Source organism: Cysteiniphilum sp. GTC20157, from assembly GCF_055396795.1.
In genome coordinates this window covers 862,813-920,483 of the sequence record NZ_AP044698.1, presented here as the reverse complement: position 1 = coordinate 920,483, position 57,671 = coordinate 862,813, and the positions used below count along the sequence as shown (strand labels likewise).

The 57,671-nt window shown below is 36.9% G+C and carries 34 protein-coding genes (1 of these 34 running past the window's edge); 10 read left to right on the top strand and 24 right to left on the bottom strand.

From position 1 onward, the window contains the following. The 4 genes from ACZ5V8_RS04130 to ACZ5V8_RS04115 all read right to left on the bottom strand — a co-directional run. Positions 1 to 2,001, bottom strand: partial view of a hypothetical protein gene (locus tag ACZ5V8_RS04130; RefSeq protein WP_464218467.1) — the 5' portion only. It extends 1,023 nt beyond the left edge of the window; 2,001 of the gene's 3,024 nt are visible here — the first part of the coding sequence; it begins with the start codon at positions 1,999 to 2,001; its stop codon lies beyond the left edge, outside the window. A 280-nt stretch (positions 2,002 to 2,281) separates the two neighbouring features. Continuing rightward, positions 2,282 to 4,270 (bottom strand): hypothetical protein, encoded by a 1,989-nt coding sequence (locus ACZ5V8_RS04125; protein ID WP_464218466.1) that lies wholly within the window; start codon positions 4,268 to 4,270, stop codon positions 2,282 to 2,284. 263 nt (positions 4,271 to 4,533) lie between these two features. Then, the gene (locus tag ACZ5V8_RS04120) at positions 4,534 to 8,190 is read right to left on the bottom strand and encodes a hypothetical protein (RefSeq protein ID WP_464218465.1); all 3,657 of its coding nucleotides are present in this window, start codon (positions 8,188 to 8,190) and stop codon (positions 4,534 to 4,536) included. Positions 8,191 to 8,303: 113 nt separating this feature from the next. Further along, positions 8,304 to 9,431, bottom strand: coding sequence for a lipase family protein (locus ACZ5V8_RS04115; protein WP_464218464.1), 1,128 nt, complete (start codon positions 9,429 to 9,431; stop codon positions 8,304 to 8,306). 872 nt (positions 9,432 to 10,303) lie between these two features. Here ACZ5V8_RS04115 and ACZ5V8_RS04110 point away from each other — a divergent pair. After that, entirely contained in the window at positions 10,304 to 11,875 is a 1,572-nt protein-coding gene (locus ACZ5V8_RS04110; protein ID WP_464218463.1) for an ATP-binding protein, read from the top strand. A 435-nt stretch (positions 11,876 to 12,310) separates the two neighbouring features. Here ACZ5V8_RS04110 and ACZ5V8_RS04105 read toward each other — a convergent pair whose 3' ends face one another. The 4 genes from ACZ5V8_RS04105 to ACZ5V8_RS04090 form a co-directional block, all read right to left on the bottom strand. Then, positions 12,311 to 13,384: a hypothetical protein gene (locus ACZ5V8_RS04105; protein WP_464218462.1), complete on the bottom strand. Its 1,074-nt coding sequence runs from the start codon at positions 13,382 to 13,384 to the stop codon at positions 12,311 to 12,313. Positions 13,385 to 13,394: 10 nt separating this feature from the next. Further along, on the bottom strand, positions 13,395 to 13,592 hold the full coding sequence (locus ACZ5V8_RS04100) for a hypothetical protein (RefSeq protein ID WP_464218461.1): 198 nt from the start codon (positions 13,590 to 13,592) through the stop codon (positions 13,395 to 13,397). A 59-nt stretch (positions 13,593 to 13,651) separates the two neighbouring features. Next, on the bottom strand, positions 13,652 to 18,019 hold the full coding sequence (locus ACZ5V8_RS04095) for a hypothetical protein (protein WP_464218460.1): 4,368 nt from the start codon (positions 18,017 to 18,019) through the stop codon (positions 13,652 to 13,654). Positions 18,020 to 18,363: 344 nt separating this feature from the next. After that, positions 18,364 to 20,535, bottom strand: coding sequence for a hypothetical protein (locus tag ACZ5V8_RS04090; RefSeq protein WP_464218459.1), 2,172 nt, complete (start codon positions 20,533 to 20,535; stop codon positions 18,364 to 18,366). Between the two features lie 213 nt (positions 20,536 to 20,748). Here ACZ5V8_RS04090 and ACZ5V8_RS04085 point away from each other — a divergent pair, with 213 nt between their 5' ends. From ACZ5V8_RS04085 to ACZ5V8_RS04060, 6 genes are all read left to right on the top strand, one after another. Next, the gene (locus ACZ5V8_RS04085; RefSeq protein ID WP_464218458.1) at positions 20,749 to 21,594 is read left to right on the top strand and encodes a hypothetical protein; all 846 of its coding nucleotides are present in this window, start codon (positions 20,749 to 20,751) and stop codon (positions 21,592 to 21,594) included. Between the two features lie 320 nt (positions 21,595 to 21,914). After that, positions 21,915 to 22,427, top strand: a complete 513-nt coding sequence (locus ACZ5V8_RS04080) for a CS1 type fimbrial major subunit (protein ID WP_464218457.1) — start codon at positions 21,915 to 21,917, stop codon at positions 22,425 to 22,427. A 470-nt stretch (positions 22,428 to 22,897) separates the two neighbouring features. Next, on the top strand, positions 22,898 to 25,369 hold the full coding sequence (locus ACZ5V8_RS04075) for a TcfC E-set like domain-containing protein (protein WP_464218456.1): 2,472 nt from the start codon (positions 22,898 to 22,900) through the stop codon (positions 25,367 to 25,369). Between the two features lie 31 nt (positions 25,370 to 25,400). Then, on the top strand, positions 25,401 to 26,273 hold the full coding sequence (locus ACZ5V8_RS04070; RefSeq protein ID WP_464218455.1) for a hypothetical protein: 873 nt from the start codon (positions 25,401 to 25,403) through the stop codon (positions 26,271 to 26,273). A 25-nt stretch (positions 26,274 to 26,298) separates the two neighbouring features. After that, a complete protein-coding gene (locus tag ACZ5V8_RS04065; RefSeq protein WP_464218454.1) occupies positions 26,299 to 26,811 on the top strand; it encodes a hypothetical protein in 513 nt (170 codons plus the stop codon). Between the two features lie 544 nt (positions 26,812 to 27,355). Then, positions 27,356 to 29,890 (top strand): hypothetical protein, encoded by a 2,535-nt coding sequence (locus tag ACZ5V8_RS04060; protein WP_464218453.1) that lies wholly within the window; start codon positions 27,356 to 27,358, stop codon positions 29,888 to 29,890. Between the two features lie 79 nt (positions 29,891 to 29,969). Here ACZ5V8_RS04060 and ACZ5V8_RS04055 read toward each other — a convergent pair whose 3' ends face one another. Beyond that, positions 29,970 to 31,049 (bottom strand): hypothetical protein, encoded by a 1,080-nt coding sequence (locus tag ACZ5V8_RS04055; RefSeq protein WP_464218452.1) that lies wholly within the window; start codon positions 31,047 to 31,049, stop codon positions 29,970 to 29,972. Positions 31,050 to 31,504: 455 nt separating this feature from the next. On the opposite strand from ACZ5V8_RS04055, the gene ACZ5V8_RS04050 reads away from it, so the two are divergent. Further along, positions 31,505 to 33,070: an ATP-binding protein gene (locus tag ACZ5V8_RS04050; RefSeq protein ID WP_464218451.1), complete on the top strand. Its 1,566-nt coding sequence runs from the start codon at positions 31,505 to 31,507 to the stop codon at positions 33,068 to 33,070. On the opposite strand, the gene ACZ5V8_RS04045 is transcribed toward ACZ5V8_RS04050, so the two are convergent. The 4 genes from ACZ5V8_RS04045 to ACZ5V8_RS04030 form a co-directional block, all read right to left on the bottom strand. After that, positions 33,061 to 35,040: a hypothetical protein gene (locus tag ACZ5V8_RS04045; RefSeq protein ID WP_464218449.1), complete on the bottom strand. Its 1,980-nt coding sequence runs from the start codon at positions 35,038 to 35,040 to the stop codon at positions 33,061 to 33,063. The two genes, ACZ5V8_RS04050 and ACZ5V8_RS04045, sit on opposite strands and share 10 nt — an antisense overlap. A 165-nt stretch (positions 35,041 to 35,205) precedes the next feature. After that, positions 35,206 to 36,405, bottom strand: a complete 1,200-nt coding sequence (locus ACZ5V8_RS04040; RefSeq protein WP_464218448.1) for a PAS domain-containing sensor histidine kinase — start codon at positions 36,403 to 36,405, stop codon at positions 35,206 to 35,208. A 58-nt stretch (positions 36,406 to 36,463) separates the two neighbouring features. Then, a complete protein-coding gene (locus tag ACZ5V8_RS04035) occupies positions 36,464 to 42,289 on the bottom strand; it encodes an amino acid adenylation domain-containing protein (protein ID WP_464218447.1) in 5,826 nt (1,941 codons plus the stop codon). 33 nt (positions 42,290 to 42,322) lie between these two features. Beyond that, entirely contained in the window at positions 42,323 to 42,637 is a 315-nt protein-coding gene (locus tag ACZ5V8_RS04030; protein WP_464218446.1) for a PQ-loop domain-containing transporter, read from the bottom strand. A gap of 269 nt (positions 42,638 to 42,906) precedes the next feature. Here ACZ5V8_RS04030 and ACZ5V8_RS04025 point away from each other — a divergent pair, with 269 nt between their 5' ends. After that, positions 42,907 to 43,086, top strand: a complete 180-nt coding sequence (locus ACZ5V8_RS04025; RefSeq protein WP_440615184.1) for a hypothetical protein — start codon at positions 42,907 to 42,909, stop codon at positions 43,084 to 43,086. 73 nt (positions 43,087 to 43,159) lie between these two features. On the opposite strand, the gene ACZ5V8_RS04020 is transcribed toward ACZ5V8_RS04025, so the two are convergent. Then, a complete protein-coding gene (locus tag ACZ5V8_RS04020) occupies positions 43,160 to 44,554 on the bottom strand; it encodes a response regulator (RefSeq protein ID WP_464218445.1) in 1,395 nt (464 codons plus the stop codon). 298 nt (positions 44,555 to 44,852) lie between these two features. On the opposite strand from ACZ5V8_RS04020, the gene ACZ5V8_RS04015 reads away from it, so the two are divergent. Continuing rightward, positions 44,853 to 46,139 carry a sensor histidine kinase gene (locus ACZ5V8_RS04015; RefSeq protein WP_464218443.1) on the top strand — a complete coding sequence of 429 codons (1,287 nt, stop codon included), beginning with the start codon at positions 44,853 to 44,855 and terminating at the stop codon, positions 46,137 to 46,139. A gap of 501 nt (positions 46,140 to 46,640) precedes the next feature. Here ACZ5V8_RS04015 and ACZ5V8_RS04010 read toward each other — a convergent pair. The 10 genes from ACZ5V8_RS04010 to ACZ5V8_RS03965 form a co-directional block, all read right to left on the bottom strand. Next, on the bottom strand, positions 46,641 to 47,165 hold the full coding sequence (locus ACZ5V8_RS04010; RefSeq protein WP_464218442.1) for a hypothetical protein: 525 nt from the start codon (positions 47,163 to 47,165) through the stop codon (positions 46,641 to 46,643). An 18-nt stretch (positions 47,166 to 47,183) separates the two neighbouring features. After that, the gene (locus ACZ5V8_RS04005; RefSeq protein ID WP_464218441.1) at positions 47,184 to 48,140 is read right to left on the bottom strand and encodes a hypothetical protein; all 957 of its coding nucleotides are present in this window, start codon (positions 48,138 to 48,140) and stop codon (positions 47,184 to 47,186) included. Between the two features lie 35 nt (positions 48,141 to 48,175). Further along, positions 48,176 to 49,198: a type IVB secretion system coupling complex protein DotM/IcmP gene (gene icmP, locus ACZ5V8_RS04000; RefSeq protein WP_464218440.1), complete on the bottom strand. Its 1,023-nt coding sequence runs from the start codon at positions 49,196 to 49,198 to the stop codon at positions 48,176 to 48,178. Between the two features lie 39 nt (positions 49,199 to 49,237). Next, a complete protein-coding gene (locus ACZ5V8_RS03995) occupies positions 49,238 to 49,654 on the bottom strand; it encodes a hypothetical protein (RefSeq protein ID WP_464218439.1) in 417 nt (138 codons plus the stop codon). Positions 49,655 to 49,750: 96 nt separating this feature from the next. Then, the gene (locus tag ACZ5V8_RS03990; RefSeq protein ID WP_464218438.1) at positions 49,751 to 50,368 is read right to left on the bottom strand and encodes a DotI/IcmL/TraM family protein; all 618 of its coding nucleotides are present in this window, start codon (positions 50,366 to 50,368) and stop codon (positions 49,751 to 49,753) included. Between the two features lie 150 nt (positions 50,369 to 50,518). Next, on the bottom strand, positions 50,519 to 50,947 hold the full coding sequence (locus ACZ5V8_RS03985; protein ID WP_464218437.1) for a type IVB secretion system protein IcmW: 429 nt from the start codon (positions 50,945 to 50,947) through the stop codon (positions 50,519 to 50,521). Next, positions 50,934 to 53,924 carry a hypothetical protein gene (locus ACZ5V8_RS03980; RefSeq protein WP_464218436.1) on the bottom strand — a complete coding sequence of 997 codons (2,991 nt, stop codon included), beginning with the start codon at positions 53,922 to 53,924 and terminating at the stop codon, positions 50,934 to 50,936. Before ACZ5V8_RS03980 ends, ACZ5V8_RS03985 begins: the two co-directional genes overlap by 14 nt. Positions 53,925 to 54,107: 183 nt before the next feature. Next, entirely contained in the window at positions 54,108 to 55,379 is a 1,272-nt protein-coding gene (locus ACZ5V8_RS03975; RefSeq protein ID WP_464218435.1) for a hypothetical protein, read from the bottom strand. A 23-nt stretch (positions 55,380 to 55,402) separates the two neighbouring features. Beyond that, positions 55,403 to 56,686 carry a DotG/IcmE/VirB10 family type IV secretion system protein gene (locus ACZ5V8_RS03970; protein ID WP_464218434.1) on the bottom strand — a complete coding sequence of 428 codons (1,284 nt, stop codon included), beginning with the start codon at positions 56,684 to 56,686 and terminating at the stop codon, positions 55,403 to 55,405. Then, entirely contained in the window at positions 56,683 to 57,579 is an 897-nt protein-coding gene (locus ACZ5V8_RS03965; protein ID WP_464218433.1) for a DotH/IcmK family type IV secretion protein, read from the bottom strand. The genes ACZ5V8_RS03970 and ACZ5V8_RS03965 overlap by 4 nt, the downstream gene beginning before the upstream one ends. Positions 57,580 to 57,671 lie beyond the last annotated feature (92 nt).

The following is a 57,671-nucleotide window of genomic DNA, read 5'->3' as shown; positions in this document are numbered from 1 at the left end:
TTTCACTTGATAGTCTTTAGTATATTGGTACAGTGCATTATAACTCTCGGCGTTGATACCAAAATTTTTACCAAGACCTGTATTTTCTTTTAATGTTTTCAAGTCACCTATCTGAAGAAGTCTCTTTTCTTTAATGCTTTCAAATATCGAAAACATCGCATTTAATTTATTTTGCCTTTCACTAGCTAGATCATTATTTTTATCAAGCGTACTAGAGGCTTTATACTCAATCAATGCAACTCGATCAAACTCTTTTATTAATGCATTGATAAAACCTTTGTTATGATCTGTCGCATCGGTATCTCGATAGTCTATTATCGTGTAAAGCTTCTTTCGATTTGCACCTTCATTTGAATTGTTGATTTCAACTTCACTCGAATTGTTGATTTTAACTTCACTATTCGCGTAATTTTGCGCTTTTTTTACTGCATTAAGCTTAATATCTTGCCCTTTAGCTTCAATTTGCGCAACTACCACGTTATACTGAGGATATTTTGCTGCTAAGTCTTTTATTTCTTTTTCCTCATTTTCTATTTGTCTTTGATGCACATCATCTGCGCTTATAATATTGCCATTATCACCCTTAAACGGCGCAAAGCCAGTACCACTTAAGGATAATGTTTTATCTTCTTTTACAGGTTGAGATGTTTTACCATGTTGGAAAATGGCATTAATTAACTTATCGGGTCTTTGGGCAATACTTGGGTCTTCTGGAAGGTTAGTAATTATCGCACTTATCTCGTCTTGAGTAAAACGATTAGCAAGTAAATCATTAACCGCGATAAATTCTTCACTTGTATATATTGCTTGAACAAAGTTTTTCACATGCTTTTGACCACTCTCTGTCAATGTGCCATCTTTACAAAATGCTTGTTGAAACATTTGAGTAAAATGCTCTTTATGCTTTAGCTGGTAAGGTTTTTCTGTGTTATTCTTCCCAAAAAAATAGTTAAATCCCTGTTTTAAATAACTCTGTGATGATCCCATTTGCACCATCATTTCATTAAAAATTTTATCATTTAGCACTTTATATGCTTCTTTGTATTGATCTTCAGTCACACCTTCCTTGAAATGCTGATCAAACTCGTAATCCTGATGCTTAACGCTATTTTTAAAGTAATAAATCGTCGTCTTCTCATCATCTATATAATAAGTACTTGGATGATCATCACCGTGTGATTTTTCAAGGTTATGGTAGTTTATGACTTCCTTTTGATTACATAGATCATTGACATCCTTGCCAGACTCAGTTTTATTTGTCAGGTTATCGTACTCTCTTAGAAACTCTGTGCGATTTTCGATAAGCTTAAGCATTTTATCATCTAAATAACTATCAACTACTGATTCATTATTGTTCTTTTTAACGATTTTAAACGCTAGATCTTTAACAAAAACATCAGGCAAACCCGCTTTAAACGGTTGTTGATTAATCTCCAAGCCTTCTGAGCGTTTCTTAAAGGTTAATTGTAAATTATCAATAGCCTCTGGTGACACTTCAATGCGATAGCCTGCTTCTTTAAGTGCAGATTTAAAAGAATCCCAGTTCTGCTGATCAGCAAAGTTAATATTAAAATCACCACCGATAATATCACCTTCTTTTGCTTGAGTTAGCACAGTTGACAATTGCTCGAAAGCTTTTTTATTATCAGAATCAAAATGTACCGCGATCATATTACCTTGACGTGTGGCTTTAGATTCGCCTTTTTTGTCAGTTAGTAAAGTTTCTTCAGCAGTATCATCCTTTGAATTCATAACTTTAACGTCATTAAAATTTACTAAATTATTCAAAAAGCCATTAGACTCTAGTGCAATAAACAATTCCGCCTTATCTAAATCTTCTAAATCATTTTCAGCTTTATAAGACTCAATATCTATGAGTAGTCTTTTAGCTGTTATATTATCTTTAAGTTTCTTAAGCTTCTCCTTAAGTAATTCAAGTAACGTCATCCCACCATAAATTTTCTTATCGCTAAATAATTGCTCTGGGGTTAGTTTAGCCATTTGTTATTCTCCTATTCGTTATCTTAGGTTAAGTTTTTGCACCCTTGCTATTGAATCAAAAAACGTCACAGAAATCAGTTATTGACACTGCTTGAGATATATCATCAAGATCCTGATAAAATGGCGCCTTGCCGCTAGATAAAAGTCTACTTTAATGTCTTTTTCGTCGCAAAAAGTATCAATGTTTACGATTAAAGATACATCTAAATTATCAAATAACCGCTGTCATCCATGATACAACTGGATTGCCACGCGTCCTGCTCGCAATGACCAAAGGTGATTACTTGTTATAGTTCTGTCCATTCGAATAACTAGCATACTGCTCAAAGGCACTATGATAAATAGACTTTAGCCTATGCGCCATACCAAAGGTTTTAGCTTGCGCGCGATCAATTTCAAATATAATTGCCTTTTTTGTTGCTTCAATATTTTGTAATGTGCCATCTTCTGAAATATATTGAGCTAAATAATCAAAGCAAGCAGTACTACCGGTTGCGTTGTGATTCTTATGATTTATTTTTAGCTCAGACATAATATATTGAATTGTCTGACACTTTAACTCACCAGAAATCTCATGAGTTGCGATCACATGCTTTAGATCGTTTAATAGCGCAATGCGCACACTCTTTGATTCTGGTTTTACCTTTTGTTTGTATAGGTTTGCTGTATTGCCAAGCACTAGTGGATCTTGCTTTAAAATCGAGTACACTTGTTTATCTAACTTCGAAGCATTAACAAAGCCTTCGATCGCTTTTCTCAAGCAAGGACTATATATAAATTGTTCGAGCTTATCATAACTCAAAAGCAATTCAAGCACTTGATCATTATCAATGATGTTACTGACAAAATCATCAAGTTTATTTTGCCAATAAACCATACCTGATTTATTTTCTTGTATAGAGGACAATGTGCCTACCAAAACCCTTTGCTTTTCATCGGGCAATAGTCGATCAGTTTGTGCAATTAAAGTAACATATCTTTTGATGCCTTCCATTTGACCTACAGCCATGTTCGCATTAATAGAAGAAATATTTTCTTCGCCTAAATTGATATTGGCAATCAATAATGTCTCTTTTGCTCTATTTGACAAACTACTGTTTAATATGTGCGACACATACAAAGCAATCGCATCATGATTACCCCGTTGCAGTATAGGATATAATACAGGAAGTCCTTTATCCGTTTTTGCCAATAGCAACTCAACTTTCCAGTCTTCTGGTAATTGACTATTCAAAATGCTCGAAATATATTTATCTGCAGAGAGCAGCTCACCTCGGCAAAGCACATAGTACAAAACAGGAATACCACTGGCTCTACCATGCAACATATCAATATCTTTGCGTTCTGCAAGCCCCATATTTATAGTTCTTTCTATAAAATTCAAATATAAGCTTAACGTCTTATCAATGATTTCAATCTGACCATTTTGCATAGCCATAGCAAGCCTATTATTATTTGAGCAATACGAATCACGCCAATCTGCGCTTTCGTAGCTTAGTAATGATTGAATTTGATGACATTTATTTCGCGCATAGGATTGAACTTCAATCAGCGACTTTCCCTGAGCGTCATCATCCAATGAATGCATTGAGTTAATAATATTTTGCATCAACTCATCAGTTAGCGCCTCTTCTTTTTGCATTATGTCATGATTGATAAAATACCATTGATCAGCATAATAGCCAACAAACACCATATGATCATCACAAGCCAATGTCATCGCTAACGACTGCTTATTTGCGCTATGCTCAACTACATCAGTTATATATTTTCTTAACGTCTTTGCATCAAACCAGGCGATATCAATCGTCTGTGGATAATGCTTTTCGTCATCAGCAAATAACGCTTGGGTTTGTAAATAATTTTGACCGGTAATTTGTGATAGCAAATTTTGTTTTACATCCTCGTCCGTTTTGTCCAAGGCTTTATCGCCAAAGTATAACGAAATACTATCAAAATAGGGTTTAATCAATAATGCTGTTTGCTCTTCTGCTGATTGCTTAAGCAATAGTTCATCATCTGGAAATAAATCAATCGCTTCTATTACTTTTTCATTGTTGTGCTGAGCTATATATTGTGTATATTGACATAGGGACTTAATCTGATCAATGTCGTTATTTTGAATAAAATTGCTTACTTTCAAATATTGGTCTAAGCGATTGTCTAATGTTGCCTCCACGGCTGTATGTGCAATGCCATAGCATACGCCTTGTTTATTTGAAGAGTATCCTAATGCTTGCATTGTTTCAATAATTGTATTTTTAGGCATATCTATTCTCCTGTAATATTTTTTATTAACTTAACTGCCCTTTTGTCATTCTGTAACCCTGTTTTCATCCATGATACATCTAGATTGCCACGCACTTATCTTTATTTAAAAACTAAAATTTGTTATGGCAATATTCCAGTCAACATCCGTTGGCTAAGTTTTAGTTACCTCTCCCCTTGCGGGAGAGGTCGCGTAGCTTGCTATGCGAGTGAGGGGTAATTAAACTCAACTTATTCTTGTTTCATTGTATGACTTAATGCCCATTAAAGTTTTGCATCATAGTCCATTGAGCTGTTTTTGTACTCCTCAATGGTTTCAACAGAAGGATTTACAGAACGATTTGTTGAATCTGCAGTGGATGAGTTGTTTATTTCTAAGTCTATTTTATTTGCTTTATTTGATGCTATTTTTTCTAACTGGGACTTTGCCTTGGCATATTCCAAACAAAATATTTCTTCTAATGCTTGGTGCTTTTCTATAGCGCCCATGTCATCATATGCATTAGCGGTTGCATAGTCTCGCAATGCTCGATAAGGAACATAGGTGACATCACCTGCGTCGTTTGTTGTCACCCCTAAACATCCTTTAAATAAATTGCGATAGCCCTGATCAGCATTGATCAATGCTTTTATTTGCGCCCCTGTTGTTGTCGTTTTCCCGCTGAAATAATGATTACTACGTTTGGCTAAGGCAACCATCAATAAATCCTCTAAGCCCTTTTTATCGAAATCTAGAACATTTGATGCTTTTTCTTTGAAGCGGTTTAGATCCAAAATCTTTTGACATAATGACGCCTTGGTTGCCTGAAACATTTTTTCGATGCTGATCTTATTGGTGACGACAGACAATACCTCAATAGGTGGCTTTATTGTTAGCTGTTTACCAGTATGCGATTGGTATATATTTCTTGCATATAAATTAGATTCATTCTTCAAGTCATCTAATAGCGCTTTTAAACGCAATTTATCTTGGAGCACTTCGTATATTTTAGCTTTATCTACTGGCGAAGTTTGTGTTGATTCAGCTAAATGTTGCTTAATACTTAATACTTTCTTATAGTCAGCTAACAAAGTCGCAACATATCCATCTTTATCTTTGCCTGATTGAACAATTTCGGTAAATTTCTTATCATCAACTGTGATATTTTGCATTTTTAAATTACGATAAAACTCAAGCTGCATAAAACGCGCATGATGTTTAATCGTCTTATAAAGATTCTTAGCATATGTACCTGCATCAGGTAATCCAGATATGCCGGTATGTTGCGTTATCTTTGCGCATAATTCTTCTGAGTTATCCGTAATACTCTGTATAAGTTGAGCCTGTTTCTTAATGAAAGCCTCTTTGAAGTCGTCATTCAGATTAAGTGAAAAAGGATGCGCATATACCCCCATCATCAACCCATTAATCGGTTGATAATAGCGTCGCACTACTTGTTTATACATCTGACCATAGAGTGGCTCTTTCCTATCAACAACACTCCATTTATTCAGATACGAATCGTGTAACTCGCCGTTTGCTGATACCAGTTTATCAAATTGACCTTGTTCAAAGTAACTATAGTTATCAGGATCTTGCACATTAAATTCTTCCATCAATGATTGAAGATAACCGAAATCTCTTAAGCCGGCACCTTGATCACGGCTGATAAATTTTTTTGTTTCAGTATTGATTGCCACATTGCCACTATGATTACTGTAATTATAAACAAGCTGTGGGTAGAATAATGCTTCAGATAACCCAGTATAAGCTTCTTTACTTTTTTCAAGAATAAATGTTTCATAGACCTTGGGATTCCACCATTCATAAGGCATGTATCGCTCTTTGTTTTTGCTTGTCCCTAAATGCTTATGTAAGTCTTGCGATACCGAATCATAAGGTTGAATAACGCCTTGCAGTCCTTCTTTGATCGTCACTAAATCAGCGATAATCACTGTTTGTTGATCAGCATTAGTATGCTGCATTATCTGTGACATTGCCTGACCACTTACGACTTCAGTAAATAGCTCAACAGCTTTTTTTGGTGTTTTAACAAAAAAAACCTTGCCTCTAAACTCTTCACCTTGAGCACTATTTAAAAATTGATGCCAACTTGCCCTATTTCTATTCTCTGCTGAATAGTTTTGGTGATATGCTTTAATCACGTCATCTGTTGCATAAATACCTGAATAATTGATTTTCGTGGGGTCTAAGCCCTGATTGTTTTTACCACCGACTGAATCAAACACCTTAGTCAATTCTATTCCTTGATAGTTAAATGATAGCGCATCTTTTGCTGTCTCCAATATCGCCTTGTGACTGCCTAAATCATTAGTATCACTTATTGAATAAAATCGTGTATTTCTACGAGATTCAATACTATCCAAAGACTTTTCATACGCACCAAAAATATCTTGGTATTCTTTTTCTGTATTATTTTTTTGATCATCTTGACCCTCTTTATTCATCAGAATCTTCAGCTCAGATAGCTTGGCATCCAAAAGGTTAAAAGACTTATTTATCGCTTCACCCAAAGCAGAAAACGCCTCAAAGCCACTGTTACTTTTTGAGGTATTGTTTTTATCATAAGCAGATTTTACTTGTTGAATATAATCATTAATTACACCAACCTCTTTTTTAGCTTCAATGACCATAGCAGATACTTTAGTGAAGTCTATCTCTAAATCTTTTACAACCTTATCAGTACTTAGAAGTGCTGTCAGACAAGTCATTTTATCCAATAACGGGATGATATGGCGAAGTACCGCTTGAATCTGGTGATCATCTTGTCCATACACTGGTGGCGTCTTGGCGTTGTATGTTAGTTGAGAAACATCATCTGCTTCTATCATATAATGATATTTATCCTTAAACGATCGATAGTTAAGTCCATTATTGGTTACCGCCTGTGAATCCTGAATTAATTGCATCATAGGATTTGCATGCGCTGTTTTATTATCCTTGATTTTATCTAGTATACGCTCATAAGTTTTACCGTTTTCATAATGATAAACCCATGCTGAAATCTCTGAGTTATAGATCTTATCAGGCGCCAACATAAAAGCACTTAACACGGTTTGAACCTGTCTTGTTGCTTCCGTTGAAATCGATTTAATATCCGCAAGCAAAGCAACAGAGCCCTCATTGACAAATTCATGCTTTAATAATGACTGAGCTGATGACAGCGCTTCTTTAAGTCGATTTATTTGACCTTTCAATACTTGATCACTTGAATTATTTTTATCTTTGAGTAGCTTATCCTCATAGCCCTCCAAGAAATGAAGAAGCTCTCCAATTGCAGCTGCATATGACTGATCAGTGGCATCAGCATAGACTAAATTATGCATGATATAGTCACATATTTTTGCCCATAACAACCACATCGGGTGATCACTAGGGTAATGAGAAAATCGCGCATTAATTGACTCAACATAGCCATTATCTTGGCTCATATGACTCGGATTGAGTTTTATAAAAATGCTTTCAATGGCTGACAGGGCATGACCTAAATGCATCATATACCCTTGCAGACGCAATTTGTGATGCGTATTATTTCTTTCAGTACTTTTCAGTGCTTGAGAAATAACGTTGTTTTCCATTACATCATCTATTTGCTTGACTTTGTGCTGATTAGTGTCTTTAACAAATGGCAGCTCGAAAGATGGACATTTACGCGCTATATCAGCCAAAAATTTATCTGAAGGCTCAATCATCGATGGGCGAAAATTACTCTTAATATTGATTAAGGTGGATATATAATGTTGATAATTGGTATCAGATACTACACCCTTATCCTGCTGATATTTCACCCACAAGGCATAGGCAGAATATAGCCCATAGCTTTTCACAAGCATGCTTGATTGTGAATCAAAAGTTCTCAGTACATTAATTGCCATACCTAACTGAGTATGCCACTGTGATATTTGTTCTGGACTCATCATTTTCTCCTTATTTATACATTCAACGAGGCTATCTACTTCATAACCAGTTTAATGATTAAAATAAGGAGGTATTGACTTTAGTTATTGCTAGAATGATACAAAAAAATACTTTATTATCGCCACCACGAAGCGGCGTAGTTATAGACATTACCCGCGGCAGTTGACGCTGCACCAACATAACCTTGATGATCTAATTGATAGTCAACATCATTCAAAGAGAATACATCTTGTAACATGTATCCTAGTTTATGGTTAGTCGATGGTCGATAGGCTTTACTTGATAGCTTTAATGATTGACCAACATGCTTAAACCCTTGACGTCCTAGCGGAACAGCTGATACCGGGTCTTTATAACGCCACAGACGAATGATGTCCTGCTGATAGCGCTCATTGATTTTCTGTGCTGTTTGATGATCAAAAACACGCGGTGAATTAAAAGTGATAAGGCTCACACTAATCCGCCCCCCATCAGCATACATTTTTTTAATCTCATCAACTTTATCAATAAATGCCAATGTTGCTGTGGCAGCACCCAAACTGTGTCCGGTGAAAATGACTTTTATCTTTTTCCCTTGCTGCAATAAACTGGTAATCGCTGTTTGCAGCTGCGTCCACAACTCATTTTTACTATTTTCATAATGTTGTTTAAACCCTCTATGGGTCTTGGCATTTTGAAACTTCCCTATCTCAACGCTATCCATAAAAAATTTCATGTCTTGTATGACATCAGCACCATACTGTGTCCCATGAAATGCGATAATAATTTCAGCGGTTTTGCTTTGTGCTTGATTGTTAAGGATCAATATGCCATCACGTTTTTCTTCATGCTTTTGCGCACCATAATAAAAGTGAGGATTGGAATAACCAAAATATTTAACGTCATAACCATAAATATCGGTTAATACATGGTGGTAAGTGTCTGGGTCGACCTTGAGACCTTGTGCATATTGATCTTCGATACACTGCTTTGCATTATTTTCCGTAACGCAATGATGCAACGATTGCCCTACATATATTTCCTTATCTGATGTTGTTAGGTTATATCCATCATAACCCTGATCAGCATACTTAATTTTGTCAATTTTATAAGATGCATCAGCAACTAAGGCTGCGTTTTTTATATCATTAAGTTTTGAATTTCCTTGTTGTTGATAATTAATTTGTGCATATGATAACGACTGTAATCCAGTCGTTATTAACACCACTAATGATAGTTTACCAATGCTTGACTTGAGCTTCATATATCCTCCTTACTGGATAAGTTCAATTAAACACACAAAGGCTAGCCTACCTGTAGAACAGATAACTTATCTTGACAAATTCTTGAGATAAAACTACGTGTTATGATTACAAGAGGTTGCGCCCTGCTGATGCATGATGCACTGCACCATGCAGTAAAAATATTAAATAAAACCCCCTCCATAAAACATTCACACAGTGTATCATTGTGTATTTTAGATACATTTTAATGAATCAAGAACAAGTTGAGCTTAATTTAATTTAATTACCCCTCATCCGTGCAGCTTAAGCTGCACGACCTCTCCCGCAAGGGGAGAGGTAAGTATTGTTCCACAATATCAATCGCTCCCTGAGCGAAGTCGAAGGGAATGATGAATACAACTTATGGCTTCGACTGACGCTCAGCCAACGGGTGTTGACTGTTGTCATTGCGAGCAGGATGCGTGGCAATCTAGTTTTGTCATGGATGACAACTGTCACCTAAGCAATAAGTGATATAGACAACACAAAGCATTACCGAATGATTGAAACTTGTTTATGATACCCGCCACTGACGTGGCTGATGGCAGTGACTTTTTTCCCGCAAAAAAGTCACCAAAAAGCTCGCCCGACACGTTTTGTTATCGCCAACTCCATGGGGTTTTTGCAAACTCGTTGCACTCAAACAGTGCAAAAACCACACCCATGGCATTGGACGCAAAACGTTAATGGGCATAAAGCCAGTCGATCAATGATATTCATTTAAGCTCTTTGCAGAGTGAAAAAAAAACTGGACAAAGGGAAGGACATAATCAAAGATAATAGGTATAGTCATCGCCTTTATGACTATACTTTGCTAAACTCTCATACAAATTTCGGTGATTGGTACGAATAAATGACAATACAGCGCAAGCGCCTGCCCATTGGTGACTCGACCCTCACTCAAATCAGAGCGAGAAATGCAATCTATATTGATAAGACACAACACTTATTGCAAATGATTAACTCTGGGCGATATTTCTTTTTATCACGCCCTAGGCGCTTTGGCAAAAGCTTAACCATTGACACATTAAAACAGCTATTTCTAGGCAATAAAGCATTATTTAAAGACACCTTTGCCGAAAGTAACTGGGATTGGGAGGTTACCTATCCTGTTATTCATTTAAGCTTTGGTAGCTCGAGTGCTTTTGAGTCAGAAGAGACACTTATTGAGATTATACATAACCAAATCACTGAAACAGCTAAAATGTATGCGGTTGACGTCAGTGGAAAAAGTATCGCTGTGCGCTTTCACAATCTGATATGGCAAATAAAAGAAAAATACAAAACACAAATTATCCTCTTAACAGACGAATACGATAAACCGATTTTAGATGTGATCACTGATGAGCACAAAGCAACACGCAATCGTGAGATATTAAAAGGACTTTATAGTGTCATCAAAGACAATGATGAGTGCTTGAAGTTTGTTTTCCTTACGGGGGTGACGCGCTTTTCTAAAGTCAGCTTATTCTCTGGTCTTAATAATCTCGAGGATATCAGCTTAACGCAAACCTATGCTGATGTTTGTGGCTATACGCAAAATGACCTTGAATCATCATTTCAAGAGCACTTAATCGATGTTGATAAAGATAAGCTTCAAAAATGGTATAACGGTTATAACTTTGCCGGTCTTGAACATCAAAGGGTTTATAACCCTTATGACATATTATTATTTATCCGCAATCAATATAAATACCGAGATTACTGGTTTCAAACCGGCACACCCACGTTTTTAATCCAGCTGTTACAAAAGAATCGCTACCGAGTGCCTGAATTTGAAAACTATCAAGTACAAGCGCGCTTTATCGATAACATTGACGTTAAAAGTATCCCACTTGAAGCGTTGCTATTTCAAGCCGGATACTTAACCATCAAAGAAGAGATTTCGATTGGTACGCAAGTTGGCTATCGTCTGAAATACCCGAATCTAGAAGTTAAAGCCGCTTTTAATAGCTGTGTCTCATTAATTGGTACCAACTCACATGCTAATGCCGTCAATACGACGCGCCTAAGTGACAGCTTGCTTTCTGATGACTGGCAAGTGTTTTATGATTGTATCGTTGCCTTATATGCATCGATCCCCAATGAATGGTATCGCAATAACCCCATTCAAGATTATGAAGGCTTTTATTGCACGGTTATCTATAGTTACTTAACTGGACTTGGTTATGATGTCATCGCTGAAGATTCAACTGCCATTGGTCGCATTGATATATCGATTGTAATTCCTGATTACAAAGTCATTATTCTTGAGCTAAAAGTCGCTAATGACAAAGATGTCTCCAAAGAAGCCTTGCAACAAATTATTGAGAGAAAATACGCCGATAAATTTTTAAATCTAGGCTTACCAATTTATCAAGTCGGTATTTCCTTTGACCAAAATACACGAGCAGTGAATGGCTTTGAAGTTAAGTTGTTTAGCTGAAGGGGAATATATACCCGCCACTGACGCTCAGACGACGGGTATTTATTGGAATATTGCCATAACAAATTTTAGTTTTTAAAACAGATAAGTGCATTGCACTGTTTGAGTGCAACGAGTTTGCAAAGCACCTGTTTTAAAAACGTAAAGAAATTTGTGAGGCTAGCGTTTTTGCCTACTTTTGGGGCAATGCCAAAAGGTTGAGCAGGATTAAAAAAACTGCTACTGCAAGTTTTTTCTGCGAAACGCCCGTAACACGGACTGTGCAGGGCCGCTTTTCAAAAAGGTATGGAACCTTTTGCAGAAAAGTCACATCAGCTGTGAAACAGCGGTGAAGGAAAACTAAAGCAAGTGACGGGGTCAGGGCTAATTTTCGTGGCTCAACCAACAGTGCCAATCGTTCCCTGAGCGAAGTCGAAGGGAGAGTAAAACAAATTGCTAACTTGTTTGAACATAACAAGCTTTTGCTACTTCATTGGCGTAAAGTTTAACAGCAGCTATAAATGTTTGCTCATCTGCTGGAATTGAGGTCAGATCTATATTAGGATCTAAAAGATCGATTGGTTGATCTCCAGCATCTAAAGCCTGACGCAAAGTATCAGCAGAGGCGGTGTTCAGTAAACTATGTATCGTGATAATTTTATCCACGCCCACATTATCAGGATCAATAAACGGAGCACCGCTTATTTGATCAAGAATCGACATAATCGTACTATTATCAGGCGTTGTATATGTAGTAATCAACTCTCTTAAACGATCAATATTCTCAGGTCCTGACCAGGTTGAAACATGTGCATTAACTTGTGTGTGTTGAGTAATGGGTGCTTGCCCTTGCTCTAGTAAGGTTAACAGCCCATCGAGGACTTGCCCTGGCTCGCCCAAACCACTGGTAACCCCATCGGCAATTAAAGGGTGATATTTCACCGTTACATTATAGCCATCGTGAGTAGACACTAATGATCCGCCTAGCTTTTGTTGAGCGACAAAATAAACCAAGGAATTGCCACAACGCATTGCCATCGCCAGTGGTGTATAGGTTTGATCAGCATTATAGGTATTAATCAAAGGTACATTAAATGGGTAGATAAATCCTTCGTAATAAATTATTGAAGTGCCTGGGACTTGACGAGGGACAATCCAAGTACTACGATTATCTTCTCCACTAATATTTGCAGTATGATAAGCATTCTTCCCCATCAAAGTTACAGCAAAATTTCCACCCGTTGCTGGTGACACTTGCGTGATCGCTGGCGCACTCAGCAATGATACAGGAATGGTCTTAGTCAATTTTTGCCCTGTGGTTGTATTAACGGCTTCAATAGTTACACTCATTTTTTCAGGCTGATAATGATTGCTACTATCTGGCATGGGTATAGCTACATTATTCGCTTCGACACTAAATTGACATGTCGCACCATAATGCAGCGTAATGCCATGGCAAGTATCGTTAACAATAGTTAAACTCGCCGGTGGATTGATATCAACACTATAACCATCACCCCCAGTCTCCATAACTCCTGATCTACGAATATCTAAAGGTATAGGTATTTTGATTAAGATTAGGTGCTAACAATGCCTTTTGATTATTAGGATCAGTCGCAATATGGATGGTTGTTGCAGTCGCTGGATTAGCACTTCCACCACCGCCACAAGCACTTAATAGTGTCAGCGGTACAATCACCGCGGATAAGCGTTTAAATCTAGATTTTAAGATTGACATTATAATCTCTCCATTGTGTTGGTTTTTCAAAAAAATTAAAACTAGGCTATTTTACTTACTTATGGCAAGTACCCAAATGCCTGCAAAACGGTAATAGCAAATTGTTCATTTATCATCGTACGCCATCCATTATTTTTTAATAACTCGTACTTAGGTTGATTAGGAAATGTGAAATAATTAAGGTTTCTAGGCTTTTGGATAGTTTCTCCGTCAAGTTCAAATTGATCAGGTAATCCATTATCAATAACATTTTTATCATCTGTTGTAGAAATATCCACATAATGCTCTTCCGCCAAATATTGGGAATAATTCGCCAAATAACTCTGAACCCTCAAATACTCATCTTTTATGGCACCATCACCTAGCGTATATAAAATAAAATCTAGGCTTCTATCTTTTATTGCACTTGATTCTTTTTGAGCCATATCCTTTTTCAACAAATTCACTAGTCTTTTTTTATAACCATCCCCATAGAATTTATTTAATTTTTTAATTATCCGATTATTATCAACTTTACGTGTCATACCCCCATAATGCATTTCGTTAGGTGGCTTTGCTAAACTGAGCGCTAAATAAGCTTTTTTCAAGAATGTATTACGTATATAAGTCGGTCTTTCTATAAGTACCCTCTCCCAATCTTCTAGTGTCGAAACAAAAAGCCCATCTTCTTGTTTTAAATAATCTGGATCTAGCTCTAAAAAATCGTCCTCCTCAAAGTTGTTGAGCCACTCCATTCTATCTTTGAAATAAATTTGCTCTATCTGCCCCCCTGTGGCTAACATTAGAGAATTATAATCATAATCAGCTATTTTATAAACATATTTATTTTCTAGCGTGATCAGATGCTCTTGCTTACCATCTAGGCAACGGGTATTGTTAACAATGATATAATCAGCTAAAACACCCTCAGCATGATCTTTTCCCTTATCTTTCTCAATTTTTTGATATAGATGCTTTAGGCGAAAATAAATATTTTTACGCATTTGATTAAAGCAATTACCTTCAATCAATGTTAGTCCATATTGGCAACCACAAATGTCATATGGAACGTCTTGAATATCCTTAGCTAATAATATCATTGGATCAAAGAATTTTTCTATCAAATTATTTGCAGAACGATTATCAAGCTGACTGTATTCATGTTCAAGCTGTTTGATAAAATCAAAATCAAATGAGTCTAAAAGTGAATTTATGAAAGGATTATATTTTACCTGCTGTTGATTGACATCATTATTTACTTGGATCGGTTTCCAAATTTTTAGGTGATCGCTTGTTTCATCATTAGAATCTATTGTCTCTTTCCTTTTGATCCTCGCCTCAATTATCACCTTTTTCAGATTATCAATTCTTGATTTCCTTTTTTGCTGCAATAAATCCTGCAGCAACTGCGACTTCAAATGTTCATCAGTGGCATTCACATAAACTGCAAAGAAATTTTTGAATTCTTGAGAGTTTTCAACAAGGCTTATCAGTATATTCTCTGGCATAGGGTTTTGATCTGTCTGAAATGGGTACATCTCTATCAATTTGACTTGACCAAAAACCTCAAGTAATTTTTGTGCATAATTAATTTGAGCGCATGTATCATTGCTAGCTTTCCGAATGACATGATCTATAAAGCCTTTTTTCAGCTGTGGAGAAAGGGCATCGTTACTTTCTGGTTCAAAAATTTTTAACGCCATGAAACGTTTTTCAAACAGATCTAAATAAGCGACTGCTAGCTCAGTAGACAAACTATAGTCGGTCTTGTATTCTTTTACTTTTTTAGCCTGTTGCCATAAATTTGATAATCGCTTTATAGGTGAATTCATATTCATAGAAGATGCTAATAATTGTTGTCTTTCTTCAACGTTATTAAAACTCGCTTCTATTTTCTGTAATTGCACTGGTTGCAGTTCAAGTTTATTGTCTTGATTAACTAAATCACAAGCAATAGCAAAAATCTCATTAAATCCATTGACGCTTGGTGATGTATCAGTAATATCATAAACTTTTCGAAAAGGATAATAATATTGATTATCTTGACTATGTATTGCAAACTTTACCATGTTTACTAGCATTCTAAGCGTTGGGTTATTAATATTTTCTGCCACTGGCATCGTATTATGCGAATCACTTTGCTCATTCACATTGCCCATTGTTGAACTATTAGGATTATTATTGCTTATCTCTTGCGGTCTGTTAATCAGAGAATCACTTCGACCTTCACCCCTTGCACCTGTATTTTGATCATTATTGGTATCTTCTTCTATCGTTGACATCGTATTAAGTGAATGACTACTGTGATTGACATGACTCGATGTCCTGTTTTGAATAAGACTATTATTCCCTGTCATTCTCACTTGGTTATGCGAATTAAGATTCTGATTTACAGTGCTTGATGTTGTATTTTGCGTAAGGTTATTACTACCCGTCGTTGTCACCCGATTAGGCAAACGACTACTTTGATTCACCTGATTTGTTGTTGTATTTTGCGTAGGGTTATTGCTACCCGTCGTTGTCACTCGATTAGGCACACGGCTACTTTGATTCACCTGATTCGTTGTTGTGTTTTGCATAGGGTTATTGCTACCCGTCGTTGTCACCCGACTAGGCAAACGACTACTTTGATTCACCTGATTTGTTGTTGTATTTTGCGTAGGGTTATTGCTACCCGTCGTTGTCACTCGATTAGGCACACGGCTACTTTGATTGACCTGATTTGTTGTTGTATTTTGCGTAAGGTTATTACTACCCGTCGTTGTCACCCGATTAGGCAAACGATTACTTTGATTGACCTGATTTGTTGTTGTATTTTGCGTAAGGTTATTACTACCCGTCGTTGTCACCCGATTAGGCAAACGATTACTTTGATTGACCTGATTCGTTATTGTATTTTGTATTGGATGAGTATTCGTTGGCATATTTGTCATTGGCGAGCGTAAAGGTGAATTAGGCATTGGTGTTGTAATATTTTGCTGATCTGCCGCCATATTATAGGTTAAAAATAGCTTGTTATAAGCCGTTGCAGCCTCTTTAAATACCTGTGGAATAGCGCGATCTTGCAACAAACGTTTAACATCTAAGGTATAGGGGAAATTCGCACCTGACATATTCGATGCAATACACCGACTTAATGCACTATAATCGGCAGCATTAAGGAGCACATTGACACTGACTATCTTTTTATGACCATTACTGATATTACTGATATTACTCAATTTACTCACAATATAACTGCTTTCTGACGCGAACAACTTGTCCTTTATGTGACTATTATTTTCAGCTGGTGACCAAGCACCATCATGTGGACGAATTAATATCGGATGCGATGTTGATCCACCAACGGATAAATCACCCGTTATATTGAGTTCCCTCATCGGTGCTACACCATCAGAAAATAGCGCATGATGCTTGATGATAGTATTGAAACTCTCATCGTTAGGGTCAAGAGCCCCCACTTCATAATAAATTTCGTGTGCTTCAGGCTTATATTGCACTACAAAAAATAGCTCATCCCCATTTTCTGTATACGTCTTAATAGCAAGCTGGTTAGCAAACAGCGCGTTGACAGGGTTATATGTTTGCACCAAAGGTACGTTAAATGGAAAAACAAATTGCTGCCCATGCATACGAGGTCTTGAGTCTATCCAAGCATCTTGACGAAATTGCGATATATTAGCTGAGCTGAAAACCAAGCCATGATCAATGTTGTACCTTAGGTCATTTAGTGAGTTAGCAGCAAGTGCATAGCCAAAATAACCTTGAATTGCATCACGACGAACACGCTCAGGTACACTTAATGAACGGTTAAGCGGACGATAACCACCTAATTGAACCGCCTCTGACAATCTATGAGTTCGTTGACTGTCTATAGCATAAACAAAAAGTGTGGGCTCATGAACGAAGGTACTATTATCCTGAGGTGCATATCTAACACGAAGGCGATAGCGATGGCCATCGACTGTGCTGCTAATAACGCTAAATGAATTAGCACCTCTACCTGAAATTTCATGACTGAAAGTATAATCAATCAGATTATCGCTTTGTGAATCTCTTCGTAACTCAAAAACATATTCATGCGTGTTATCATCTGGATTATCTGATTCAATAAAATGATTATTACGTGGATTTATATTAACAACACGATGTGCAAGACGCTCTCTAAGCGGGATTTCAGTGCTTGAAATATCTGAATAAATCGGTGTGCTAACGCTAGTATATTCGGGAATCCGTCTCACAGGATCAATTGCAGGAACCCGTTCAGGCAAATTAACCACTGGCGTATACACACTGCTATCAGTAAGCTCTCTCTGCTCAACAGGTCGATGGCTCTCTGGCCTTTCAGTAGATTCACCACCACCGCCACCTCCGCCGCATGCGCTTAGCATCATCGCTGCCATTGTTTTTAAGCCTAACTTGCTCACGCTGTTTATATTTTTACTCATTTTATACTCTACCTTAAAGTGGATAATATTTTGGTTTTGTTACTATAATCTACTGATTGCGAATTAACGTAGCCCCATGTACTGCCAAAATGACATAATTCGTTAGTACATCACGCTGATTGAAAACTTACTACAAGTAATAACTGTCCCATGACATAGATCCCCTCGGTAAACCTAGGGTTCTTGAGCGGCAAAGCCGCTAGAAAACTTCATTATGCGGTTGGCACTTCACGCTAAGAAGTGCCCAAAATTAAATACTCAATTTAGTTTTGGTACTCTCATTCAGCGACGGATATCACCCGTAGTGCTCTGTCTACGAGCGCGTGGGACTACACAACCAAAAATCATAGAATCCCCATCATTACTAAGTGTCTTTTGACCGCTTTGACATTACATAAATAGGCATTCTTTTCTTTCTTGGCATGTGGTCTATGCAAAGAAACGAAGCCCACTTCCTTTTTATCTTGGACATTGTATGTAAAATATATTTTACTACCTGTGCTTTTCGAACAATTAGTTACCTCAATGCCATCTATTTTTTCAGCCAGTTTTAGCAGCTCCATGTAATTTACATTTTTTGATCCCATTAACTCTTTCATTTTAATTTTATGCTTATTTTGCTTATTTTGTTCATTATTATTATTTTGTTCATTCTGCTTCTTTTGCTTCTTTTGCTTCTTTTGCTTCTTTTGCTTCTTTTGTTCATTCTGCTTATTCTGCTTATTCTGCTTATTCTGCTTAGTAAACTCACTATCATAATGAACGGGATATACTCTAGTATCTTTCTTTATTGTTTCAGTGTCTGGATATTTCATTTCAACTAAGTCAACTATATCACTGCTAATCGACGACACTTCGCTCTCTTTAATTTTCTCTGCTGTTGAGTGATGATTACTACCATCTTTATCAACTGTGTATAGTTCATCACCATGTGATAATTCATTTATAGTAGAATTGAAATCCGAATAACCAATGGTTGTAACTTGATTAACTCTTTTTACTTTTTGATGCTCGGCTATCTGATTAATCAACTCAGACGCCTTACTAATACCCAAACTCAAATGCTTTAAGAGCTTTTCATATACATCAGCTGCTGTTTGTTCCAAAAAAGTATTAATTCTAAGATTAGCTATAATATTGACAAAATTTTCTTTACAATATTCTTTATCAAGTTTCTTTAAAATTTCGTCGACTTCACTTTTCAGAGAATTATGATTTATCATCACTTTTTGTAGAGCCCGCTGTATATCGTAACGAACCGCTTGCACAACTGATATTCTTTTTTTTGTCATTTTATGGTCATCAAAGAAAGCTTCTCTTTCCCACTGTTTCTGGTAAAGTGCCCCTATAGTAGGATAATTAAATAATTCTTGTAAATGTAAAACTTTTTCTAAAAGTTCCTCATCAAAATCATACAGATTACTGTAATATAAAGGCTGAGGCTTTTGTTCAAAGATGTTTTCAAAAAAATAAAATTTCCCATACAAATCCAACAATTCAAATCTGAGTTTTACAATAAGACTACTCTCCTCATAATTTTCTGTATCAACTTCTTGATAAAAAAGTGAAGACGTTTGTGTTATTTGTAACATCTTATCTCTTATATCAATCAATATGCTCGCAAATTTTTGTTTTTGCTCACGCTCAAAATTTACTGTTTTTGATATTCTAATAACTGCATTTATTGCAGCTTCGCCAGATTTATAGGAATGTTCAGCCAATTGAGCGATTATTTCTGATTCTTTATTGAAACTAAGATTATTCGTCTCTATACGAAATCTTTTTACCATTGCATCTAGCACAATATTAGGTGCAACGGAATAATGAATCTCGTGATCCTTCTCATCTAATATTTTTTTGAAATAATCAATATAGTTAACAGTTACGGCTTCACTACGTACTTTACTTTTATTATTCTCTATAGCTCTCAAAAATTCCGTGTCTTGCAAATTACGCAATGAAACTAGATCATAACCGATATATAGAGGCACACCAAAGTGCCGATGAAGATCTACATTATTTTGATAATAGGCTTCAGTCATTCCTAAAACGAAAAAAATATGTTTTATCTCTTCAATAACATAGAATTCGTATGTACCCTCTTTTTTTGTATAGTAAGTATCGTGGTTACCACCAAGCAATCTCGCAAGGTTATCAATAGAAAGCTGCAGACCCAACTCAGCACTTTCTCTAAATACAAGATTTGCATATTCTACAAGTTCTTCGTTGTGACGATACAAGTATGCCAAGTTATAAATTGCTTTAGGGTCGTAAGTCTTAAGTGACAGCTCTAAGAAATTGAGCATAGAATCCACTAAATCATTAGTTGATTTAGCCTTTACAAACTCTTTTCTTAATTCGACAGCTTTTTTGTAGGATTCATCGGCTCTAGCATTACCATATCCAATAACCTTGGTTAACGTTTCATTGCCCGCATAACAAACAGCGCCCACCAACAACCACCATAAACAAGACATTATAGTACAAATAATTTTAATTCTGTTATACAAAAACATTTAGGAATCCTTAATTCTCAACGTTGTAACTGATTGGTAGGCATATGATCGAAGATTTTTAACCAGACATAAATGCTCTACATGTATCAAAATTAAACGGAATACAGCTTTGTTATTACAAGCTATCAGTCATCTAGTTTTACATCTGAAAGTGGATTGAAGAGAGCTGCAGTAACATGCAGATACATTTTGATATTTTTTAAGCATATAAGCTTGCCGGCTCTGCTAGGTATGATGTCCACACCTAGCAATCAGACTCAAGGCAAATATAAAACTATGTTCATCAATACCTCTATCAAGCAATATATCAATACACTCATCGCATTAATGTTATCAATTATCACGTTTAATTCATATGCGGCAATCGCTGTTGATTCACTGTATGACGTTTGGGGCCCCGAAAAAGAGTCATTTGTTAAAACCATATACAACGACAGCAATGACAAAACGGCATATGTCAAACTCGAGCTAAGCCACGTTGAGATTGATGCTAAAGGAGACAAAACCGAACATCTACTTAATGCTAAAGAGATGTCACAATCGGTTTTCATGACACCAACAAGACTAATTATTCCGCCGAAACAAAGCCGTTATGTGCGCTTTCGCCTGCCACAAGGTCGTAGTGATCAAAAGGCTGAGCTGTATAAGATAGCGATCACGCCTGTGACACCTGAAAAAGGTGACGGTTTTGGATTGTCAGACAAACAACTAGACGAGGTCAAAGAGATAATATCCGCTGGTGTCACCATCAACATTGCCTATGTCAGTCAATTGGTGGTTCAACCGACAAACTCAACATTTAATACACAAATATTCGACCATAAAGATCAGGTTGTGATTGCAAACTATGGCAATGATCTGATCAAGGTAGAGATGCAGCAAAGCTGTAAAGCAGATGCTGATCCCAAGGCTAGTGGCTGCACCAATGGGCAAAAGCGCCAAGAATTACGCATTATGCCTAATGATCGACGCGAAATTGATAAGGCACACGCCACAGAGATAACGTTTGATATTATCGAAAATAATCATAAATCCTTTAGTCGAACCATCAAGGTGTGATTTTGGGCAAGGTTAAGCACCCCTCCTTAAACATAAATAAAATTAATAACTGTAGTTGTGTGTTTTTAGAGAAAATCAACCTTTTAAAAACTCCCCGTCAGTCTGCGACTGCCACCCCTTGCCAAGAGGGGTGCTTAAGCTTGTGAGGTGGGGTGTTGAACTCGCAAGTAAATAAAAATACAAAAAGCACGAAAAACAATAAAAACAAGAAAACATCAGTCTCAGGAGGTTACATGAGGAGGTATTAGCATCAAATTAAATCAAAAAACAAATTAAATTTAATCAACATTAATCAACATTAATAAAAATGGAGAAAATACATGAAAAAACTAACCAAAAAAATCTTAACTGGATTGACTGCTGCTTCAATTGCAGGAGTTGCTTTGTTGCCGACTTCAGCCACTGCCCATGACTTTGATTTACAATTAACAACAACTATTGCGCAGGTAGGGTTATTTAGTACAAATGGTGGTCAATTTAATATAGCTGCAAATCCTGCTCCAATAACTCTTACGTATAATCCCGCCAACAATCGAATAGATGCTGTGAACAATCTGGTTGTTGATTTTCTACAGAATAATTACACAGCTGCACGTGATGTCGATATTCAGTTAACCACCCCTTCAGTTTTGACTCACCTGGCTAATAATACGGATAATATACCGATTGAATTAGTTGTTAATGGTCAAGTGCTTACAAATACAGGTGCTACGACACTAAACATCGCAGCAGGCGCTAGGCATAATCTCGAGCTAAATCAAGTTGATACAACAGGCAAACCTGCTGGAACTTATACTGGTAATATCACCATCCAGATTACCGAGACTCCATAAACCTTAGTCTATTGGGAGCATAATCCATCAGATCACTGTCACTGATAATGTTATTATTAGTCTAATGGCACTACCTTTAGGAGGATTACTAACCATCCATGGCAGCTTCGCATTGGATCCTCACGCCATCCTGGCTCAGGATGACAAGTCAGAGGGTGTCATTGCGAGCTAATGCTTAAGGTAGTGCCATTAATTATTAGTCTGGTATCCACTCTGATGGTCATTCTCCCAAATTCAATTCGGTGTTTAGTTAGATGGAGTACGCGTCTTCTGTAGTGCTAGCGTATAAATAGCCTGCAAAATTTTCACCTCTCTCCTTGTGGGAGAGGTCGTGCAGCTTATGCTGCGCGGGTGAGGGGTAATTAAAACTCAACTTATTCCTGATTGATTATATAGCCTCTGACTTCAGCTAAGCAAATATCGCAACCTCGCTCCATGTAACCAACTAAAACAAAAGGTAAACAATTAAAGTGAAAACACGTTATCAACTCCTAACCCTTGCTCTATGGCAATTGTTTGCACTTGAGTCAAGTGCGGCTAACAATGCCAAGCAACAAGTTCAACCCGTTAGCGGTAGTCACGGCTATCACACGATACCTGATGAATTTAAAGCTGCACTTTCAGAGCAGTTTGAAGTCAACTTGAGTATCAGTGGCATCAAGTTGGGACAATTTGCCATTGCCTATCGCGATGAGCGCATCTTCTTTGATATCGATGATATATTGGGTAATAAAAAGATTCACTTAAAATCAGAAACCATTGCTATTTTGCGTCAACTGTTTAGTGATGGATTTGACCCACATCATGTGATTTCATGCTCGGATATCATGCAATCTCAAGGCTTGTGTCAGGCGGATCAGCCGTTTTTAAGTGCGCATATTAACTTTGAGCAAATGACATTGTCGCTGCTGTTAGCGCAAGATGCCTTTGAGTATAGTGCCGGACAAAATGGGGTTTACTTAAGTAACCCTTCAAGCAACACGCTAAGCTCGTTATTCGGCTACCAGTTGAACTTTAACTATAGTGATGATCGCAATACCGATTACTACCTTGAGCTTAATAATGTCACAGGTTTAGGGCGCAATCATTTAAACAGCAGTCTTTATTTTCAGCAAAGTGGTTCACAAAAAAAAACGCGCGTCAATAATGTCTATTGGCAAAATGACCAGCGTAATTTATACCTGCGCGCGGGTTATTTTAACAATGTCAATTTTTATGATGGTCAGACAGGTTACCGTTTAAGTTATGGCTTTAATGGCAAAGGTATACTCACCGAGCTTGGCAGCTCAGACAACTTGGCAATTGTTAATAATAAACCTGCCCTTGTGCCTATCCCGCTCTTTTTAGATGCCAACTCAACGGTGAATGTCTATAAAGATGGGCGGTTGATTTCGGTGCAAAACTTCACCGCGGGCAATCATTATCTACAAACCGAGAGTTTCCCTTCTGGCATTTATCCGATTGATATTGAGATTACCCAAGGCAGCAGTGTCATTCAAAAACAAACGGCAATTGTTAATAAACCATCTACCATAAGCAAGTTGCATGGTGATAACAAAGCCTATCGTGCATGGCTTGGTGTGGTTAGTAAAGATCAAGACAGTAGTATCAAAGCACCCTACTTGGGCGGTAACTACGCGCTTGCCGTGACTAAAAATGCGGTGATTAATGGTGGCGGCTATGTTGCCAATAATTTGGCGTTAACTGAGATTGACAGTGAAATTTATTTACCTTTTAACAGTCAATTCACGCCCAATCTAGCCATTGATTCGACTGCCAATTATGGCGTCAGTTTACAGTTAAGCACACCGTGGAGCAGTTATTTCACAACAAATCTATGGTATAACACCAATAGCAAAAGTGATAATGCTTATAGTCCATTTAAAACAAGAAGTAATCGCACGGGATTGTCAACTTATGTCGATTTGCAAAAGCTTTATATTGGCTCGATTTCAACAACCTATAGTTATAACTTACGCGATAAATCTGACAGCATTTCGCTTAATCTTTATCGCACGCTTTATAATCGTCATGGGTTTAATGTCAGCTTATCTGCCAGTTACAACGACTACTTTAGTAACTCAACGACGACAACTGATAAAGGTTACGCGCTTAGTCTTAACTTCTCTTACTTCTTCGGTGATGGTAGTTCGATGAATAATCGCATGCGTTACCAACAACAAAACAATCAGGTTTCTAATAACTTCACCTTCTCACCGAAAGTCGATAGCTCATATCTACGCAATGTTAATGCCAATATTGACTATCATAGCCATTATTATAATGCCATGGCAGGTGTTGGCTTAACCTCAGAGTGGATGGAAGGCGACATATCAACGACTTCAATTGGACGCGGTAGTGATCACGATTACAGTGCCACAGGAAATCTCAAAGGTAATGTTATTTTAGGGTCTGATCATATGAAACTACACAAAGATAAAACTGCCAAATCAGGAGTGATGCTCAATATGCAGATGCCTGATGATAGTTATCAAATGTCGGCACAAATCAATGGCGCCAAATATCCTTTAAAAAATGGTAAAAACTTTATTCCTTTGCGGCACTATAAACAATACGAAATTGCAGTACATGAGCATGCTGATGAGGCAAGAGCGGTATATTTCAAAGACAATATTGAACGCGCAAACCTCTATCCTGGCTCGATTTATCAAATAGACAAAGTGATATTCCCCGTGGTTGAAGTGATCGCTCAGTTGGTTGATCACTCAGGCAACGCGATACCTCATACACGCATTATCAGTGGTGATGATCAATTTGCCAAAACTTATACGGATGACATGGGTTATTTTGTGATTAAGGTTAGTCAAACAGATCCCAAACTCTATGCGCTGATCAACGATCACAGCCAACCACTACAACTCAATCAAACAGCCATCAAGCACGCTAAATCAGGTGCTTGGATTGGTACACTAACGGTTTAATCAAGGGGGAAAAATGACAAGGCAAATAAAAGTGATCGCGCAATGTTGTGCTTTTTTAGTGAGCTGTTTTTGTGGTGGCGAAGCGGTAGCGAATATTAACGACTACACAACGGAAGTCACACTTGATCTAATAGAACGATCAGTAACAGATAAGAGCAATAAAGTGTCATCTGTTAATATAGATTCAGATAATTTGGTTATTCCCCTGCCAGAGGTTAAAATAGCTAATAGAACAAGCGCAAAATATAAGCTTAAGAACAATCTTAATCATACTATTTCACTTACGTTAGATTGTGAAAATAACAAACAAGTTGCAGCTAACCTCAATTTTAATACAGCTACCGTAAAAGCTAAAGGTAACTCTGGAAATTATTCATTGAGGGCATCTCCCACTTTGAAATTGGATCATAGTTTAATTAATAAAACGGGAATCAAAAAATGCACACTAACCAACAAACCATTAGCTTTAAATAAGCTCATTAGTTATGGTGGAAATGATACATTTAATATTGGGGTAACCCTTAATATAGCCCCCTATATTCACATCAATAATAAAACAATTGATGCTAAACTTAGCAAACAACAAAGCGGTGATTACACCAAACAGGTCGAAATTCCTGTAGAAACAAATGCCAATAATATTAAATTAACCTTATCCTCTTGCACATATTCCGATGGCAATACCTGTCAACTAAAGCATGAAGATATTAACCATAAAGTACCGATTTATATTAATGATGGGAATAGTGAAATCAAGATTAATGAACATATATCTAAATCAGGTTTTACAAACATCAATAACACATTTTTTTTAGATCTTAAAACCAATAAAGATGATATAAATGATGCTAAAGCAGGAAAATATGCAGGAAAAATCAATTTGAAATTAGAAGCATCTTTTTAAAAAAACATGGTAAAGGTAACAACAAATGATTAGAAATTATGTAAAAATGCTTTTGGGTTTCCCCATTTTATTGTTTGCAGGTAACTGCTGTTCGGGTGCTCAAATTGAAGATGTCGAGATTAATGCGCACCTTACTGTTGACGAGCAAATCAGTCTGACAACGCCAGATACCAATATCACTCTTTCGCGCGAATCTAGTGGAAGCGCTTATGGTATCAATAACATTGAATATGCTGGTTTGTCTGGCGAGTTTATCTTAAGCTCAAACATCCATAACCCGCAATATAAGATTCAGTGCACAGCTGCAAAAATAGATACTCAAAGTGGTCGCAAACAAAACTATCAAAGCTATATTTATCAAAATGGAGCTGCTAACACCGCAAACGATATCATGCAGCAGAAAGTAGTAATTAGACATGATAGTAATGACGCCTCTAATACGGCAAAATTCCAATTGCTTTTTGTGTTACCTAATAATGTTAACTATCAAACGGGAAGTCATTCAAGCACGACTACCTGTACTATTTCATCAACTTAAGTCACACTTTCTAGCAAGTGGCTTCGACTGACGCTCAGCCAACGGGTGCTGACTGGTGTCATTGCGAGCAGGATGCGTGGCAATCCAGTTGTGTCATGGATGACAACTGTCACCTAAGTAATAAGTGATCATGCCCGCCACTGACCTGGTTGATGACAGTGACTTTTTCCCGCAAAAAAGTCACCAAAAAGCCAAAAAACTCACCCTACACCTTTTCCTATCAGCCAATTCGATCGAATTTTTGCAAACTCGTTGCACTCAAACAGTGTAAAAATCACATCCATGGTATTCGGCGCAAAACGTTAATGGACATCAAGTTTGCCAATGAATTAAGAATAAGTTTAATTTAATCTATTGCATGATTTTGGACATGAATTCACATCAAAAATTGCTTTGAGCGCCTTTAAATTATTGATATAGCCATGCTTTGAATGACATATATTATGCAGTCACAATATTCAATTTTTGTTTATTTTTTTGCTCTAATAACAAAGAAGCTTAATCCTACCACTTAAGCGGAAATTTAATAATCAGGAGCTTAATTATGACAACAAAAAACACCTCTAAAAAATCAAGGAAGCACGCTATAAAAAGCATACTATTATTAACATTAGGCATGTCAGGTTGTGGTGGCGGTGGCAGCGAAGGAGTTACACCTACCACAGAAAATGAGCGTAAATCATATAACATGGTTTCCACCAGTTTAAGCAACATCATGAAAATCATTCCTTTTGAGTATGAGGATCAAGTTGATGTTGTGGTTAAGTCTAGTCAACGTATTGGCGTTGCCGCTTTATCAACACCATGGCAATATCATGTAACAGGTGATATTACGGCTGTTTCAATCACCAAAGATGGCAATAAATTGCGTATAAAAAACACCAACACAACTGGAGCTAACCAGCAATTCCGTATTGGCATCAACGTTGCCGGCGAAGAAGTCAGCTCGTTTAAGTTTATCTCATTAGCTGATAAACCTTATGATTATCTGATTAAATCCAGCGATGGAGATGCCAATTATTTTCTCGTTGTAGATCCTTTGTATCAGTTACAAGAAGATCAACAATACTCATTAGAAAAATCGCTTTATCTAGGCATTGCATCAACGCTTAAACAAACCAGTCAAACAAATCAGAGTCCTCTGCATCACGCTATTGATGCGTACCTTACGACACAACACTTTACAAGTTTTGTTGACTTTGATGACAATGCAAGCAAACAGCAAAGACATCAATTGATTCAATATCTTGCTAATGAGGCTAGCATTGCTAACATTTCAATTGAGCTTGATACCTTTATGAATCATTATGCAATACGCTATAAGACCTTGAAGTTCACAATTAATGCGCCACTTAGGTTAGATAGAACCTTTCATCGTGATATATATTTTAGTGATCAGCTGACTGTAACAACGGATATTTCGCATCAATCGCCTGACTTGATCATCGGCACATATGAGCATAATAGCAACCCAACTAAGTATTTTTTAATCCAGCCACATGATAGTAATAACATGGTGTTGGAAGACGTAATTGAGCATTATAAAGACAGCAGTAATCATGACGTCACTTCGCATAACTCATCTTTGACTGAAGCTTCTTATATTACCTCAAGTATTAATCATCAACCAAATATTAACGCGAATCAAAATAATATTACCAATACATCTAACACCCCTACCAATACATCTAACACCCCTACCAATACATCTAACACCCCTACCAATACATCTAACACCCCTACCAATACATCTAACACCCCTACCAATATACCTAACATCCCTACCAATATACCTAATATCCCTAATATACCTAACATCCCTAATATACCTAATATCCCTAATATCCCTAATATACCTAATATCCAAAATACTGCTAATATTAGCCACTCTAGAGCTAATCTCAGCAACAATAATCAACCGGTCAATATTGTTTCTGATGCGGTTATTGAGATCATATTACAAGGCGGTAACCATGGTTTTATTAAAAAGCCAACAGGAATTTATACAAACGATACCGTTAAATTAAATCAAATATTAGAGTTTGCTTTTTTGCAGTGTTTACAGGATGCTTTATCTCACACATCAACTGCTGATGTGCCTATCACAAAATCAGTCTATAACAAGATGATTGAGAAACTTAAATTAGGCGAGCTAAACAGCTTTGATAATACACGTCTATTCGATAAATTGGTTGATGCTTATATATCTTTATATAAAGACAGCTCGAGCACACTGCCACGCATGTCAGAAGTCAGCAGTAATAACACCGTTGACTTATCCAGCTATTATGGTGTCGCTAACATGGTTCTTAGCATATATAAAAATTTTAGAGATAGTGTTGACAACGCAATTACCGATTTAGGTGGCATTAATACGCTAGCATTTTATCATGATTCAGAGATTGCAGACTATAGACGCTATGTTTTGATGCACATCATTAATAAATTGGCACCCACTAGAGTGGGAAGTATGGGCATCAAAATGGATGTCTCAGAGGCTAACCAAAATGATCGCTTATTTAATCAAGAACTCATTAAGTTCATCCATGCCTTAAATGACAGCGCATATCTGAACTCCTTAACATTAAGAGCACAAGAAAATCGAGCAAACCAAGCAAACCAAGAGCGTCAAATTATCGCAGATGTCACGCATAAAGCAGACACTCTGAAACATTATTTACAGATTAATTTTCTTGATAATATTAACGATCCTGATTTAAATAATCATTGGAAAAATCAACTATTTGGCGCAATTGATATGCAGATCAATGATGCAGTTAAACGCCAAAATTTATTGATCTTAATTGATCGAAACCTAAAACAAGGTCAAGAAAACCATGCTAATATCTTCGATTTTATTAAAGAGACAATGGAGAAAAGCAAACAGGCATCACAAATCTATCAACTTCGCAACCAGCTTGATGCAAACAGCCCGTTTCATGACTTAGTGAAAAACTTCATACAAGAGTACATTGATCAAAAGCGAAGTGTTTCAGCTGAGAATCTCAAAAGAGGTACGGTTAAGGTAGTGACTGAGGAAATTATTGAGAGACAATTGCAATTGTTAGATAACAACTAAATATCCTCCAAAAAGCGGTGTATAGTGTAAGTTATAATTTAGATACACCCGCTTAAGACACAATAAAAATACATTTCCATTACAACCATTCAGGCTGAGGCTTAAAGGTTATATCAAAGTCGCCATTTACATTCTTTGCATCAAATGAATGATTATAGCCATTTTTTTGTCGCAACGAATACAAAAAATTTCCTTCTACAGTATATATATCCTTCAGTTGTTTGATAACACTATCTGAAATAAATTTATCCACTTTATTATCCACCAAATGCTTTAGACAATCTTCAAGGGTAACTGACTTGCTCTTATTTTGTTTATAAAATGTATGAATTTCAGTTATTATATGATCAATATATTCATAAATCCAGTCAGCTAAAACTAACGAAACTCTGTTTCCAATAACATTCATTTTTACAATCAAGGATCCAAGATTATCATTTTTATTCTCAAGACTATCATTTTTATTATTCTTTTTATACTTCTCTGCTTTTTCAACAATACTTCTTACTACTTGATGATCAGCACCAAGTTCGATGAGAGAAGGATTACGACTAATGATCTGCATAATTTTTGTAAGCGACGTACACTTAGCGTGAAGAATCATATTTTGTTTTATATATATATTCGAATCCCATATTCCCTCCTCTTGCAATAACATCTTATCAAACCAATTTAAAAAATCCTCACCACCCTTATCTTTCACAAGCCGTTGTAGCAGCCATTGAAAACCGCTATTTCCACGACCATAAATTTCTCGCCCATAATTTCTTAGCTGATGTATATTTTCTATACCGTACTGCCCGTAATCTAACAAAACTGTTTTACCAATAATACTGCCAGTTGCTCTAAAAATAAGATGTCTCAATAGATTGTTTGCAAAATAATCTACTATACTTTGATATTCACGCGTCGTTTTATTAAAAACAAAACCTGTGTAACCAATCTCGTGAAAGCTATTAACATAATTACCAAACTCAGGGTATTGATTCCCTTTAATATCTTTAAATGCATATGAGCCACCATTCGATGTACCATCAAAAAGCTCCCTACACCAACTATTTCTATCATCATCATTGCGTTTCATTGTGTAACCCGTAACTGGAAAGAATACACTCAAAAACAAACTTCCTAAACCCCATGCAAAAATAATTTTTTTCATTTAAAATTATACCTTATAAATTATTAACTCGATGGTTCACATTCTATCTCATATACCTTAGCACTTAATATTCCCCCACTCGAATCAATTAGTAAATAACATGCATCCGTATGTATCAAAATTGGTTCTCCTGCAATAAATGTCGAGGTCTCAAACGCTTGCTATTTCTAGCCTGTCACCTAGCATCAGCTATTATTGATCGACTAAAGAGTAATGCGTATGAAGTTATATTAACGGGCAAAAGTTATCGCCAAACAAAATCACAGAACAAAAATATAGAAAAAGATAAAGCATAATAAGCTCGCATACCAAGTTGTCTGTGTCATTGCGAGCATGGATGCGTGGCAATCCATTTTATCAGGGATAGTTGATTTAACTTTGTTGCTATTTCTAAACACCCTATTCTTTGCTACACTTTGCAATCATTACACTTTTATCTAAAGCGCTGTGATTTGATGAAAAAATTACCAATAGGCTACTCCAGTCTGGCTGAAATGATTAATGGCAATACCATTTATGTTGATAAGACAAAACACATCTACGACATTGCCAATAATGGCAAATACTACTTTCTATCTCGCCCGCGACGTTTTGGCAAAAGTCTGACGATTGATACGTTAAAGCAGTTATTTCTTGGTAAACGCGCGCTTTTTAAAGGTTTATATATCGAAGACAAATGGGATTTTGATGAGACATTTCCTGTAATACATCTAAGCTTTGGGCGCTCTAAATCGGTATTTTCTGAAACATCATTGCTGCAATGGATCACGCGCCAGTTAAGTGACAATGCCAAACTTTACGATATTGAGCTAGATACCAACGCGCACTACGACCTGCAACTTGACCAACTGATTAAAGCACTCTATCAAAAACATAAACAACGCGTGGTATTTCTAGTTGATGAATATGACAAACCGATCCTTGATATAATTAGTGACTCTAAGCAAGCCACTAGAAACCGTGAAATATTAAAAGGGCTTTATAGTGTGATCAAAGACAATGATCACTGTTTACATTTTGTGTTCTTAACGGGTGTCTCAAAATTTTCAAAGGTCAGTCTATTTAGCGGCTTAAACAACTTAAAAGATATCTCATTTCATTATCGCTATGCAGATTTATGTGGTTATACCCAACAGGAGCTTGAGACAAACTTTGGTGATTATCTCAAAGATGTCGATCTGGTTAAGCTAAAAACCTGGTATAACGGCTACAACTTTGCAGGTAGTGAATCACAAAAAGTGTATAATCCGTTTGATATTTTGCTTTTTTTTGACAATGCCAACAAATATCAAAGCTATTGGTTTGAAACAGGCACCCCCAGTTTCTTGGTAAAATTAATTAGCGAACGCCGCGATATTATTCCTGATCTTGAGCACTATGAGGCAACGCCTGATGCCTTAAATAGCATTGATGTCAACAACATGCCCATTGCTGCATTGATGTTACAAAGCGGCTATTTAACGATTAAAGAGCAATTCTACTTCGGTCAAGATCTTTGGTATCGCTTGGATTACCCTAACTTTGAAGTCAAGACCGCTTTAAATAGACAACTTACCAAAATCGGTATCACACAAGAAGATGCTACCGCTAATCAACTTGCCATTAATCGCGCCTTATTAACAGATGATTGGCAGCAATTTAAAAAAGCGATTCAAAGCTTTTATAGCAGCATTCCCTATGATTATTACGCCAAGACACCACTGAGCCGTTACGAGGGCTATTATTGCGCGATTATTTACAGCTATTTCGCAGCCCTTGGCTATGAGGTCAAACTCGAAGATCACACCTCTGAAGGACGTATTGATATGTCGATTATCATTCCAAATAATAAGGTGATTATCTTTGAGTTTAAAGTTAGCAATCGCGAAGATCTTGCGCAAAAAGCGCTGCAGCAAATTATTGATAAAAATTACGCTATTAAATTCATTCATCTTAGGCTGCCGATATATCAAGTGGGTATTTCATTTGATCATAACAAGCGCACAATCAATGGTTTTGAGGTGGCTGAGCACTATGTGTAATCAAGCCGTCTCACAACACTACTCAAACCGTCACGCTTAGATAAAGTGCTATACACATTTTTATTGTGTATACGTACAGGTGTTTTTTGATAACATGAATTAAAAATACTATCTCCACTGCTTTTGATATCACTGTTTAAGGTCATTAGCTGTTGAGGCGATTGTTGTAGTAACTGCTCAATATTATCTCTGTATTCAATCTCTTTATAGGCAAATGCTTGTAACTCATCTTGATAGACTTGTTTTGTCATGCTCAGTTCATTTTTTAATGAAGCAATGTCACTTTCAAATTGGTGATTTTTAGCTAAGACAGTTTCAAGCTTTTCCTGAATGATTTTATTAAATTCAACTACTTTTTCATAACTGTGTTGCAACTCAGTATAGTTGTTTCTAACATTTTCTAACTGGTGATGATTCATTTCAGCCATCTGCTCATTATCGCTAAGATTGATGGATAAATTAGCAACATGCGCCATTAGCTCATTATTAAGATGCTTATACTCACGATTTTCTTGTTTTAATTTTTCATTTTCACCACTGATTTGCTGCTGTTTTTGTATATATATACTCTTTTCAAATGCCAGCATATTTAACTTGTTATTTAACTCAATAATATAGTCATCGGTTGTCTGTACTTGAACATCGGTCATCTCAACTTGAATTTGCTGTTGAAACTCTCTTTCATCAACATAAGACACTTGGGTGTTTAGATCACTCGCAAAACTACTATTGGGTGATGATAAGTTGTCAATATACTCAATAGGGTCGCTTGCGGAATTATGATTTTGCTGGATATACTGATAAAACACCTTAAGCTCATCAATTATCTTTGTACGTAAGTCATTTAGCTGCGATGGTGTCTCCGTCACAAAGTGCTCTGATAAATGTGTTATTGGTAATCGCTCTTGCGATTGACTGTTCTCTAAACTGCTTAATTGAAAATATAACTCAATCATTCTTAATATCTTATCTGCAAGCTCTTTAATATTAATATTTTCAATCATTGCCTGATCTATCGTCTGATCGTTGGGTACAAATAGCAATTGTGATTGCTGCAATAACTGTTCTTGCTTGCGTTGCAACTGACGATCCATTTCAAGAATTTCATTCCTTTTAACAGTTGTTTGATTATCAAGTTCATCGAGCCTATTATGTTTAAGCGCTATGCTGCTATCATACTCCGACAGCAATTCTGTTCTTTGAATTAATAACTGACTCTGCGAATGAATATTATCATTTACGCTAGATAGTTCATGCTGTTTTGAATTAAGCTCGTCATTTACGCGGTGTAATGTCTGTTGCTTTGTATCAATCTCTCTAATTATATTAGCTAGACTTGCTTGGCGTTGAATTAACTGATTATTTTTTTGCCGAAGCTCCTGCTGCTTCAGACGAATCTGATCCACTATCGTTTGTAAGCTTTGTTGTTTTGTATCAATTTCGAGCATAACATTCGCAAGATTTAGTGCATATTGGTTTAACTGATTAACTTTGTCTTCAAGCAAACTTTGCTTTGAATCGATTTGAGCGATTATTGCTTGTAATGTCTGCTGTTTTTGTTCTATTTGCGTGGTGTTGTTGTCCAAATTTTGCTGTTGTGCGCGTAAATTGGTTTGTTGTGTACTTAACTGATTGTGCGTATCCTCAAGTTGATCGCTGCATGCCAATAGCGACTCTTCTTTTTGTTGCAAGTCGACATTTAAACGATCTAATGCCATACTTTTCAGATTTAAGTGAACATGCTGTTGTTGGGCTAGTTGATCAAGTATTTCTAATTGTGACTGTTTGTGATGCATTTGTTCGTCAATTGCATTGAGTCTGGTATAAGCTGCTGCAATCTCATGTTCAACATGCTGAAGTTCACGTTCTTTTTTTGTCAATGACTGATTATTACTGACCTGAGGCTCAGGGGTAAAATCAATACCATTATCAGAAGACTTACAACCTAATAGCAATGGTGCTAATATCATTATGATCCATAGCTTAAAAATAATAACATTGCTGAATGACAGTTTATTTATGGCGGTCATTGTAACCACACTTTTATATGATCTGGAATGTCCTAAACACTACTCAATTTAGGGTTTAAAAAATATAGTCACTATGTAAAACCTTGTGTCAAGCATTGTTATTTTCTAATCCTCATCTTTTGTCAGTTTAAACGGAATATCCACCCATATCTCAGTACCTTGATCAACCACACTGGTTATCCCATACGTGCCATTTAACTGATCTAGATTGCGCTTAACCATATTCAAGCCAAATCCAGTACCATGTACTTCACTTTTACGATGCCTTTCAGCGCGATAGCCCATCTTGAAAATATCATCTTTATCTTCTTTGGCAATACCAACACCTGTGTCAGCAACTTTAATTCTCAATAATATATTCTCTTTACTGCGTTCAATTATTTTCACAATGACCTCAATTTTACCCTCATGCGTATACTTAACTGAATTGGATAACAAGTTGCGTAGTATCTGCATAAGCTTGATGTAGTCACCATAAAATCGAGGAATTTTTCTCGGTGTGAAATGGTGATCAAGGACAATATTACGTTCTCCAATTGCAAGCATTGCAATATTTAATTCCTGCTCAACCATTTTTTCAATATCGATACCAATAGAACACACGCTTTGTCCTTTAGGTTCTTTGGTATAAAGATATAGCTGATCTGTCATTTGCGATACTGCATTGAGTCCCTCCAATACCAGACTTAAACTTCGATGAAATAACTCATCCTTAATCTTAGTGCTCAGCTTTTTTAACAAGGCGATATTCGATAAAGCACCTGTAATCGGCGTTCGTAAATCATGATGAAAATTATGCACAAAATCTTGAATCCACGCTTTTTGCGCCTCAAGCTCATTTTTTTGCTGTTCTAATAATCTTTCATTTTCTTTACGTTCAGTGATATCAACCGATACTCCAACTAAACCTATGACCTTTCCTTCGTTGTTTCTTATACAGCTCTTCCTTGCTAAATAAACACCAATACCTCCATCGCTTTTAGGATATTCTTCTTCAAACTCATCTTCTCTACATTCTTTTAAGACCATCAAATCATTCTTAACAATACTAGCGGCATATCCCTTAGTGAAATCTATTGTCTTGTCATCTCTTCCAATAATGTCAGATAAACCGTTTAGCCCCAAAGAATAAAGATTTTTTTGATTCATTCCCAGATAACAACAATTGCCATCTTTCCAATATATATGCGCATCCACATTATCTATAACTTGTCTTAACATTAAAACTTCTTCTTTCAATTCGGCATTTTCTTCTTCTAATTGATCAGCTCTACTTTTTATCTCATCACGTATTATCGAATTCATCTATTCACCTCATACAAAGTAGCTAATTTGACATAATGCTGATATTTAATGTACTCATCTAAACGCTTGCAATAATATACTCATCAGCACCAATGAGATAAGCCGCAATAGCAACCGCTCCTAGTACAAAGACAAGTGTCGGAATTTCTCTTTTTACTCGCTTTATCCAGTCGTATAATTTAAACCCAACCTTCGTGCTATTATGACTAAATTCAGCCTCATAGTTCGCCCAATTGTTATCAATCTTCTCCATCATATTCATATGATCTGCAGCAACCTTAATAATCTTTAAAGATTTTAGGTACTTACCGGCATTATTGTCTTTAATTTTATAGCCAAGTTGTTTTGTTGCTTTAAAAAGAATGGCTCTGGTATGTTTCAATTTCCCCGTCGGTTTACAATTTCCAATCTTTATATCATACGCTTTATTTGCCAATACTTTTTGTGCATAGTCTGGTTCAAGTTCAGCGACTTTCTGGTTAATAAACTCGTCGACAGTTTGCCCCCCTTTGTCAGGATTAAAGTGTGGGTGATATTGTAATACACGTCCATAAGGAATATGTGAATCTAAAATAATCAATCTTACATTAGTGCGCCCTTGTTGTTCAAGCCAATATGCCATCTCTAAAGCAATCAGTCCACCTAATGACCAACCAACCAAGGTTAGTTGATAGGCATTGTTGACAACCGAGTGTAATCTCAGATAACACAAATATTGCTGTGCGATTTCTGACAAGCTCTCAATTTTATTGTCATTTTCAAAGTTATAATTTTCAATGCCAACACAAAGATGTGCCGTAGAGAGTTTGTCGACTAATGTTTGATAGACCTCACAACCAGCAAAAGCAGGGTGAACAAAACAAAAGACATGTTGGCTGACTTTGGTTTGCGACAATATCTTAAGATGCTCTTTTGTAGTTGATGTACAGTCTCGCACAATATTAGCAATTGTTTTTAACCTATAAATATCTGCAACTTTTATCTCATTGTGCAAAATTTTCGACATTCTATAAGCAACAGTAATTGCTAACGCAGAATTGCCACCTAAGTTGAAAAAATCATCTTCGACACCGACTGCTTGAATATCTAATACACTTTGCCAAAGTTCACAGAGCACTTTTTCCGTATTTGATACGGGCTTGATATATTGCTGACTGACAAAATTCGGCTCTGGCAATGCACTTTGATCTATCTTACCATTGATTGTCAGCGGTATGCTATTTAACTCCATCAGTAATGATGGCACCATATAATCTGGTAAAAATTGTTTCAAATTATTTACAATATCGGCTTGGGTTAAAAGGCTATCTTGCTCTAAAACATAATACCCGACTAAAAATATTTCATTCGTTTTGTGTCGCTTTACCACAACACAGCCTTGATTAACACCATCAATTTTAGCCAGTTGATTCTCAACCTCACTTAACTCAAGTCTATGACCATGAATTTTAACTTGGAAATCTAGGCGTCCTAAAAATTGAATGTTACCGTTTGGTAAGTAACGACACATATCCCCAGTTTTATATAGAAGTCTGACCCTGCAATCAATAGCTTTTTTTTCACTACTAAAGGGATTATTAATAAATTTTTTTCGTGTAAGTTCTGGTTGATTCAAATAACCTCTTGCTAAGCACGCCCCTCCAATATATAACTCACCTATACTACCGATTGGTACCGGCTTTATATGGTGGTCTAAAATGTACATTTCTTCATTGTCTAACGGACTGCCAATTTTTACTGCATCACAATCATTAATCATTCGATTCATCGCACTCCAGATCACAGTTTCCGTAGGACCATACACATTATAAACTTGCCAGAAAGATGATCGTAATAACTGAAGAACCCTCATATTCGCAGACTCCCCCCCAACCAGACATATTTTATCTTTCAATTGGCTAGGATATCGTTGTGATAATTCATGTAGTACAACCGGCGTTTGTTGTACTAGATTAACACCAAGTAACTCATTCTCCTGCAAGGAATCTAACGACGATAGAACAACTTTACCTCCAGTCGTTAAGGGTAGTGCATATTCAAGACCAAATATATCAAACACATAGTTTGTCAGACTCAAAATATTATAAGTTTCAATTTCTTTAATTCTTGAGCCAAACCTTGTTATAAAAGCAATATAAGCATAATGTTCAATCATAACTCCCTTAGGCACACCGGTGGTACCTGAGGTGTAAATTACATAAGCAAGATTTTCTGGTTTACTATATGCTAATAAATTTTTGCTATCCCCTTGATAGCATTCATCTTGATCAACTAACACATAATGCAAACCCATCTCATTTTGGTTTAAAAGTGTCAACTTATTAAAGACTCTAGCCTGTGTAACTACTAACTGACTTTGTGTGTCTGTCAACATATATTTTATGCGTTGATGAGGCAAATTTGGGTCAATTGGGACATAAGCAGCTCCCGCCTTAAGCACCGCGAGAATAGAAACAATCATTTCGAATGAGCGCTCAAGAGATAATGCAATCAATGTATCAGGCATTAATTCGTCACCGGTCGCCAATAAAAAAGATTGTCTTATATGACGCGCTAGCTGGTTGCTTTTTATATTTAGTTCTTGATAAGTCAACTCCTCTTCCTCAAAAACAATCGCAATATTATTCGGGGTTCTCGCAACTTGATCCTCGAAAAGCTGATATATGGTTTTGTCTTTTGGAAAAGGTGCCTCTGTGCTATTCCAATCATAAACCACCTTCTGATAATCTTTAGCACTTAAAAGACTAATATCTAAAACTTTGTGATCAAGTGACTTTTCTAAGCCATCTAATAACACAGAGTAACTATCCAAAAGTGATTCAATAAAATACCGAGGATATCTGGCAGACTCAAACTCAACTCGACATAAAATCTGATCTTGCTTTAAATCTAGCTCAAAATAAAGCCCATGTTTGACATAGCCTGAATGTGAGTTATTTTGTGTTTGCCTATAGGGATAATGATATATTTCATTAGTTTCCAGATTGAACTGAACATCCGATAGCTGTAATACTTTGTCACGATCAATTGCCAGCAACTGATCATAAGGCAACGCCTGCTCGATCGATTCGATCACTTTCTTATGAGTATTGACAAGATGCTCTTTTAGCGTGTTCTTTTGGGTGAGGTTAACATCAATAATCACATTATTAATAAAGCATCCAACTACCGATTGACATTGCGGTACGTACATTCGCTCATCAACATTAGTAATCACTGCAAAATCTGATTGCTGAGATATCTTGGATAGCATTAGCGTAAACAAGCCATACAAGACTGAGTATTCACTAATCTTGAGTACATTGGCAACATGCTTGAGCTGATGCCTTACTTGCGTCCCCCAGTCACAACTTAACTGTTGCCCCTTAACATCCTCTGTCGTTTTTGAAAAACCCATATCAAGCGCTTGACATCTATCCAATTTTTGTTGCCAATACTTTATCTTTTGCTGCATATTCCGCTGATAATGGTCATTGAGCGACATTGACAATGCGGTGAAATCCACCATCGACTGTTTAACCAATGACCTTTTATCCTCTTGTAAACAAAGATACAAGTCAGGCAATATAATATTAATGAGCGATGTTGCATCCAAAAGTGCGTGAAAAAATGAAATAAATACATATTGCTTCGCGTCAACATCATCAAGTAGATAGAAGCGAATAAGCTTACCTTTTTCAATATCAAAGGGTGTCTGATCTATCTGCTTGCAAAATGACTCAAGTGTGTTTTTTTCATTCAGCTTAACATGCTGACACACGGCAGGCTGATCAAAATTTAAATGCCGATGTAACTTTCCTGCTTGCTTTTCTTCATAATAAGAACTATGTAGTAGTTCATACTTCGCCATCAGATAATCAACCGCAACTTTAAAGATCTTAAAACTAATACGTTCGACATACTCAATGGTGAAACTTTCGTTATAGATCAAAGGTGTGTTCGTTGCTAACACATGATTTAGAATACTTTTTTCAAAGTGGTGTAAATCATCTGATTGCATTTGAGTTTGTGACGGATGCTGCTTATATTGATCTTCAACATATTCTGAACACAGCAACTCCTTGATGGTTTTTCCCTTAATTAGATCTAAGGCATCAAAATGGCAACCGATCAATTGCTTCATTCGTACAACAACATCAATCGCCAAAATTGAATTACCGCCAAGCTGTAAAAAGTGATCTGTCACACCGACTTTATCGACATTCAAAACGCCTTGCCATATTTGGCAGACCTTATTTTCTCTCTCTGTTGATGGTGCAACATAGTCAGCAATATCGATACTGATCTTAGGTAATGCTTTTCTATCCAATTTACCATTTGCCGTTAGCGGAAAATGCTCAAGCTTGACAATAAAACTTGGCACCATATACTCAGGCAAAAAGCGTTTGAGGTGCTCGATTATCTGTGAATCACTCATATGACAAGCCTTATCTTGCGTATAATAGGCCAATAAAGTCTGATGCGCATTGCTCGCCACTTCAGGCTCTTTGACAATGACACAACATTGTCTAATGCCATTAACCTTAGATAAGACTTGCTCAATTTCACCCAACTCAATCCGAAAACCCCTTATCTTGACTTGCGAGTCGTTCCGCCCTAGATATTCAATCTCACCATCGGCTAACTCACGCACTAAATCACCTGTCTTGTACAGTCGATCATAGCCTAAGCTTTTTTCTATGCTGCTTACAAAAGGATTGCTCATAAAAGCCTTTTCGCTGAGGTGAGGTAAATTCAAATAGCCATAAGCAAGACCTATTCCTGATATGTATAACTCGCCGACATTTCCTTTATCACACAATCGTAATTGCTCATCTAATACATAGAGTTTTATATTATCAATGGCTTTGCCGATGGTGACTTTTTTGTCTTGCGCACAATCATGAAAACTAACATCAATCGATGCTTCAGTTGGTCCATATAAATTATGTAAACTAATAGCTAAAAGATGCTCAAAGACCTCATAAAATCGATCTTTGATAGAATCGCTTAAAGCCTCTCCACTACAGAATATTCTGCGCAATGCGTATTTTGAGAGCGTTTTATTTGCAAGCAAGTCTAAAAAAACGGATAGCATCGAAGGCACAAAATGTACGATAGTGACTTGTTCCTTAGTGATCATTTGATGAAGATAATCAACATCTTTATGGCCTTCGGGCTTTGCTATAACGGTTGTTGCACCGTACCAATTTGCCCACAAGAGTTCCCAAACAGACACATCAAAGCTATAAGGTGTCTTCTGCAACACCCTGTCGTTTGCACCAATCGGGTATTGCTTTTGCATCCATTGTATGCGGTTGACAACACCTTTGTGAGGCACCATCACACCTTTGGGATTACCCGTTGTTCCCGAGGTGTAGATAATATATGCAAGATCATCACCAGATAGGTCATTCTGAAGATTTTCGCTGCTATAGATTGCCGACTGGCTTAATTCATTCGCTTGAACCAAGCCATTATCATATCCCAATTGCTCTAGAGCTTGCGTATGCCATGTTTGTGTGAGCAACACCTTGGCGTTACTATCTTGCAGTATGTAGCGCACACGTTCATCTGGAAACGTGGGATCAATCGGAACATAGGCGCCACCTGCCTTCAATATTGCCAATATTGCAGTGACCATCTCAAATGACCGATCAAGATATAATGCTATTAACGTGCCTTTTTTAAAACTTTGACCAGCGCTATCTTCATAACATGCCCTGATTTTTCTTGCAAGTTGATTACTTCTACGATTAAGCACCTCATAACTCAAAGTCTCATCACCAAAAATCAAAGCAATTGCTTTTGGTGTTTTTTCTACTTGATGCTCAAATAATCGACTGATCACCCTGCTTTTTTCTACGACTAAATTGCTACTACGACTCTTCAGATTATTTACCAAAACGTTAACTTCCCTTAAAAAAATTGAACCTTACTATGACTTGTTATTCTTGGACGCGCATACACGATAGTATATGGCGGCAATCACAACCGTCACACACGCCACCATCCCTAGCATAAACCCTAATGCCAAAATCCAATCTTCGACTAGGAACCCATAAAGCACACAGACCAATTGAATCGCCAAAAATCCAACAAACGTCACGATGGATATATTCTCAGACGACTTGAGCTTGATGACTTTGATTGTCTGTGGCAAGAACAGTAATGCGTTAATAAATAAACTCAACGCAAACATCATTTTCACAATATAGGCATACATAATTTTTATCAGTCCTGCTGTTAGCATCCCTTGTTAACTTCACAAAAACGTTATGCCAAGCTGCGGGGGATAGGGGCAACAGGGACACTGCCCAGACTAACAACTTGGCTATTTGCATTGTCACTGGATATCAACTGAACTTATACGTTCTAAACGTATCAAAAAGCATGCGATTGATACAAAACGATGCTCAAACGAACTGTTAAGTTAATGCGGTTAACGCTAAAGTGACGATTCGGCATATAGGTGACTTTTACTGCTAGGTAAAATATAAACACATGGAGAGCAGAACAAAAATGTTAAAATCATTGACTGAATACATCAATCAAAAACGTAATTCACCACTAAAACATCTCAGCAAAAAAGAGACTCAAAATATTATCGATACTGACATGCCGGAATCAGTAAAAGTTGAGATATTGAAAAGAGCAGCCCAGTCAGATAATGATAGCATTGTGCACAAGCGTAAAAAATAGTAAAAATACGTAATTACTCAGAAAGTCTAGAAATGATCATAAAAACAGCTCAAATAGCTAGTTGCGAAAATAGTTAAATCAGCATGCTTTCAGGGACGAATTTCCGAATAACCTTATTGATATCAATAGCAAGCTCCGGTTTAATAAAAATCCAATCAATACCGCAAGTTTGATAGTTCAACTCATCCGCTTCAATAAGGTGACCGGTGTAACCATAGATAGGACAAGCAATATCGCCTTTTTGCCACTGTAGGTTTCGTATTTGCACCGCCAACTCAAAGCCATCCATTTCAGGCAAGCCGATATCAAGCACGATAATATCAAATACATTATTTTTTACAATATCCAACGCCTCTAGCGGTGTACTAGCACTCATGCATTGCCCTTTTTCTGCATCACCGATATAAGGGCAAATAGAAATCAATCGTTCAAAGCTAACCCTTGAGTTTTCATCATCTTCTACGTATAAGATGGTTAGATACTTCTCTTGGTCAACTTTCTCTTTGATCATCTGTGCAACAGACTCACGCCACGGCTTAAATACATTTTCATCAATGCTACTTATCAGGCTCTGCATAGTCAGTCTTTTTACCACTTTAGGCTCAGCCAAACTAGGATGTATCGCGCCTGAAGCTGTTTTTATGCCAAAGTAACATGTCGACGTATTCGCTGTTAGTGCTTGTATCTTTGCATCAATCATATTGGTAATAACAATTTGGTATTCTCCTTTGCCTAACGACTCAAGAACAGCACTATCTTCTAGAGCTTGTTTATGTGTCATAATGTCAAACTGAATATAGTAACTTGATTGCAAAGCAACCATCAGATCACTACCGATATCATCATATATAATGAGCGCCTTAAAAAAGAAATAGCTTGCAACATCATTTGCTTTTATCCTTTTGTAGACTCTATCCCAAAATGGTACATACTCCTTGCTTAATATCTGCGTGCTAATTGCTGCCAAGCTATCGGTGATTGCCTTAGCACCTTCAATCGCATCCATTTGTCCTAAAAAGCAATCTTCCTTCATCAGAAATTGACTATAACCTTTCAATGCATTAAGACATTCCTTCAGTTGCAAGGCTACTTTATTATTGCCTTCATTCATCTTAACCAAACAAATCAAACCAATCACTTGTCTATCACCATCAAATATCAGCATTTTATGTGACATTAATGCAATCTCTCCTAAGCGCCCACTAGGATCATAATAGCCCTCTAGCGCTGTTGTATGCTGTAACTTAGTTTGTGCCATAAACTGTAGATTGTCTTGCTCTATCTTACGATTGAAGTACAACTTAGTATCAGTAATCTTCTTACCTAACAAATCTGTTTTCTGGGCACCAATCAAATCAGCATAAGCATCGTTATAATCGACTATTTTTGCATCTTTATCAATGATATAGCAAGGATCATCAAATCCTCCCAACGCTACTTTTACCGAGGTTTTCATATTTTCTTTCATGGTATTATGTCCTTATATGTCTTGTGTGCAACGTGTATTAATTTGAATTGACATTCAACCGACATGTTAGCCCTAGATGCGCTGCATTGAATCCTATTTATTGAAACTTAATATCGCTAATTATCACATATATATACATATGATTAACTCATGATTCATCATATATCCAAACGTAATTTCAGTGGACGTTATGATATAGTTTGATGTCATTTACGCTATGTCTGTATATAGCGTTTGAATGCAAAACCTATTCTACTATAGACAAGATCAACATGATATTTGTTATAAGTTAGCTCTCATGCATAAGCACCATTTAAAATTCTGGTTTTTACCGAGTTTATTTACCTTATTTTTAGTGATTAACTTTACTTTAATCGTTATTTCATTTCTAAGTTATCGCACAACTCAGTATCATCGAACGGTTCACCTTATCACAGACTCTGCTGTTGCTTTGATTGATAGACTTGATCGATCTGAGCAACTTGATCAAAAACAACATCAGCTTTCAGATAATATTGCTGTTGATTTGTCTGCTTACCCACGTTACAGCAAGACGATCTATTTTGACCTTAATTCAATGAAGAATAATGGTGATGCCCCACTTCATAAAGCAATTCGTAAAAGCATTATGCTTAAACTATCAAAAGCTCATTTTTTAGCGCGGCATTTATCGATCTGTTATGATCATCATTTCTGTGCTAATTTCACCGTTAAAGCATCTGAAAAATTCTACTTATATCTGATGATTGCATTATTTGCAATGAGCCTCGTCATCATTATCCCTTGGTATTTTTTCTGCACACAGAAACTTATCGTACCTTTTTTGAGAATGAAAAAAATTGCAAGTGAACTTGACATTGATCCGCAGTTGATCACCTATAACAGTGCATTCAACTTCAAAAACATGGCGGAGATTATCGCCGTTGTAAGCAACAAACTCACCAAAATCAATGAGGAAAAGTTACAAATTTTTGCTGCCATTTCACATGATATTAAAACGCCTATTACCAAAGCCATACTTTACACTAGAAGCAATCTTCTACCCAAAGATCAACACGCATTACAGAAATACTTTGATGATATGGATTATCTGCTTAATCAAATACAGATTTTTGCCAAAAAAAGCTATTTTGAAGAGACATTCCACCAAGTCAATCTTAGCGACTTAATTGAGTCGATATGTCATGAGTATCAAGATGTAGGCTTTGATGTACAATGTATAACAACCGATACGAAACCTTGTATTCTAACACTTCAACGCAAAGCGTTTAAACGCGTCTTACAAAACCTTATTGATAACGCCCTGAAATACGCTGGAGATGCTCAGGTTAAACTGACTAACGCTCATGATAAAAAGATTTGCCTAGAAATTATCGATTCAGGGTCAGGAATAGCCGAGGATAAACTAGCACATATTTTTGAACCTTTTTATCGCATCGATTTAGCCAGAAATCATCGTATTCCAGGCTCAGGCTTGGGACTTGCCATTGTCAAAGAAATTATTACCAAGAACAATGCACATATTAACATTAAAAACCGCACAGATACGCATGGATTAATAGTGCGCATTTGTTGGCGACAATAACACGCCTTTTTCTATCTTCTTCTATCTTAAAGCATTGTGTGACGAAAATTAGCTCTGACCCCACTACCATGCTAACCCCACTATCATTACTAATAGCACTACCTTTAGAAGGATCAATCACCATCCATGGCAGCTTCGCATTGGATCCTCACGCCATCTTGCCTTACGGATGACAAGTCATAGGATGTCATTGCAAGCATGGATGCGTGGCAATCTATTTTATCATGGATGGTTGATTTAAGTTTGTTGCAAAGCCCATATTTAAAAACCACTTCTTAAGGTAGTGAAATTAATCGACGGTCTCATTGAGCAAGATGGCAATCTTTATGCCCATTAAAGTTTTGCACCCAATACCATGGATTAGATTTTTGCATGTTTGAGTGCAACGAGTTTGCAAAAATCCCATGGGATTGGCGTTAACAAAACTTATAGGGCGAGCTTTTTGGTGACTTTTTTGCGGGAAAAAAGTCACTGCCATCAGCCACGTCAGTGGCGGGCATATTAATGATCAGTAAAATGAGGTAAAAAGCGCGTTTTATCAAACAGTTTATTGGCTTGATCTAGGTACTTCTGGTAAAAAAGCCTAAAATAAAACGGATCACTAATATCTATACCAATGATATCCAACCAACGACCTTGACATGCTTTAAGCTCAGCATAAAAACTTTTTTTATCAATACTTGAGATATCATTGCCATATTGCAACCAATTCATAAAGTAATTTAATTTAAGTTGATTTACTTCTGGCAAATAAATAAAACAACCACTAGATGGTGAGTTTTTTGCAGAATAATCAATAAATATACTATTCAGACATGTTTGGCACAAAAAAGCTTGGGAATGATCACTTGTTGAAAAATCATAGTCCTTTGGAAAAAGCTGCAAAGTCAGTGGATATTGATTAGCATCACTTTGACATAAGGCGCATTTTTTGACGTCATATTCTGTGATCTCTTTATTAATCATCGTCAACCAAGTTTTATAGGCTTGATATTGACTGCGCTCAAATAACCATTTATGTTTCATAGTATAGCTTAAGGTGGTTTATTGTCTTAATTCATTTGGAAGAATATGTTCGTTTAATTGTCGCTGATACTTTTCGATATGATTTCTGCATTCATCTTGCTGCGATAGTAATTGATCAACCTCATCAATATTATTCTGATCAGTGTTAAGTATTTCATCTAGTAAAAACTCATAATTCTTGAGCTGATTATTACAATCCGCTATTTTTCTTTCAAGTTTGTCTTGTTGTGCTAACTTTATTGCAAGCATTGCATCTTGCTGAATTTGATGAATTTGATGAACTTGATGATTTTGCTGATTAATATATTGCCAAGCACGTAAATAATGTGTTTTTGTTGTTAAGATTTCACCACTACAAACTTTCTTAAAAACTGACTGAGCTTGTGCATCCGATATGTTATCTAGCAGAGTCTTATTAAAGACTTGTTGAAAATCGGTGGTAATATTATCAATGATCTGCCAATGCAATTTTTCAAAGTATATATTTATAACCGGAGACCCTTTCTTATTAATTTCATTTTTATAAGACAAATTTTGAGCTAAAACAACGTCTATACTCCCACCCAACTGATAATATTTACAGAAACTTTCAAACTTATCATCTGTCAATTCAGCGCCTTCGCCTTTGTAGCTTTGATCTGTTAATAGATTATATGTGCTTTTGTTATCCTTATTAATGGCGTCCATCATCAAAAGCCTAATCGGCGCATTGAATATCAACTCAATATCAATTGGATTGACATGACCATTATCACCCACCACATCACGAATAAAACTTTTTAAAGTTTGTATCGTATTAAATTTCTTATCTGGCATGCAGCTATTAAACTTCTCTAACAAAGCATTTGATAATTTACTATCGTTGTCGAGTTTATCCGTCAAAAGCCATGTAGCAATATGGCTCGATATCACATGATAACCACATTGCCCATCACCTGATACATCATACATCGTTAATTTATTGTTAATTTTCATTGTTCTTTCCTATATCTCTCAAGTTTAAAATTGTATTATTGTTGATCTTTTATTGTTTTTATCAACTGCTCAAAAAGTGGAGTCTCGACCTTAAATCCCACCGCATTTTCAGTTTGCCAATGACCAAAAGCGGCAGCCCCTTCTATAAAAGCGGCTTGTCTACCAACATTGTTCAAGGTATACCATAGGGTTCGATCCTTTGTTTTAAGCCATAAAAAGCTTGCTGTCGCGAGAATGCCTGTTGATCTGGCTTTCGCCAATAACCCACATAAAAGCGTGCGAACATAGGCATGCTTTTGGCATATTGCACTAACCTCTGGATGTTCTAATACCGATTCAGATAATGCGCTAAGCGCCTTATGATCAATAGTATTTGTCGATGCTTTCTCCAATAAGCACTGAGCTTTGGCATCTTTACCGGCAATTCTTAATGCAAATACTGTAAATAATATTTGCTCATTAATAGATAGATCGTCAAAAGCATTAAACTTTTGCCCTAGCTGCTTTACAAGCTGCTGTTCAAGCTTGTTCTCATCTAGTTGACTATCGTTACTATACAATCCATATTGTTTTATAAAATCACTACTACTTAATGCTGAAGCCCAAACACCTTCCTTAGGAGATGTTTGCTCTAAATGCTGATCTATCACCGGTGTAATATGCTTAAAATGACTCACCATTTTTTTAGCAAGTTTCGCCATATCATAATAGACATTAAATAATTTTTTAGGATGCAGTAACATCACAGCACAAATCAAAAAGCCAAGGATAATCGCAACCGGTAATCGCAGGAAAAGTCCTGCTTGATTGTTCAGAGACATTAACTCGCTAAAGGATATATGACCTGCATCAATATGCATTAATTGATTTTTGAGGGCACTTGCATTATGTGAGAAAAACCCAAAGACACTTAACTCAAAATGCATCATCTGGATATATGCCCGATTGATATAAGCGGCAAAAAAATAATATGCCACAAAACCCAAAAAGATAATGCTTCCAGCAATAAAAATATGCGTCAAACTATTGTCTTCAGACATACCTTGTTGTCTTGACATATTATTATCCTTTTTTGTTAGTTGATGATTGCTTTTTTGCTATTTATCACATCCATAACCTTTATCATTGTTCAGATAGTCTTGAATACTCATACTTGGTTTAGCACCTGCTGAATCAACTCTGTCGCCATGCTCAAGTAACAAGCTAGCTTTTTGCTGATACGCTTTATTCATATACGCGTAGGCATCATCTTCCGAGTATATCTTAGACAATCCCTGCAACCTTGATTCAAAACATTCTTCAATCCCGTTAAAGACTTCATTGGCAAGGAGCTTAATTTTAGTCTCACCTGTTATTCCTGCAGAGAAATCTTGCGTTTGCAAGCATGCAGCATAGCGATCAACCTGAGCTTGTCGCTCAGCATTTAGCTCGTTATACAGTGCATTAACTGCCACTATTTTAGGATTATCTAAGCTACCTAATTGCCCTATATTTAATTCTTTTGTTTTAGTCATTGATTATTGCCCCTAATACTGCATTACGTATCATAATAAGAGTTTATTGATCATAACCAAAATTTTGTTATGACCATTTTGACACAAAACTTTTGATTACTGCTTTGTCATTGCTAATACTTGAACGATTTCAAAACTACGCAGATCTCTTAGGTTAGGTTCAATACCTTTAATGGTTAACGTTAAAATATATTGTGTATCTTGTGTTTGATGATCTTTTTGAAAATTCAAATCAATTGGTACTTGCACCTTCCAACTTGGTTGCCCCTCCAAATACCCGGTTGCTACAATCATAGGTAGCCCTGTAACCACCGCTTTAGCGACTAATTTCTGTGATCGAATCTGTGTTAAAACCGTCTTAAAAGCATCGATATAACTCTGCCAACCCTCCTCACTAAATAAAGGGCGCATCGATTGCATTTGCACTTTGTAGTTTAAGAAGTCCAACTGATAAAGTTTTGGTGCATTGTTTGCCACCCATTGCACCAGATTGTCACTATTTAATTTTAATGTAGGTGTTGATTGCAACTGTACTACCTGACCATCTGCCATCACATAAACATATCGCAGTTCAGTACGATTATGACTAAACAATAATACACATAAAACAACAACATTAATCAGCAAACTGATGCTAAACAAATGTAAGATTTTTTGATAATGCTTGCGATAAAAACTGTTTTTCTCAATGACTTCTTGAAGGAGTTCTGACATATGAATTACCTCATTTATATAATCTATGTAATCATTCAAAAATAAGTTGAGCTTCAATTACTCCCCTCACCCGTGCAACTTAAGCTGCACGAGCAATCCCGCAAGGGGAGAGGTACTAACTGACGCAACTTATTTTTGATTCATTATAATTTACATTGTTTCTAGAATGCGCGTTAATCGCTCAACTCTTTCATCATTAAAAATACGTACCAACGTTTGTAATTTCTCAACAACGCCTGCACGCTCTAATACTGCTTTTCTTGCATGAGATGAAGGCAAACCAACCACATGATCCAAAGTTGCCTTAAAAAAAGCGCCATTATGTTTTGCTAATTGCGCTAAAAAATAAGACAAATAAGCACTGGGAAGTTGTGACAAAACATCGGTCAAAAGGTCAGCATATTGCGCTTTGAAATCCGCTTTGCACAAATGCGCCAACAAGCCTTCAAGCGTATCTCTCGTCTCCTCACTCAATGTCAGGGTTAGTGAGCTCTCATGCGCTTCTAAATTAACCAGTAAGTTATTAATCAACGGATTTTGATAGCTTTTCCAATAATCTATTTCATTATGATTCATCATCACTCTCTTTTAATATTTCTTCTTCAACCAACGGAATAAGCTCATCGATGATAAGCAATAAAATGTCATCAACGGATTGGTCATAATATTTTTGTTTATAAAGCTTAAATTTTTGCTGCAATGTCCCCTTGGGGAAAACACGTGCTAATGTTTTTAAGACAGCCAACACATCATATGTTTGCCATAAACGGTTGCGTACATACATATCTTCACTGGTGGTGGTATAGGTCCATAAATCAATTGCTGGCAATACTAAATTTAAAGCATGTCCAACAGCCCCATGTTTGGTCATAAACTTCGCTAAGAATGTCACCCCTTGTTGGCTTGGCCCATGTGCGTGAGACTTTAGCATCTGGATCTCATCTGCTGATAATTGAAAGTGTCCAAGCACTTGCTCTGAGCTATTATTCTGCATATTGCCCATGATAAACATCGAGGTGGCAAAGCTGATCATCTGTGGTGAGAAATCTTCCAGCGATTGCGATGCTAAGGCGATTTGTGTTTTATATTTTCGCGCTTCACGCATGTCACGTTGAACTTGATACTGCACTATTTTGGCACTACTTGTGCGATGAAATTCATCAAAGACAATTCTTTTGCTGGTATGAAATGACTGATCAAGCATCGTTTGATGATACGCTTGATATATATCCGGTGCATGGCGCCTATCGCTTTCATCCGGTAAATAGATATTCAAGCCAATCACATATCTTGCCAGCATATAACCAATCGTTGTTTGTTTAAAATGTTTATCTGATGCACTGCTATCCAATGATTTAAGATCCAGTGACAAGATACGCGCGACTGAAAAATCGACCTTTGATATCATCGATAAACTCGGATATTGGCGAATCGCTGCTGAAATCAGGCGATTATAATTTTGCGTATAAGTCTCATTGGTGCTGGCAATTACTTTATGATAAATGTCTTTTATCTGTGAAAATTGACAGGCACTGACGGTATCTGCCAAGGTTGGCATTGCATAAACTTGCGCTTTTTTTGCCAGTGTATGCTCACCTTGGGCAAACAGATAATCCACCACGTGCCACCAATGTGTAAAATCTTTTGCTTTCTGCTGTTTATCTAGGTACTTATCAACTGCTAAGCATCTATTTGGCATATATTGTTTAGGCTGATAATCATCACTAACTATTTGATAACTGGTATCGATAATTAATGACAACATCGCCGTCATTCCTTCCGGTAAATCATCATCTAAAGCATCCTGCAGTAAGATGGCAATAAAGTTAATCAAAAACTGCTTTTGGTGCGCGCTAGGTTTTCTCATCCCCAATGGCGTATCAAAGACATTGATTGCCATATCATCACTTAAGCTTAAACGATGATATTGAATATATGCTGCATGTTCAGGTAGCATTGCCTGTAAACGTTTCATCAAACCAAAAGATGACTCTCCAATATCAATAATCCCAATCACAGGTAAGCGCTTGGATTGTGCATACATTGCAACGGCGTCGTTTAAGGTATTTAACAGCACCGATTTGCCTGATCCACTTCTGGCATAAATCATCTCAACCCAACTGACTTGCTCACTGGAGCCGGATTGATAAGGCCAGAATTTGCGCTCTAATGTGCGAAAATGTACACCACCATCAGGGAATACACGCGCTGGCACTTGCAGTGGCAACATATACAAAGAGGCATTCATTGGCATGGCAGTGGCTGGGTTGATCGGCTCATGCGTCATTGCCATTATGCTGTCCATATAGGCTTTACAAGGATCACCATGATGTGTTTTGACTTGTGCACTGCCCCAAGCATTGACTGCTTTAACTAAAGCGTTGCGCTGTTTTTTAAGTTTTAGCTGATCTTGGTCTGTTACATACGTTGTTAAAAGCATTGTCATTTTAACAATTGCCTGTAATTGCGAACGTTCAAATTCAGCTAATACGTCACGTGCATTTAGAATCAGCTTGTTATCTGAATTGCTAAATGCTAAAAATTTTGCTAGCACTGACTTAAGCTTTAATAATGCCTGTCCACCAGGACGTATAAAATAACTGATCCGAAATGGCGCTTTCTTTGCTGTTAATTGATTAAACAATGAATAAAAACCTACCTCATCAAGTGGGAAAAGCTCGACACCAACAACGCTTGCTAACATCTCGTCACAAGCGATTACCTCTGATTTTTCAATGGTTAATGCCTCAGTTAAGAGCTGACGATCCAATGCAATATGAGCAAGTTCAGCATCGTTTGTTTTAGGATTGACTTTGATTGATAGTTTGTCACTTGCGCCTCTTGGCTGCCAATGTTCTAATTCACCATGCGGATAAAGCTGCGCTTTTATCACTTTCACAGCATCAACCCCATCAAGTTTAATCAAACTTAATTGTAACTGCTTAAAAATTTCACAAAAATCTTCAAGAAAACCGATATGTAATGCATAGAGCATATCAGCACTGTGCTTGAGATATTCAGACATTACATCCGTAACTACCTTATCCTTGATTACTGTTTTTGATTTACATTGTTTAATATCTTCTTTATCTAATAGTGTTAAGTGTGATGAAACCACAATAAAAACACGTATTTCACAACAATGCTGAGTCAAATGTTGCTGTTTTGACTGTAACAATTCATGGGCAATATCGGCTTGTAATAAGGCTAAATTATGCTGCCATGTTTGTGATATCTTTTGAGATTTTTCGATGGTCATCGTTGGTTTATAATCTATAACAAACTGTAGGCTATGACCGAGCTTTGCTAAATACGGTTGCAAGACTTGTGATAATTTATTGGATAAATGTTGTAATTGCGCTACGGAAGCAACTTGCGAGAAGCCCTCAAGCTCAAAAACACTCAGCAGCGAGCCATTTTTATTGATCAATAATGACTGCTCATCATCAATTCCATATAAATCACAATATGCAGAAAGCTCTTGCTTTAAATAATGTGACAGCCAATTAATCAATGCCTGACTGCCACCATGTAAAAATTCAAACCAGTTTTTCATATTTCCTGACTACTTTGTTTATCTTATTTAGGTTAAATACCAAAGTTCACATCTCACCTTAAGTAGGGGCAATTCATGAATTGCCCCTACATTAATTACGACCCCATGAATTACAATCCCACGAATTGCCGCCGCATGAATTGCCCTTACGGCTTTGATGGATAATATTGTCATAACCGTTATTTATTTAAAAATATAACCTGAGCTCATCAAAACTTGATTTTTCTGATCATCAATTTTGAGCACTTCACCATAGCCATCAATTTTACTGCCAAGCGTAATCGATTGCGTAACCCCTTTATTATTTTGTAACCACGCATAGTTTCCAACCACAGCAACGAGCGATAATGGGTTTTTGATTAAAGTATTTTTCATCATTAACGCATGCAACATTTCATACATCTGTTGGAGTTTTTGCGCCGTGATATCATTGCCACTTATGAGTGAATCAATCGACTTGTTTTGCCTTTGCTGTGCTTTTTGCGCTAATTGCTGTTGCTGTTTTTCTTGCATTTGCTGTTGAGTTTTAACTAGCTCAAGCAATCGCTTTTGTTGCTCAGATAACATACTGACCTGTTGCTCAAGTGCCGATATGCTCTGATTTAATACCTTTGCATGCGTGCCTGTTTGTAAAGAGGTTTCAATTTGAGTATTTGTATGGGCTTGACCTATCTTTTGTGACGCACTATCAACCTGATTGGTTAACGCATCATTGACAGGCAGATGCTTAGACGTCACTGGCGCTTGAGCATGATCAGGCACAGTATGCTTTGCGCTTGCAACCTGTTGCTTGGCATCGATTGGTGTGTCTTCGTTTAGCTTATGATCTTTTGTGACGATCGTTGAATCTGACACTGCAAGTGTACTACTGGCAACACGCTTGTAATTTTCTTTATTTTCTTTATTTTCTTTATTCTCTTTATTTATTCGATTTTCATTATCTTGATCATTGACTTTACTTCCTTTACCTTCTTTATCTATTGCTGCTGTTGACTCATGAGCATGAGTCAGCGCATTGCTTAAATGTGATGTAGTATTGGCTTTATTCACCAACATGTCCGTGTTACCGTCTTGAGCCTCTGGCGATGCTTTGGTCGCATGCGATGCCATCGACAATGTATTGCTTTGGCTATTGGTTATAAGCTTTGTATTATCACTCTTTTGGATAGGATTTGGATGTACTGCTTGAAAGTCACCAAACCCTGGGTTAACAGTTTGTGTAACCGCTTGTGGTTTATAAGGTACGATGATTCGATACCCTAAATACACACCCAACCCAATTACTGCAACGGTTCCAGCCATGAGCACATGCGCAAACTGCAAACGAAAACCGTTACCCTTTTTAACGCGTTCAAATAACGTCATCAAACGAGCGTCAATGCGTAATTGTTTTAATTTATCTAGCCCTTTTATTTTTTTTAGCTTTTCAACTATTGCTAATCGTTTTTGTTTCATCGTTTTTCCTTTCATTGTCACGCTCATGCATTTACGTCATTGGTAAATAAAATACCAACGCCAGTACCTTGATATAACTTCACGGTTGGTGGTCTGTTAAAGACTGACGCCATATTGCTACTTAATGCTGTACCCACTTGCCCCAGTCCCGAAAATGCGGCACTTTTTACTGAAGGCTGATTGTTGCTATTGACATTAAAACATGGCAATAACCCACCACTTTGACCACTTAAACAAATCTGCTGATTTTGATTTTGATTTGAAAAATAGGTTCCAAATCCTTGCAAGAATGCTGCTGCAAATAAACTGCCATAGCGCTCAATATAGTGATGATTAACATCACTGGCTAATGCAATTTGCGCGGTTGAGCCATCAACTGCATAAGCATTAATTGAAATACTGTTACTTCTGCTTGGCATGGACATTAAGTTAAATTTGACCACGATATAGTCACCCTCACGAGTAAAGCTGCCAAGGAGCTTCGAACCTTTCAAAGACCCCTCAACAATATGTGCCAATACAGGTGTCCCAATCTGATCACTATTAACAGAGGTATCAATCACCGCGAAGCCGATGTATCCTGCTTTAACCAATACGGCTTTGTTTTGATGACTAATCTGACCGTTATTTGTCATATTTGCATTATCTTTAGGCGCATCTTTGGTCTCCATGTTGGATTGATTTGACCATTTGGCAACAACCCCTTGTACATCTTTTTGGTACAGTTGTTGCGCCTGTTGATTGTCAATTGTTTGACCATAAACATCATCCAAATCTTTTTGCGCACGTTGCGCAAGCGTTGATGACTCATCTTCTGATAACGAATGCGCCAGCTTCATATGACGTGCATGCACGCTTTGTACTGATGCCAGACTATTAGAAGACACTGTTGAAGTATGTGTACCTTGACTATATTGCCCTTTTTGCTTCTCTTGCTTCTCTTTTTTCTTTTCTTTCTGTTGCCCATTCTGCTGATCAGTTAATGGATTACTTCTGTCACCACTAACATCATTGATGCGCCCATTAGGCTGTTGGAAATAACTTTTCCCAGTGATCTCTGCTTGATGATATTGATCACTATTATAGTGGTCTAACTTTTGTTGATAGTCATTTGCCGAAATCGCGCTATTGTGCTGCAAATTAAGCGGTGTATCTTCAATCGAAGAATTCATCTTTTGTCCACGATCTGTATCAGTTGTATTTGAGCAACTATTCACAGCAAAACCGACAATAAAGAAAACACACATCACACCAATAACAATACGTGATCTTGGCATACTCAATAGCTTTTTGATTACCCCTTTCATGATTGCGCCTCGCCTGTAACCTGAATACTTTGTGTCTGTCCATTTTTATCTGTTAATAAAATATAAGGTGCTTTGGGTAAACTATAGGCGTGCATATGACTCATCGTATTATAGGCTTGCGCATCAAAGCCTGGGGAGGACAAACTGGCACTTGTTAAAATAAGATATTTACCTTGATATACCCACATTTTGGCATCTGAGTCTGTTTCAATATCAAGTGATTTCGCGCCAGCTAAATGTATACCTGCCAGTAGATCTTGTAGGTATTTAGGTGCTTGCCCAAGCTTTGTCTGACTTTGTTTGCCGGCTTGTGTAGCTTGAACCTGAATATAATCTTGTGAATCATAGCTACTTTGCCCTGAAATCACATTGACCATGAGTGGAACCGCAACACCTGAGAGCATTAAAGCAATATTTGTATGGCTGTAGCCTTTAAGTGCTTGAATTAATAGCACACTTTTGCCTGATTGTTTGACATTAAAATCACCTGGATTACCCACAGTAAAAGAATCCAACGGCCAAGGTGTTCCGTTTTGATCAGTAATAACTACTGAGGTTACCATACCCTTTGTCGCAATAACCAGAGGTGTTTGGTTGCTATTCTCTGGTTTAATACTGGCGCTTAATGTGCGATTTTGTGCACTTAATGTCTCACCGGGAGACAACTCTGTTGCCTGCTGATGTGCACTAATGATGGTTTTTAACTTCTTTATTTGCGTTGGAGACATCGAAAAATCTTGTCTTAATACATTGTTAAAGACGGATTCATCACTTTGATTCTTGATCACTGATGTTGCCGCATAAAGGGTGTTTTGCCAAAAGAACATTACAATGGTGACAAAACATAGCGATCGTTGCAGTATTGCTTTTGCATTATTGAGTTTTTTAGCCATTGACTTCATCATCACTTTTGTTGAATGTGACAAATATACGCAATAAGATGCCTTGCTTGTAATAATATGTATTTTAAAATGACATATTTGCA

Bases quoted from the DNA above. Each gene is read 5' to 3' on its own strand.
- ACZ5V8_RS04125 (WP_464218466.1), bottom strand. From the start codon at position 4,270: ATGCCTAAAAATACAATTATTGAAACAATGCAAGCATTAGGATACTCT.
- ACZ5V8_RS04120 (WP_464218465.1), bottom strand. From the start codon at position 8,190: ATGATGAGTCCAGAACAAATATCACAGTGGCATACTCAGTTAGGTATG.
- ACZ5V8_RS04115 (WP_464218464.1), bottom strand. From the start codon at position 9,431: ATGAAGCTCAAGTCAAGCATTGGTAAACTATCATTAGTGGTGTTAATA.
- ACZ5V8_RS04110 (WP_464218463.1), top strand. From the start codon at position 10,304: ATGACAATACAGCGCAAGCGCCTGCCCATTGGTGACTCGACCCTCACT.
- ACZ5V8_RS04105 (WP_464218462.1), bottom strand. From the start codon at position 13,384: ATGGAGACTGGGGGTGATGGTTATAGTGTTGATATCAATCCACCGGCG.
- ACZ5V8_RS04100 (WP_464218461.1), bottom strand. From the start codon at position 13,592: ATGTCAATCTTAAAATCTAGATTTAAACGCTTATCCGCGGTGATTGTA.
- ACZ5V8_RS04095 (WP_464218460.1), bottom strand. From the start codon at position 18,019: ATGAGTAAAAATATAAACAGCGTGAGCAAGTTAGGCTTAAAAACAATG.
- ACZ5V8_RS04090 (WP_464218459.1), bottom strand. From the start codon at position 20,535: ATGTTTTTGTATAACAGAATTAAAATTATTTGTACTATAATGTCTTGT.
- ACZ5V8_RS04080 (WP_464218457.1), top strand. From the start codon at position 21,915: ATGAAAAAACTAACCAAAAAAATCTTAACTGGATTGACTGCTGCTTCA.
- ACZ5V8_RS04065 (WP_464218454.1), top strand. From the start codon at position 26,299: ATGATTAGAAATTATGTAAAAATGCTTTTGGGTTTCCCCATTTTATTG.
- ACZ5V8_RS04060 (WP_464218453.1), top strand. From the start codon at position 27,356: ATGACAACAAAAAACACCTCTAAAAAATCAAGGAAGCACGCTATAAAA.
- ACZ5V8_RS04055 (WP_464218452.1), bottom strand. From the start codon at position 31,049: ATGAAAAAAATTATTTTTGCATGGGGTTTAGGAAGTTTGTTTTTGAGT.
- ACZ5V8_RS04050 (WP_464218451.1), top strand. From the start codon at position 31,505: ATGAAAAAATTACCAATAGGCTACTCCAGTCTGGCTGAAATGATTAAT.
- ACZ5V8_RS04045 (WP_464218449.1), bottom strand. From the start codon at position 35,040: ATGATATTAGCACCATTGCTATTAGGTTGTAAGTCTTCTGATAATGGT.
- ACZ5V8_RS04040 (WP_464218448.1), bottom strand. From the start codon at position 36,405: ATGAATTCGATAATACGTGATGAGATAAAAAGTAGAGCTGATCAATTA.
- ACZ5V8_RS04030 (WP_464218446.1), bottom strand. From the start codon at position 42,637: ATGCTAACAGCAGGACTGATAAAAATTATGTATGCCTATATTGTGAAA.
- ACZ5V8_RS04025 (WP_440615184.1), top strand. From the start codon at position 42,907: ATGTTAAAATCATTGACTGAATACATCAATCAAAAACGTAATTCACCA.
- ACZ5V8_RS04020 (WP_464218445.1), bottom strand. From the start codon at position 44,554: ATGAAAGAAAATATGAAAACCTCGGTAAAAGTAGCGTTGGGAGGATTT.
- ACZ5V8_RS04015 (WP_464218443.1), top strand. From the start codon at position 44,853: ATGCATAAGCACCATTTAAAATTCTGGTTTTTACCGAGTTTATTTACC.
- ACZ5V8_RS04010 (WP_464218442.1), bottom strand. From the start codon at position 47,165: ATGAAACATAAATGGTTATTTGAGCGCAGTCAATATCAAGCCTATAAA.
- ACZ5V8_RS04005 (WP_464218441.1), bottom strand. From the start codon at position 48,140: ATGAAAATTAACAATAAATTAACGATGTATGATGTATCAGGTGATGGG.
- icmP (WP_464218440.1), bottom strand. From the start codon at position 49,198: ATGTCAAGACAACAAGGTATGTCTGAAGACAATAGTTTGACGCATATT.
- ACZ5V8_RS03995 (WP_464218439.1), bottom strand. From the start codon at position 49,654: ATGACTAAAACAAAAGAATTAAATATAGGGCAATTAGGTAGCTTAGAT.
- ACZ5V8_RS03990 (WP_464218438.1), bottom strand. From the start codon at position 50,368: ATGTCAGAACTCCTTCAAGAAGTCATTGAGAAAAACAGTTTTTATCGC.
- ACZ5V8_RS03985 (WP_464218437.1), bottom strand. From the start codon at position 50,947: ATGATGAATCATAATGAAATAGATTATTGGAAAAGCTATCAAAATCCG.
- ACZ5V8_RS03980 (WP_464218436.1), bottom strand. From the start codon at position 53,924: ATGAAAAACTGGTTTGAATTTTTACATGGTGGCAGTCAGGCATTGATT.
- ACZ5V8_RS03975 (WP_464218435.1), bottom strand. From the start codon at position 55,379: ATGAAACAAAAACGATTAGCAATAGTTGAAAAGCTAAAAAAAATAAAA.
- ACZ5V8_RS03970 (WP_464218434.1), bottom strand. From the start codon at position 56,686: ATGAAAGGGGTAATCAAAAAGCTATTGAGTATGCCAAGATCACGTATT.
- ACZ5V8_RS03965 (WP_464218433.1), bottom strand. From the start codon at position 57,579: ATGGCTAAAAAACTCAATAATGCAAAAGCAATACTGCAACGATCGCTA.